Genomic DNA, 57,671 nt, shown 5'->3' on the forward strand with positions numbered 1-57,671 from the left:
GAACGGATGCCCGCGATCAGCAGCGGCAACCCCAACGGGATCTCGACCGTGCCCACGATCTGGCTCTCCGACATCCCGACCGACCGGGCGGAGTCGATGACGGACCGGTCAATGGCCTCGAACCCGGCGTAGGCGCCCGCGAGGATCGGCGGGATCGCCAGGACCGTGAGCGCGACGTACGGCGCACCGAGCCCAATCCCGACCCACAGCGCGACCAGTGTCAACAGGCCGAGGGTCGGAATGGCCCGCAGCCCGCCGGAGGTGGCTACAGCGAGGCTGCGTCCCCGACCCGTATGCCCGATCAGGAAACCGACCGGAATCGCGATCACGGAGGCCATCAGGACCGCCACGAGGGTGAACACCAAGTGTTCGATCGTCCGCGCCGGAATGCCGCCCGGCCCGGCGAAATTGGCCGGGTCGAGGATCCAGTTCACCGCGTCAACGAACAGGTTCACGCGGATGCCTCTGCGATCCGGGCGACCCGGACGGCCCTCCGGTCGGTCGCCGCCAGGCGGGTCCAGGGCAGCAGAACCCGCCCGAGCAGCACGAGGGCGCCGTCCAGCAGCAGCGCCAGCGCCACGGTCAGCACGATCCCGGCGATGATTTCGGCCTGGATACCGCGCTGGAAGCCATCCGTGAACAGGCTGCCGAGGCTCTGCGCGCCGATCACGGCCCCCACCGTGGCGAGGCTGACCGTGCTGACGGCCACGACCCGCAGGCCGGCCAGGAGCACCGGCCCGGCCAGCGGCAGCTCAACCTGCCAGAAGATGCTCCAGCCGGAATACCCCACGGCGACAGCGGACTGGCGTACATCCTTGTCCACGGATGCCAGCCCGTCGGCCACCACGCGTACCATCAGCGCGACGCCGTAGATCGTCAGGGCGATGACCAGGTTGAGCGGCGAGCGAAGGCTGGTGCCGACAATGGCCGGGATCACGAAGAACAGCGGCAGGGACGGGATGGCGTAGAGCAGCCCACTGGCCGTCAGGATCACGCCGCGGCCGGCACGGTACCGGTTCGCGAGCCAGCCCAGCGGCACGGCGATCAGGAAGCTGAGAAGGATCGGCGGCACGCTGAGGATCAGGTGGTCCAGGGTGCGATCCCAGAGCAGGTCGAGATTCGACCAGAACCAGGTCACCGCGGAGCCTGGGGATCCGGGGAGTGCGCGGTCTGCCGCGGCTCCACGAGCACACCGGCCAGGCGGCCCTCACTGTCGAGCAGCAGGTCGGAGTCGCCGCGGCGTTCCAGATGCAGGGCACGCTTGCCGCGATCCGCTCCGACGAAGCTGGCCACGAAGTCGTCGGCCGGGTTCGCCAGGATCTCGGCTGGCGCCCCCACCTGGGCGATCCGTCCGCCGTCACGCAGGATGACGACCTGGTCACCGAGGAGGAACGCCTCCTCGATATCGTGGGTGACGAACACGACCGTTTTGCCGAGCTCGCTCTGCAGCCGGATAAGTTCTTGCTGGAGCTCGGCCCTCACGATCGGGTCGACGGCGCCGAACGGCTCGTCCATCAGCAGAATGTTTGGGTTGACCGCGAGCCCGCGCGCCACCCCGACCCGCTGCTGCTGCCCGCCGGAGAGCTGGCTGGGGTACCGGTCCGCCAGGGTCTGGTCCAGGCCCACCGTGTCGAGCAGGGTGAGGGCCTCGGCGCGGGCCTTCTTTCTCGGCACCCCGCGCAGCAGCGGAACAGTCGCGACGTTGTCGATCACCGTGCGGTGCGGGAGCAGGCCGGAGTCCTGCATCACATAGCCGATGCCGCGCCGCAGCGGCACCGGCTCGAGCTGGGCGATGTCGGCCCCGTCGATCTCGATCGTGCCGCTGCTCGGGTCGACCATCCGGTTGATCATGCGCAGCAGGGTGGTTTTGCCCGAGCCGGAGGAGCCGACGAGCACCGTCGTCTGGCGCGACGGGAGGGTCAGGCTGAAATCGTCGACGGCGAGTGTGCCGTCCGGGAACTGCTTGCTCACCGAGCGGAACTCGATCATGGAAATGGCTCATTTCTCGACCGAAGTCGACACAACACGGGAAGCACGTATACCACCCAACCATCACACGGCGCCGCGAGCCACCGGATCGCGGAATTCCTAGCGAACGCTCGGCCCGTAGTATCCGGCGAGGTAGTCATGCGTGACCACGCGGCACTCTTCGATGAACCGCTCATCGCCCTGCGGGTCGGAGCGGAACGCCCGCGACAGAATCGAGTCGCCCATCTCAACGGCGACCTCAAGCCGGAAGATCAGTTCGTCGCCGCCCTCGAGGCCGAACTCCTCGACCAGCATGCCGGCCACCCGGCGGGCGAAGTAACCCGTGTCGGGGTCTACGACGACAGGCACACCCTGCCGGTCGTCGAAATGCATGATGCGAAACCCCGGCTCAGAGCGGTACAGGTCGACGAAGGCCGTGATGGCCACGTCGACGGCCTCCCACCAGCCCTGGGGAGCGTTCGTCTTCAGCTGCTCCGCAACCCGGCTCCGGAATCGCAGCACCGCGCGCTCGCGCAGAGCCTGCAGCACCGCGACGCGATCGGGGTAGTACCGGTACACGGTCCCGATCGACGCGCCCGCGCGCTCGGCCACCATCGCGGTCGTGATGCGGTCGAAGCCGACCTCGTCCACGACGACGGCGGCGGCGTCGAGCAGACCGGACAGTCGTGCCGTGCTGCGCTGTTGGATCGGCTCGGTGCGGGCCTGCTGGGCCGGCACAAAAGGATCCCCACCAAAAAGGTCACTGAGTGACACTTGTCCTCCTTGAGACTAAGTCACTAATACTAGGCGGCAATGTCCCCCTCGTTGTGACGTGACAGCGTGTCTCGCCCGATTGGGCAGGAATAACCTTCGGCTCTCCGGGCGACCCGACTTCGATGCCGGGTAGCGTCATGCGCGTGCCAGACTAGGGACGTGCCGACATATCCTCGAATCCCGCCCACGGGCACGCCAGCGAAGATGATGCATCGCGCAGCCCGCATCGAGGACTGGCTGCACTTCAAGCGCGAACGCCACGCCCGCAAACGCGGCTACCTGCCCACGGTCATCCCCTATGCCGGCTACGGCACGACCGAGTGGGTGCGCATTCTGTGCCGGGTGCTTCTGGCCAAACCGGCCAAGCCCGGCTCCAAGCTGGCACGGCGCCACTGGCACGCCGACCGCCGCGAGGCCGGAATTCGCGGCTGGCACAGCTTCACGAGCGTTCCGGTCAACGATGTGACGGTGACCATCGAGATCAACGGTTTCTCCCACCGGGTGCAGGCCGACCGCGGGGGCGTGGTCGACACCGTCATTCCGGTCACGCTCACCCCGGGCTGGCAGATGGCCCGGCTGCACACCGACGACACGGCCGCGCCGGTCGAGGCCCCGCTCTTCATCGTGGCCCCGACGGTACGCCGCGGGATCCTGTCCGACGTCGATGACACGGTCATGGTGACCACCCTTCCCCGCCCGCTGCTCGCCGCCTGGAACACCTTCGTGCTCGACGAGCACGCCCGAGTTCCCACGCCGGGCATGGCGGTCCTCCTCGACCGCCTCGCCGCGGTCAACGAGGGTGCCCCGATGATCTACCTGTCGACCGGGGCCTGGAACGTCGCCCCGACCCTGACCCGGTTCCTGAACCGCAACCTGTACCCGTCGGGGGCTCTCCTGCTCACCGACTGGGGTCCGACCCACGACCGCTGGTTCCGGAGCGGCCAGGACCACAAGAGGGCCAACCTGCGCCGTCTGGCCCAGGAATTCCCGGAGATCCGCTGGATCCTGTTCGGCGACGACGGCCAGCACGATGAGGCCATCTACAGCGAGTTCCAGCGAGACTTCCCCGACAATGTCGAGGCCGTCGCGATCCGCCAGCTCTCCCCCAGCCAGGCCGTTCTGGCCGGTCGCCGGGCGAAGGATGCCGCGCCCGCGCCCCGCGATCCCCGCTGGGTGTACGGGCCGGACGGCTCGGCCCTGGCCCGGCAGCTCGCGGACCGCGGTCTGATCTAGGCGCGACGGCGTGTTGCGGGCTCGACGGCCTGTCTCAGTTCTCTACAGTTCTGCGGCGAGGATGCGGTCGAGGCCACGGTTGATCTGGCGAGCCCAGAGCGGCCCTCGATAGAGGAACCCGGTGTAGCCCTGAACGAGCGTCGCGCCCGCGGCGAGGCGCTCGGCCACGTGTTCCGCGGTCTCCACGCCGCCGACCGAGATCACGCACAGCTCGCGGGGCACAGCGGCCCGGATCACGCGCAGCACGGCCAGGGACCGCGCCTGGAGCGGGGCACCGGAGAGACCGCCGGCGCCGGCAGCCTCGACGGTTGCGGCATCCGTTTTCAGTCCGGCGCGGGAAATCGTGGTGTTCGTGGCGATGATGCCGTCGAGACCCAGCTCCACCACGAGTTCGGAGATTCGGGTCACTTCAGCATCGGCGAGGTCGGGGGCGATTTTTACCAGCAGGGGCGTGGCGCCGGCCTCGGTCTTGACCGCCCGAAGCAGCGGGGCGAGCCGGTCGAGTTCCTGCAGTCCGCGTAGCCCGGGCGTGTTGGGCGAGCTGACGTTCACGACGAGGTAGTCGGCCAGGGGCGCGAGCAGCGCGGCGCTGACCAGGTAGTCGGCGGTGGCGTCCTCGACCGCGGTGACGCGGCTCTTGCCGATGTTGATGCCGAGGACCGGGCGACCGGCAGCGGTGCGAACGTGCGCGAGGCGCACCCGGGCGGCGCGGGCACCGGCGTTGTTGAAGCCCATCCGGTTGACGACCGCGCGGTCGGGGATCAGGCGGAACAGGCGCGGTTTCGGGTTTCCGGGCTGAGGAACGGCGGTGATGGTGCCGACCTCCACGTGCCCGAACCCGAGCTGGCCGAGCCCGAGCACGGCTTCACCGTCTTTGTCGAAGCCGGCGGCCACGCCGAACGGCGACTGGAATCGCAGACCCAGGGTTTGGACACCGAGGTCGGTGCGCGGGCGCGTGAAGCGGTGCACGACCCGGCCGACACCGAACGCGGGCAGCGCCCGGATCACGGTGAAGGCGAGGTGGTGGGCTCGTTCGGGGTCGAGGCGGGTCAGGAACAGCGAGAAGATCAGCGGGTACACGGCGCCGCCTACGACTCGGACGGGTGTGCGGCGCCCGCGCCGCTGCCCTGCTCGGGGCGGGAGCCGTGTTCGGTGCGGGATCCGTGTTCGGTGCGCAGCCGGGCGATCGCGGTCTCGAAATCCTCGAGCGAATCGAATGCCTGGTAGACACTCGCGAAGCGGAGATAGGCCACCTCATCAAGTTCGCGCAGCGGCGGCAGGATCGCGAGGCCGACCTCGTTCGCCTTCACCTGCGACGCGCCGGTCTGCCGGATGGTCTCCTCCACCCGCTGGGCAAGCATGGCCAGGTCGGAATCCGTTACCGGACGACCTTGGCAGGCCTTGCGCACGCCGGCCACGATCTTGTCGCGACTGAACGGCTCGACGACCCCGCTGCGCTTGACGATGTTCAGGCTGGCGGTCTCGGTGGTACTGAACCTCCGGCCGCATTCAGGGCACTGTCGACGCCGGCGAATGGAAAGTCCGTCGTCGCTCGTGCGCGAGTCGATGACTCGGGAGTCCGGGTGGCGGCAGAACGGGCAGAACATCGTGTGACCAGCTTACAGCGCCGTCGTGAAACGGGCCGTGACGGCGTCGCCGTGCGCGGGCAGCGCCTCCGCCGTGGACAGGGCCGCGATGTGGTCCGCGACCTCGCGCAGTGCCTCCCGGCTGTACGTGACGACCTGCTGGGGCCTCAGGAAGGTGTAGGCGCCGAGTCCGGAGGAGAACCGGGCCTGCCCTCCCGTCGGCAGCACGTGGTTCGAGCCGGCCACGTAGTCGCCGAGGCTCACGGGCGAATGAGGGCCGAGGAAGATGGCGCCGGCGTTCTCGATCAGCGCGAGCACGGCATCAGGGTCGCTCGTCTGGATCTCGAGGTGCTCGGGACCGAACGCGTTGCTGAACGCGGCCGCGGCGTCGAGGTCGTCCACGAGCACGATCCCCGACTGGCGCCCGTTCAGGGACGCGGTGACACGGATGCTGTGGGTCGTGCTCTGCATCAGGTCGACCAGGTGCAGATTGACGGCGTCGGCGAGCTCGGCCGAATCGGTGACCAGCATGGCGGCGGCCAGCTCGTCGTGCTCGGCCTGGCTGACCAGGTCGGCCGCGACGATGCGGGGGTCGGCGGTCTCATCCGCGATGACCAGAATGTCGGTAGGGCCGGCCTCGGAGTCGATGCCGGTCACCCCGCGCACGAGCCGCTTGGCGGCGGCCACATAGACGTTGCCGGGGCCGGTGACGAGCTGCACCGGGTCCAGGCCGAGCCCCGGAACGCCGTAGGCGAAGGCGCCGACCGCGCCGGCCCCGCCCATGGCGTAGATTTCGTCGATGCCGAGCAGGCTCGCCACGGCGAGGATGGTGGGGTGCACGCGTCCGTCGAAGTCGCTCTGCGGCGGCGACGCCAGCGCGATCGAGGAGACGCCGGCGATCTGAGCCGGAACCACGTTCATCACGACGCTCGACGGGTAGACGGCCTTGCCGCCGGGAACGTACAGGCCGACCCGGTTGATCGGCTGCCAGCGCTGCGTGATGGTGGCGCCGTCTGCGATCGTGGTGGTCACCTGCGGCGGCACTTGGGCCGCGCTGGCGATGCGCACGCGACGGATGGTCTCCTCGATGGCCGTGCGCACCGTCGGGTCGAGCCCGGCCAGTGCCTCGGTGACGTGGGACGCAGGAACCCGCACATGGGACGGACGCACCCGGTCGAGGCGTTCCGCCTGGTCGCGGAGGGCATCCTCGCCTCTGGCCCGCACATCGTTGATTAATTCGGCTGCGACGTCGCTGGCCGCGGTCACGTCGGTGAGCGCACGCGGGACGGCTGCAAGCAATTCCGCCGGAGTGGGCCGGGTCCCTCGGAGGTCAATAGTCTGGATCATCGCGTTCCAGCCTAGCCATCAACTCCCGTGCACCGGGAATAGGCTCAATGGCGAGGAGATTGATTCAGTCACATGAGCGACACCGAAGTACCCCAGCCCGCCACCGTACCGCTGGCCGAAGATCCCAATGCACCGTTGGACCTGGCCGCCTTCAAACATTCCTTCCGGCGTCACGCCGCCGGTGTCGCGGTGATCACCGCGCTGCGCCCGGACGGCGCCCCGGTGGGATTCACCGCCACCTCGCTGGCGTCGCTGTCGTCGGTTCCGCCGCTGGCCACCTTCAACATGGCCCGGTCAGCCAGCACCTGGCCGGCGATCGCCGAGAGCGACCGGGTCGTCATCCACATCCTCGGGGCGCACAATCGTGCCGTCGCCGAGGTGATGTCGGGTCCCGCGAACCAGCGCTTCATCGGCGACCACTGGCAGCCCGGACCCCACGGCCTGCCTGTGCTGAAGGGCGTCACCTCGTGGATGGTCGGGCGAATCATCGAACGCACACTGGTGCACAACAGCGCCGTCGTGGTCGTGAAGATCGAGGAAGGCGGCATGGGCGAGAACGACGAGGCCCTGCTGTACTACGAGCGCACCTACCGCGTGCCCGGCGCCCCGGCCTAGCCCCTGGACGGGGCTGCGCCGGCCTCGTCGCGACGCCGGCGCCGCTCGGCCTCGGCAACGGCGGCCTCCTCCGGTGTGGGCGCGGTGCCGCCCAGGTGCCGCGGCTGCCACCACTGGCCGGCGCCGTCCACCGGATAGGCTTTCTGCAGTTTGTCGACGAGACCCTGCAGTGTGTCGTGGAGTGCCAGCGTCATCGGCTGCGTGCCCTCCCCCGCCGCGACCGTGAACGGCTCGCCGACGGCGAAGCGGATGGGCACGTCGAACAGCTCGCGCAGGGCCGGCTTGTGGTTCTTCGTGAGCACGCGGTGCCCGCCCCAGACCGCGATCGGGATCACGGGGACCCCGGCCTCGGCGGCCATCCGGATGGCACCCGACTTCAACTCGCGTACGGTGAAGGAGGCGTTCACGCCGCCTTCCGGAAACACGCCGAGCAGTTCGCCCGCCCGCAGCGCGGTCACGGCTTGGCCGTAAGCCTCCGCCCCTGCCTTCATGTCGACCGAGATATGACGCATGCCGCGCAGCAGCACGCCCACGAGCTTCTGGTCGAACGCGCCCTTCTTGGCCATAAAACGGATGTGACGTCGGTTCTTTTGCCACAGCATCCACTCGACCAGGGCGAAGTCCATGTAGCCGAAGTGGGTGATCGCCAGCACCGCCCCCCCGGTGTCCGGAAGATTCTTCAGACCGGTCACGGATGGCTTCAGCCGCAGCAGGCCGAACACGGCCCGCCCGGCCAGAATCGCCGTGGTGTACAGAGGTTCCCGAGTGCCTGTGCTCATACCTCAAGGCTACGACCCGCGTGCGGGTTTCCGCGTCCGTCCCACGAGCCTTTCGGGACCCGGCTCGCACTCGCGGCGCACCCGTAAACGTGGGCGCTCGTTCTAACGCTCGCCCGCTCCAGAACCTGCGCCGCGAACTTCCACCCCCGTCTGTGTCGTCGGTTATGGAGCTTGCACACAGCCTCGACCGCACTGACACTGGAATCATCCACGGCGGAACCGCAGCAACCGGCCTTGAAGCTGGTTGACTCGACCAGGCGACGACCACCGAGACCACGTGGGCAACCCGGCCACCAGAGGGAGACACGATGAGCACTGACCTGAGCAGCGCCGCGAGCACGAGGATGCCCGCGCCGCACGTGGCCGACAGCCACGACCGGATCCGGGTGCGGGGCGCGCGCGTGAACAACCTCAGGGATGTCAGCCTCGACATCCCGAAGCGGCGGCTGACGGTGTTCACCGGCGTTTCCGGCTCGGGCAAGAGCTCACTGGTGTTCGGCACGATCGCCGCCGAGTCGCAGCGGCTGATCAACGAGACCTACAGTGCGTTCGTGCAGGGATTCATGCCGGACCTGGCGCGCCCCGAGGTGGACGTGTTGGATGGTCTGACCACGGCCATCATCGTCGACCAGGAGCGAATGGGGGCCAACTCCCGTTCCACGGTCGGGACCGCCACCGACGCCAACGCGCTACTGCGCATCCTTTTCAGCCGGCTCGGTCAGCCCCACATCGGATCGCCCCAGGCGTTCTCGTTCAACGTCGCCTCGATCAGTGGGGCCGGGGCGGTGACGCTCGAGCGCGGCGGGAAGACCGTGAAGGAGCGGCGCAGCTTCAGCATCACCGGCGGCATGTGCCCGCGCTGCGAGGGCATGGGCACCGTCAACGACATCGATCGTTCCGCGCTATACGTCGATTCCAAGTCGCTCAACGAGGGCGCGCTCACGATCCCGGGCTACACGATGGACGGCTGGTACGGCCGCATCTTCCGCGGCTGCGGCTGGTTCGACCCGGACAAGCCAATTCATCGGTACAGCACGAAGGAACTGGACGACCTGCTCTACAAGGAGCCGACCAAGATCAAGGTCGACGGGATCAACCTGACGTATCAGGGCCTCATCCCGCAGATTCAGAAGTCGTTCCTGTCCAAGGATGTCGCCGCTTTGCAGCCGCATATCCGCGCGTTCGTGGAGCGCGCGGTCACGTTCGCCACCTGCCCCGAGTGCGGCGGCACCCGCCTCAGCGAGGCGGCTCGCTCGTCGAAGATCTCCGGAGTGAGCGTCGCCGACGCCTGTTCCTGGCAGATCAGCGACCTGGCCGGGTGGGTTCGCGGCCAGAGTGAGCCGTCGGTGGCCCCGCTCACGCAGGCGTTGCGCCAGATCCTCGACTCGTTCGTGGAGATCGGGTTGGGTTACCTTTCGCTCGACCGGCCGGCCGGTACTTTGTCGGGCGGGGAGGCCCAGCGCACCAAGATGATCCGGCACCTGGGCTCCTCACTCACCGACGTCACCTACGTCTTCGACGAGCCCACCATCGGGCTGCATCCCCATGACATCGAGCGCATGAACACACTGCTGCTGCAGCTGCGGGACAAGGGCAACACGGTGCTCGTCGTGGAGCATAAGCCGGAGGCGATCGTGATCGCCGACCACGTCGTCGATCTCGGACCCGGCGCCGGCGCGGCGGGCGGCACCGTCTGCTTCGAGGGCACCGTGGAGGGTCTCCGCACCAGCGGCACCCTCACCGGCCGCCACTTCGACTATCGCGCGGCACTCAAGCCCGCGGTGCGCGCCCCCACGGGCACGCTGGAGATTCGCGGCGCGACGAAGAACAACCTGAAGGAAGTGGACGTGGATATCCCGCTCGGCGTGCTCGTCGTGCTGACGGGGGTCGCGGGATCCGGAAAGAGCTCGCTCGTGCATGGGTCGATCCCCGCTGGCGCGGGCGTGGTGTCCATCGATCAGGGCGGCATCCGCGGTTCCCGCAGAAGCAATCCGGCGACGTACACGGGAATGCTCGACCCGATCCGAAAGGCCTTCGCGAAGGCCAACGGCGTGAAGCCCGCGCTGTTCAGCTCCAACTCCGAGGGTGCCTGCCCCAACTGCAACGGTGTCGGCGTCGTCTACACCGACCTGGCCATGATGGCGGGCGTCGCCACCACCTGCGAGGTCTGCGCGGGGAAGCGGTTCGAGGCATCCGTGCTGGAGTACCGCCTCGGCGGCCGCGATATCAGTGAGGTGTTCGCGATGTCGGTGACCGCGGCCCGGGAGTTCTTCGGCGCCGGTGCGGCGCGCACGCCGGCCGCCCACGCCATCCTGGGCGGGCTTGCCGACGTTGGGCTCGGCTATCTCAGCCTCGGCCAGCCGCTCACGACGCTCTCGGGGGGCGAGCGCCAGCGGCTCAAGCTGGCCACCCACCTGGCTGCGCAGGGCGGCGTCTACGTGCTCGACGAGCCGACCACCGGACTCCACCTCGCCGACGTCGAGCAGCTGCTCGGCCTGCTCGACCGAATCGTGGACTCCGGCAAGTCGGTCATCGTCGTCGAGCATCACCAGGCCGTGATGGCTCATGCCGACTGGATCATCGACCTCGGACCCGGCGCCGGTCACGACGGCGGCCGGATCGTCTTCGAGGGCTCACCGGCCGACCTGGTCGCCGACCGCTCCACCCTCACCGGCCAGCACCTCGCGGCCTACGTCGGTAGAGCCTGACGGCAGCGCGCCTCACGGTGCTGCCAGTCAGCTCTGTCCCGAACGAATTCGACGGAGATTGTGGCCGAATCGGCCCCATTCCACCCCGAGAAAGCGGTTTCACACGAGAATCTCCGTCGAATTGGTTCGACACCGGGCACTTCGCGTCACGGGTGAGGAACAGCGTCCACGGCGTGCCGTCAGCTCTGACTTGCCGAGGGCGACACCAGCGGTCGGCCAGGACTCGCTCCTTTAGGTCAGGCAGTTCGGCCCGAGCAGGCTCTTGAGCTCCCCGAACAGGTCGGCGCTGATCTTCACATGATGGGGCAGCTCGAACACTCGCGCCGTATGGCCCTTCACCAGCTTGATCCGCACCTCGGAGCTGCCGATGTGGCGGGTGATGACTTCGCCCAGCGCCGTCACAGTGTCGGTCGTGGCCCGGGATTCTGCCAGCGTGACGGTCAGCGTGCCGGTGTCCGAGGCCAAGCCGAGTTCGGGCGCGAAAATGCTGTACGCGTGCAGGTTCATGCCATCGTCGCGCAGGCTCACCCGGCCCCGCACGACCACGACCGAGTCGCTGACCAGGTCGGACGAGAACTCCTGATAGGCCTTGCCCATGAACATCACGGCGATCTCCCCACCGAAATCCTCGACCTGGATGATGCCGTATTGGTTGCCCGACTTCTTCGCGATCCGGTGCTGCACGCTGGTGATCAGCCCGGCGATGGTGACGGTGTCGGCATCCTGCGTCTGCTCCGATCCCACCAGGTCCACGATGGTCGTGCTGGCGTGCTTGGCCAGCGGGAGCTCTAGCCCGGCCAGCGGATGGTCGGAGACGTAGAGCCCGAGCATGTCGCGTTCGAGCGCGAGCTTCTCCTTCTTGCTCCATTCGGGACGGTCGGGAACCTGCTCGCTCTCTTGCGGGTCGTCGAAGAGGCTGTCGAAGTCGAAGCCGACCATGCCGTGCTGCTCGTCGCGCTTGATCTTGACGGCGGATTCGACCGCGGCTTCGTGGATCTCGAACATGGCCCGGCGGGTCGCGCCGAGCGAGTCGAATGCGCCGGCCTTGATCAAGGACTCGACCGTGCGCTTGTTCGCCACTGGGATCGGCACCTTGCGCAGGAAGTCGTGGAACGACTCGAACGCGCTCTTCTCGGTGCGGGCGGCGCGGATCGCGTCGACCACGTTGAATCCCACGTTGCGCACCGCGCCGAGCCCGAAACGGATGTCCGTGCCCACGGCCGCGAAGTACCCGATCGATTCATTCACGTCGGGCGGCAGAACCTGGATGCCCATCCGGCGGCACTCGTTCAGGTACAGCGCGAGCTTGTCGCGGGAGTCGCCGACGCTGGTCAGCAGCGCGGCCATGTACTCGGCCGGGTACTTCGCCTTGAGGTACGCGGTCCAGTACGAGAGCACCCCGTAGGCGGCCGAGTGCGCCTTGTTGAAGGCGTAATCGGAGAACGGCAGCAAAATGTCCCAGACGGTTTTCACCGCCTCCATGGAGTAGCCGTTGGCGACCATGCCGCCGGAGAAGCCCTCGAACTGCTTGTCCAGCTCCGACTTCTTCTTCTTGCCCATCGCGCGGCGCAGCAGATCGGCCTGGCCGAGAGAGAACCCGGCCAGCTTCTGCGCGATCGACATGACCTGCTCCTGGTACACGATCAGGCCGTAGGTGGTGCCGATGACGTCGGCCAGCGCCTCCTCGAGCTCCGGGTGGATCGGGATGATCTCCTGCTGGCCGGTCTTCCGCAGCGCGTAGTTGGTGTGTGAGTTGGCACCCATGGGGCCGGGCCGGTACAGCGCGATGACGGCCGAGATGTCTTCGAAATTGTCGGGTTTCATCAGGCGAAGCAGCGATCGCATGGGCCCGCCGTCGAGTTGGAACACCCCGAGGGTATCGCCACGGGCGAGCAGTTCGTAGGCGGCCGGGTCTTCGAGCCCCAACTCTTCGAGTACGGGCCGGTGCCCGCGGTTCACGGCGATGTTGTCGAGGGTGTCGTCGATGATGGTGAGGTTGCGCAATCCCAGGAAGTCCATCTTGATCAGGCCGAGGGCCTCAGAGGCCGGGTAGTCGAATTGGGTGACGACCTGGCCATCCGCTTCACGCTTCATGATCGGGATGATGTCGATCAGCGGGTCGGAGCTCATGATCACCCCGGCGGCGTGCACGCCCCACTGACGCTTGAGGTTCTCCAGGCCGAGGGCGGTGTCGAAGACGGTGCGGGCCTCGGGGTCGGACTCGATCACGGCGCGGAAATCGGCGGCCTCGCGGTAGCGCGCGTGGTCCTTGTCGAACATGCCGGTCAGGGGCACGTCCTTGCCCATGATCGCCGGCGGCATGGCCTTGGTGAGCTTGTCCCCCATACCGAAGGGGAAGCCGAGCACCCGGGACGCATCCTTGAGGGCCTGCTTGGCCTTGATCGTGCCGTAGGTGACGATCTGGGCGACGCGCTCCTCGCCGTACTTCTCGGTCACGTAGTGGATGACCTCGCCGCGGCGTCGCTCGTCGAAGTCCACGTCGAAGTCGGGCATGGAGACGCGGTCAGGGTTCAGGAACCGCTCGAAGATCAGCCCGTGCACGAGCGGGTCCAGATCGGTGATGCCCATGGCGTAGGCGACCATCGAACCGGCGCCCGACCCACGGCCGGGACCTACCCGGATGCCCTGCTGTCTGGCCCACATAATGAAGTCGGCCACGACGAGGAAGTAGCCGGGGAAGCCCATCTGGATGATGATGCCGATCTCATAGTCGGCTCGTTTGCGCACATCGTCCGGGATGCCGTTCGGGTAGCGCTTGGCCAGCCCGATCTCGTTCTCCTTGACGAACCAGCTCTCCTCGTTCTCCCCCTCCGGGCAGGGGAACCGGGGCATGTAGTTGGCCTTGGTGTTGAACTCCACCTGGCAGCGTTCCGCGATCAGCAGCGTGTTGTCGCAGGATTCCGGGTGCTCGCGGAAGAGATGCCGCATCTGCGCGGCGGTCTTCAGGTAGAACTCGTTCGAGTCGAACTTGAAGCGGTTCGGGTCGTCGAGGGTCGAGGCCGACTGCACGCAGAGCAGGGCCGCATGGGCGGTCGCGTCGTGGGCGTGGGTGTAGTGCAGGTCGTTGCTGGCCACGAGCGGCAGGTTGAGTTCGCCGGCGAGTTTGAGCAGGTCGGTCATGGTGCGGCGCTCGATGTCGATGCCGTGGTCCATGATCTCGCAGAAGAAGTTCTCCTTGCCGAAGATGTCCTGGAATTCCCCGGCCGCCTTCTTCGCCTCGTCGTACTGGCCGAGGCGCAGGCGGGTCTGCACTTCGCCGCCCACGCACCCGGTCGTGCCGATCAACCCGTCCGAGAACTCGGCGAGCAGTTCCCGGTCCATCCGGGGCTTGAAGTAGTACCCCTCCAGGCTGGCCTTGGACGACAGCCGGAACAGGTTGTGCATACCGGCCGTAGTCTCCGAGAGCAGCGTCATGTGCGTGTACGAACCGGCGCCACCGACGTCGTCACGGTTCTGACCGCTGGTTCCCCAGCGCACCCGGGTCTTGTCTCGTCGGTTGGTTCCGGGGGTGATGTACGCCTCGGTGCCGATGATCGGCTTGATGCCGGCCTCCGTCGCGGTTCGCCAGAAATCGAACGCACCGAACACGTTGCCGTGGTCGGTGATGGCGACCGCCGGCATCCCCTGCTCGATGGCCGCGTTGATCAGCGGTTTGACCCGCGCCGCGCCGTCGAGCATCGAGTACTCGCTATGCACGTGCAGGTGCACGAAGGAATCTGTCGATCCACCCGACTTATTCTGAGAGGACAAAACGGCTCCGAGGTGTTGTAATTGGGCGCTACGCGTCAGGCGTCGCGCAGCACGTCGAGGGCGTGCGCGAGGTCGGCCGGGTAGTCGGTGGTGAAGGTGACCCACTCCCGAGTGTCCGGGTGGTGGAACGCCAGCTGCTTGGCGTGCAGCCACTGGCGGGTCAGGCCGAGGCGCGCCGTGATCGAGGGATCCGCGCCGTACATGGCGTCACCCACGCACGGATGTCGCTGGGCGGCCATGTGCACCCGGATCTGATGTGTGCGCCCCGTCTCCAGGTGCACCTCCACCAGTGACGCCGAGGGGAAGGCCTCGAGCGTCTCGTAGTGCGTGACGGAATCCTTGCCGCCGGCGATGACCGCGAACTTCCAGTCCGACCGCGGGTGGCGCCCGATCGGCGCGTCGATCGTGCCCGTGCTCGGATCGGGGTGACCCTGAACGACGGAGTGGTAGATCTTCTCGACCTCGCGGTCGTGGAAGGCGCGCTTGAGCGCCGTGTACGCGGTCTCCGACTTGGCGACGACCATCAGACCGCTGGTACCCACGTCGAGGCGGTGCACGATCCCGGCCCGCTCGCTGGCCCCGGAGGTGGCGATGCGGTAGCCGGCCGCGGAGAGCGCGCCGACCACGGTGGGACCGGTCCAGCCCACACTCGGATGCGCGGCCACCCCGGACGGCTTGTTGATGACCACGATGCTCTCGTCGTCGTGCACGATCGTGAGATCCGGCACTGGGATGGGCACGATCGCCAGGGCCTCCTTGGGCTGCCAGGACACCTCCAGCCACGCACCGCCGTGCAACCGGTCGGATTTACCGGCCACGACCCCGTCCAACGTGACTCCGCCGGCCTCGCAGACTTCGGCCGCGAAGCTGCGCGAGAAGCCGAAGAGCTTGGCGATGCCGGCGTCGACGCGGACTCCGGCGAGTCCGTCCGGAAGAGGAAGGGAGCGTGTTTCCATGGCGAGAATCAGGATGCTATCTGGGTGGGGGTGGATTCGGACGGGTCCGAGGCGTCGGTGCGGCGACCGTCGAGGCCGATTCCGCGAATGGTCAGATACATGAAGATGATCATGCTCGACACGATCGCCATGTCCGCCACGTTGTAGATGGCGGGGATCAGCCAGGGCGTGGAAATGAAGTCGATCACGTGACCGAGGCCGAAGGACGGCTCCCTCAGCAGCCGGTCGGTCAGGTTGCCGAGCACGCCGCCGAGCAGGAGCCCGAAGACGACAGACCAGGCCAAAGAGCGGATGCGCCCGGCGAACCAGACGATGAGCACCACCACGGCCACGGCGATGATCGAGAAGATCCACGTCATGCCGGCTGCCAGGGAAAAGGCAGCGCCCGGATTCCGGACGAAGTGCATTTGCAGCACGTCTCCCAGAACCCGGACGATGTCACCCTCGGTCAGTCTGCTGACGATGAGGTACTTACTGATTTGATCCAGAGCGTAAATCCCCAGGGCCACGACGGCCAGGAGGATCAACGCACCGGGGCGCTTCTTCGTTCGAACCTTAGGCGCCAAAGCTCTGGAAGCTCGACTTCGAAGCGTTGCTCGACTCGACCGGCGAAGTGGCGTCGAGGTCGCGCAGCTGGGTCTCGATGTAGCTCTTCAGCTTCTGGCGGTACTCGCGCTCGAAGGTGCGCAGATCGTCGATCTTGGTCTCGAGGACGGAGCGCTCCTGGTCGAGAATGCTGAGTTGCGCGCGCTGCTTGGCTTCGGCCTCGGCGACGAGACGGGCTGCGGTGGCGTGGCCTTCGGCGATAAGTGCATCGCGCTTCTCGGCACCCTCCTTGACATGCTCCTCGTGCAGGCGACGAGCCAGCTGGAGAAGGTTAGTCGTGCCGGCGGTCTCGTCGATGGGCCCGGCGACAACCGGTGCGGCCACGACGGCGGGAGCCACGACGGGCTCCGCGACGGCCTCGGGCGCCGGTGCGACCTCCGCTGCGCCGCCAGAGCTGACGCGAGCCTTGAGCTCCTCGTTTTCCGCAGTCAGTCGGCGAAGTTCAACGACGACCTCGTCGAGGAAGTCATCGACCTCGTCCTGATCGTATCCTTCGCGGAACTTAGTCGACTGGAACCGCTTGTTGACTACATCTTCCGGAGTTAGCGCCATGGCTTTCCACCCTTAAAACTCGAGTTGCGAACATTGTGTTTGCGTTCAACTAACGCTATCAAGGTCCGACGCGTAGTCGGACCGCGTCAGCCCGGCACGCCGTCGGACAAGAATACATGCCCAGTCCGGGGCGCGAGGTATCGGTCAGCGCATGAGCCCGGTGATCGACATGCCGACGATGACGCAGAGCATGGTGATGCTCCAGCCGAAGTCGAAGGCGATCGGGCCGACTCGAAGCGGCGGCAGGAGCCGGCGGAAGAACTTGATCGGCGGGTCGGTCAGGGAATAGGCCAACTCGATCACGACGAGCAGGGGGCCCTGCGGCCGCCAAGACCGGTTGACACTGCGTACGAGGTCGATGATGAACCGACCCCACATCACGAAGAAGTAGAGCAGGAGGGCGTAGTAGGCGATCGCACCGATCAGGCTGACGGCAAACACGGCGGTAACTACGACTGCGCGAAGAAGGACGCCTCGGCATCGGAGTCCTCCGCGGCATTGTCGCCGGACACGACAACGTGGGACGGGGAAAGCAGGAAGACCTTCGCCGTGACGCGCTCGATCTTCCCGTACAGACCCTGGGACAGACCGCTGGCGAAGTCGATCAGGCGGCGCGCATCGGCGTCGCTCATCTGAGACAGGTTGATGATGACCGGGATTCCATCGCGGAAGGACTCCGCGATCACCTGAGCGTCCTTATACTGACGCGGGTGGACGGTGAGGATTTCATTCATGTCTGAGGCAGCCACATTCTTCGGAGCGGAGGTCTTGCGCAGCGGTGTCACCGATGCGCGACCGGCCGAGGCGGGTGCGCCGGCGGTGTGTGACGACGACGCGGACGACGCGGCGTGCGAGGAATTCGGGGCGGAGTGGGGAGCAGCGGACTTCGATGCCGCAGCGCCGGTCGCCGTCGAGTGAGTGGCCGTCGATGCGGGCGCAGCAGTGGGCGCCTCGTACTCGAGTTCCTCGTCTGCCAGACCCAGGTAAACCATGGTTTTCTTGAGCGGGTTGGACATCTCGACCTCCGTGTTGGTGATTCTTCTTGTCCAGATTAACCGGATACCGGGCGATTCCCGGTGATTGCTGTGCCAATTCGAAGGTGTGTCGCCCCTTCGATGATCGCCTCCGCGTAGTCCTGGGACATGCCCATGGACAAGGATTTCGCGTTCGGCGCGAACTGCTGAATCTGCTCGCCCAGTTCGCGAACCCGGGCGAAGGATGGGCGCGGTTCGGCACCGAGCGGGGCCACCGCCATCAGCCCGATCAGCCGCAGTCCGGCCGTGGAGAGCACGTGCTCGACGAGCTTGGGCAGCTCCCCCGGAGCGACTCCGCCGCGAGACGGGTCATCCGTGAGGTTCACCTGCACGAAGCAGTCGACGACCGAATCCTCCGACGCCAATGCATCGACCAGTGATGCTCGATCCACGGAGTGGATGACGTCGGCGTAGGCCCGCACCTGCCGGGCCTTCTTCCCCTGCACCTGGCCCACGAAATGCCAGGTGAGGTCGAGCTGGAGGAGCTCGGCGGCCTTGGCCTGGGCTTCCTGGTGGCGGCTTTCCCCGAAGTTGCGCACGCCGAGGGCGGCAAGTTCCTGGAGGAGCGAGACGGGCTGGAACTTGGTCACGACGATCGTGGTGAGCTCCGCCGGGTCGCGCCCGGCGGCGGCAGCCGCGGCGACGATCCCACCCTGAACGGCGGTCAACCGTTCCGCGAGGCCACCGGCCCCGGGCCTGACCGACTCACTCATCTGGTTGCCATCGGCATTCTCGCTGCCTGCGGCACTACTTGAGGAAGTCCGGGATGTCCAGGTCGTCCGGGTCTTCCTCGAAGGCCGGGTCGGCCACTGCCGCACCGGGCTCGACGCCGGACCAGACCGACGAGGCCGCGGCATCCGTGTAGGGAGCCGAGTCGGTCGCGCCGACCGCCGCAGCACCCGCCGTGCCCACGCCCGCGCCGACCGCGACACCGGCGGCGACCAGGTCTGCGCGGCGCACCTCGACCGCCTTGGCACCGGGCTCACCGCCGTCGAATCCGGCAGCGATGACGGTAACCCGCACCTCGTCACCCAGGGTGTCGTCGATGACGGCACCGAAGATGATGTTGGCTTCCGGGTGCACGGCTTCCTGCACGAGGCGAGCGGCGTCGTTGATCTCGAAAATTCCGAGGTTGGAGCCACCCTGGATCGAGAGCAGCACGCCATGGGCGCCGTCGATCGAGGCCTCGAGCAGCGGGGACGCAACGGCGAGTTCGGCCGCCTTGATGGCTCGGTCCGCGCCGCGGGACGAGCCGATACCCATCAGCGCGGAGCCGGCACCCTGCATGACCGACTTGACGTCGGCGAAGTCGAGGTTGATCAGACCGGGGGTGGTGATCAGGTCGGTGATGCCCTGCACGCCGGCCAGGAGCACCTGGTCAGCCGTGGCGAAGGCCTCGAGCATGCTGATTCCGCGGTCGCTGATCTCCAGCAGGCGGTCGTTCGGCACGACGATGAGGGTGTCGACCTCGTTCTTGAGGGAGGCGACGCCGGCCTCGGCCTGAGCTTGGCGGCGCTTGCCCTCGAAGCCGAAGGGTTTGGTGACGACACCGATGGTGAGCGCGCCGATGGACTTGGCGATGCGGGCGACGACCGGCGCACCGCCGGTGCCCGTTCCACCACCCTCGCCGGCCGTGACGAAGACCATGTCCGCGCCGGCCAGAGCCTCTTCGATTTCTTCGGCGTGATCCTCGGCGGCGCGGCGGCCGACCTCAGGGTCGGCGCCGGCGCCCAGGCCGCGGGTGAGATCGCGGCCCACGTCGAGTTTGACGTCGGCGTCGCTCATCAACAGCGCCTGGGCATCCGTGTTGATGGCGATGAACTCGACTCCGCGGAGGCCGAGCTCGATCATGCGGTTGACGGCGTTGACACCGCCGCCACCGATTCCAACAACCTTGATGACTGCGAGGTAGTTCTGATTTGTTGTTGACACGTCCGGCCTCCGGTGGAACCCTAAACCTCTTGTCGAAGTTTAAAGTTATGCTGAGTATGCAATTCCTGCTTAGAAAGTTATGCGCCAGCCGAACAGGCTCGGGGAGGCGCGCCCGCGTGTCGCGAAGATCCAACCAAGATCTCAGCGGAGAACGGCGCTATCCGGGGAGGACACGTCGTACTCGCCGACGCTGCCGACCGGGTGGCTCACGATCAGGGCCGCGAGCACGACCGCCTTGAAGTCCGACTTCTCCGCACTCCCCCACACAACGCGCGCGCCGCCCACGAGCGTGAGGGTGACGTCGTCCGTGGTGGCGGCGGTGACGGTGTCGAGGGTGGAACGGATGTCTGCCGGCAGGGCCGCGATCACGGCAGCCGCCGCCCGGAAGCCGGCACTGCCGACCCCGGCCCGCGCATCGATCGTGGCGTACCCGGCGGGGCGCTCCGCGCTGCTCTGGATCACTACCCCGGCCGCGTCGACCAGGTCGAACCCGGACTCGGTCACGAGGGCGCCGACGGGCTCCCTCTCGACGACGCGCACGACGAGGGTGTTCGGCGGACGGCTCTCGGTGACGTAGCTCTGGATCAGGGTGAAGGCGGACAGCTCCTTTTGCACCGCGTCGAAGTCCACGAGCGGCAACGGCGTGCCCAGCTGGTCGTCGAGGGCCGATCGGATCTTCTCGGAGGGTACCCGGTTCGCCCCGACGACCTCAATGGTGCGAAGCGCCATCAGGGGCGAGAAGGTGCCGACGAGCACGAAGGCGACGAGCGCGGCCAGGGTGCCGAGCGCCGCCAGCCAGACGTTGCGCCGCCGACGGGAGCGCCAGGTGAAGCGGCGCACCTCCTCCCGTTCATAGAGTTTGCGGGCACGACGGGCGGCCCGGAGCTTGCGTCTGGCCCCGGCCGGAGTCAGCGCAGAGTCGCGGGGCTCCGTGGGTGCGAACGCGGACGAAGGGGAAGAGTCCGGCGCCCGCAGCCGGGACACGGGTGCGATCGTGTCGGCGGCGGGAAGCGTGATCGGCTCGGTATTCGTGTGGTCGCTGTGACCGCTCGACTGGCGTCCTCCCGGCTTGGGACGGGCTGTCTTCGCTGCGGCTGGCTTCGCCCCGGCGCTCTTCGCGGCGGTCGTCTTCGGCCCGCCGGTCCGCTCAGCGCCTGCCGGCGGGCGGTCGTAGCCCTCGGGCCGCTTCATGATCGTCGGCGGGTCATCCGCGCGCCTGCGTGAGCGAGGCGAGCAGCTGGGGAACGATCCGGTAGACGTCGCCGCAGCCGAGGGTGACGACGAAGTCGCCGTCCCGGGCGATCGAGGCGACGTAGTCGGCGGCCTCCTGCCAGTCGGGCACGTAGACGACCTTGCCGGCATCCGTGAACCGTTCGGAAACGAGGGCGCCGGTCACGCCGGGCTCCGGGTCTTCTCGGGCGCCGTACACGCCGAGGACGACGGTCTGGTCCGCCTTCTCCTCAAGCGTCTGGGCGAATTCCTGGGCGAACAGCCGAGTGCGGCTGTAGAGGTGCGGCTGATGCACGGCGATGATCCGGCCGCGGCCGACCACCGTGCGGGCGGCGGACAACGCCGCGGCCACCTCGGTGGGGTGGTGGGCGTAGTCGTCGTAGACGCTGACCCCACCCACGGTGCCGTGCAATTCGAAGCGGCGCTCGGTGCCGCCAAAACCCGAGATGGCGGCCAGGGACGCCTCCGGGGCGAAACCGAGGCCGACGAGCACCGCGAAGGCGCCGGCGGCGTTGATGGCGTTGTGCCGACCTGGGATTCGGAGGGTGGCGAAGTAATCGCTTCCGGCCCAGGCCACGCCGAAACGTACCGGTCCGTCGGTGACGACCGAGTGCACGCGCACGTCGGCCGCGGCGTCCTCGCCGAAGGTGATGACCCGTTTGCCGGCGAGCTTGCCCGTCACGCTGACAGCGCCGGCGTCGTCGGAGGAGATGACCACGAACTCGGTCGCGTTCTGTGCGAATTCGACGAACGCGGCCTCGAAGGCCTCGAGCGAACCGTAGTGGTCGAGGTGGTCAGGGTCGACGTTGGTGACCAGGGCGACGGCCGTGTTGTAGAGCAGGAACGAGCCGTCCGACTCGTCGGCTTCGACCACGAAGAGGTCGTCGGTGCCCGCGCCGGCCGACACGCCGAGCGATTCGATCACACCGCCATTGACGAAGCTGGGATGCGTTCCCAGGCCGAGCAGGCCGGTCACGATCATGCCGGTCGAGGTGGTCTTGCCGTGGGCGCCCGCGACGGCGACGAGGCGGTGCTTCTCGATCAGCCAGGCAAGCGCCTGGGAGCGGTGCAGCACGGGGAGGCCGCGTTCGTTCGCCAGCACGTATTCCGGGTTGTCCTGCCAGAGTGCCCCCGTGACGACGAGGCTGTCGGCTTCGCCGACATTCTCAGCGGCGTGGCCGATCGCGATGTGGGCTCCCAGCTCGCGCAGGGCGAGCACGTTGTCGGACTCGCGCACATCCGAGCCGGTCACGGTATGCCCGGCGGCGAGGAACAGCCGTGCGATCCCACTCATCCCGGAGCCGCCGATGCCCACGAAATGCACCGTGCCGAGGTCACGGGGAATGGTGAGGTTCAGGTCGGGCTTGATCACGGTTGCTGGCTCTTCTCAGTCGGAGACGAATGCTGGTGTGCGTTCGGTGCTGGTGTTCTGGTGCTGGAACAACGTTAGCCGCTGTGATCAGGCGAGGGCGGCGTGGATGAAGTCGGTCATTCGCACCGAGCCGTCGAGTCCCCCGACGGATGCCGCCGCGACGCCCATCCGGCGCACGCGCTCCCGGTCGGTGAGCACGGGAACGAGCTCGTGCTGCACCCAGTTCGGCACGAAGTCCGCATCGTCGACGAGGATCCCGCCGCCGGCGCGCACGACGTCCGCCGCGTTGAAGCGCTGCTCGCCGTTGCCGACGGGGTACGGCACGTAGACGGCCGGGATGCCGAGGGCGCTGAGTTCGCACACGGTTCCGGCGCCGGCCCGGGACACCGCGAAGTCCGCCGCGGACAGCGCCAGGTCCATCCGGTCGCAGTAGGAGATCAGGCGGTGGTGGTGCAGACCTGGGTCTGTCACCTCCGACTTCTCACCGGTGATGTGCAGCACCTGCCAGCCGGCCCTGATCAGACCGGGAGCCGAGGAAGCGATGGTGTTGTTCAGGCGCCGAGCGCCCAGGGATCCGCCGGTGACCAGCAGGGTGGGGCGGTCGGCGTCGAGGCCGAAGAACGCCAAGGCCTCCGGGCGCGCCTGAGCCCGGTCAAGCTCGGCGATCTCGGGTCGCAGCGGCATCCCGACGACGGTCGGGTGGCGGATCCGGGTGCCGGGAAAGGCCACCGCGACATGGCGGGTGAACCAGGCGCCGAGCCGGTTGGCCAGCCCGGCCCGGAAATTGGCCTCGTGGATGACGATCGGCACCCCCGCCCGGCGTGCCGCGAAGTAGGCCGGGGTCGAGACGTAGCCGCCGAACCCGACGACGACGTCGACCGTGCGGAACCGGATCAGATCGGCCACGTCGCCAATGGCACGGTTCAGCCGTGGCAAAAAGGAGAGGGCCTGTCGGTTCGGCCGGCGTGGGAAAGGCAGTCGGGGAACGAAGACGAGCTCGTAGCCGCGGGCCGGCACCAGGCGGGCCTCGAGGCCCTCCCTGGTGCCGAGAACGATGACTGTCGCATCCGGTTCCCGGCTCATGATGGTGTCGGCGACGGCCAGCAACGGGTTCACGTGGCCGGCGGTTCCGCCCCCGGCCAGCAGATAGGTGGTCACTCTCGGGCTCCTGACGTGTCGGTCGACATGGCGGTGCGTCGTGGCGGCTCCGCGTGGTCGCCCCGGGTGAATGAGAGCACGATGCCGATCGCACCGAGGGTCGTGAGCAAGGCGGTGCCGCCGGCGGACACCAACGGGAGCGGAACACCCAGCACCGGAAACACGCCCAGGACCACGCCGATGTTGACGAAGGCCTGGCCGATCAGCCAGACGAGCACGGCGGCCGTCGACACGCGGGCCTGCAGGCTCGTGCTGGTGCGCATGATGCGCAGGAACGCGAAGGCCAGCAGGATGAACATGAATAGGACGACGATGGCCCCGATCAGTCCGAGTTCTTCGCCGACGATGGCGAAGATGTAGTCGTTGTCGGCCGCGGGCAGCCAGGACCACTTCGCTTTGGAGTTGCCGAGCCCGACGCCGAAGATCCCGCCGTTGGCGAGTGCCCAGATGCCGTGCAGCGGCTGCCAGCAGGGTGCCGAGATGGGGCCGTCGAGCTCTTCGCAGCCGGCTCCCATGAAGCTCAGGATGCGCGTCATCCGGTTCGTGCTCGTCAATGCCATCAGAACCGCGAGCACGACCCCGGCGCCGAGAGGCACTGCCAGGAGGCGCAGTCGAACGCCGGCGAAGAACAGGGCTCCGAAGAGGATACCGGCCATGATCAGGACGGTTCCGAGGTCACCGCCGATGAGCACGAGCAGCACGGCGCCGCCGCCCACGCCGAAAACCGGAATGTACACGTGGCGCCAGTCGTCGAGCCGTTTCTCCTTCTGCGACAGGATCATGCCCAGCCAGACGACGAGGGCGAGTTTGATCGCCTCGGAGGGCTGGAACTGGACTCCGCCGACCGACAGCCAGTTGGTGTTGCCGGCCACCTCGACGCCCAGCGGCGTGAACACGACCAGGCATTGCAGGAGACAGGCGACGATGAGCAACGGCCACGCCACACGCCGCCAGAACTTCAGCGGCAGGTGGCTGATCATCAGCATCACCGGAACGCCGATCAGCGCGAATCCCCCCTGGCGCAGGACGGTGCCGAAGAAGCCGGTGTTCTCCAGGTAGGAGTCGACCGAGGAAGACGACAGCACCATGACCAGGCCGAACACGACGAGGAACAGGGTCGTGCCGAGCAGCAGGAAATAGCTCGCGGACTCGGCCTTGAACACCCGGCCGAAATGAATTCGGGTGGAGGCGACGGGCGCGGCCTGCCTAGGCGCCGGGGTTCGAGGCGGAGTCTTCATCCGCCTCACCTCCCAGGTGGTCCCGTACGGCTTCTGCGAACAACCGGCCCCGCTGGGCGTAGTCGGTGAACTGGTCCATAGACGCCGCGGCCGGGGCCAGCAGCACGACGTCGCCGGTTTCTGCGAGACCGGCCGCGAGGCGGACCGCCCCGGGCATCACCTGACCAGTGTCGTCGGCGTCGATCTCGAACACCGGCAGCTCCGGCGCGTGTCGCGCAAATGCGTCCCGTAACACGGAGCGGTCGGCTCCGATGATCACGGCCCCGCGCAGGTGGCCGACGTGCCGGGCTACCAGGTCATCGACATCGACGTCCTTGAGCAGGCCGCCGACCAGCCAGACGACGGTCTCGAAAGCGGTGAGCGAAGCATCCGCCGCATGCGGGTTGGTGGCCTTCGAGTCGTCGATCCAGCGGATGCCGGCAAACTCGGCAACGATCTCGATCCGGTGCGCGTCGAGGCGGAAACCCTCCAGGGCGTCGTGGATGACGCCGGGCGCGACGCCGAAGGACCGGGCCAGAGCGCTGGCAGCGAGGATGTCAGCGAGCAGGTGCGGCGCGCTGAGCCCGTGGGCCCGGAGTTCCGGCGCGGTGGTGATCTCGATGGCGGTCTCGAACCGGTCCTCGTGGAACGCGCGGTCGCAAAGGATGCCCTCGACGATGCCGAAGTCGCTGGGCCCGGGGGCGCCGAGGCCGAAGCCGATGGCCCGGGCACCCTCCTGCACGTCGGCGTCCTCGACCATACGGATGGTCGCGGCATCCGCCTTGTTGTAGACGCAGGCCACCTGGGTATTGGCGTAGACGGTGGCTTTCGCATCGCGGTACGCCTCGGCCGAACCGTGCCAGTCGAGGTGGTCGTCGGCGATGTTGAGGCAGACGCTGGAGAACGGCACGAGGGCGCCGGGACCGGTGCGGGGCAGGTGGTGAAGCTGGTAGCTGGAGAGTTCGACCACGAGCACGTCCCAGCCCTGCGGGTCGCGCACGGCGTCGAGGACGGGCACACCGATGTTGCCGCAGGGTGCGACGCGCAGGCCGGCGGCGGCGAGCATGGTGGCCGTCAGCTGCACGGTGGTGGTCTTGCCGTTGGTGCCGGTGACGAGGATCCACTCGGCCGCGGGCCCGACCTTGTCCCGCAGGCGCCAGGCCAGCTCGATGTCTCCCCAGACCGGTACCCCGGCCCGAGCGGCCCAGAGCAGCAGAGCGTGGTCGGGGTGGTAGCCGGGCGAGGCGATCAGAACCTCCGGCCGGTGCCGGGTCAGTTCATGCGGAACGACGCCCGGCGCGGCCTGCACCAGTCCCGCCCCGATCACGTCGAGCAGGCGGATGGTGTCGGCAGGAGCGTCCCCCGCCACGACGAGCACATCCGCGCCCAGTTCGACGAGGGTGTCGGCGGCTGCGAAGCCGGTGACGCCCAGACCGAGCACGGCGACACGGAGGCCGGACCAGTCGGAGTGCCAGCTGGTCAACCCGTCGAGGCGCGCGGCGTCAGCCCCAGCGGGCCCGACCTCATCGGCGTGGCGACCAGCCACTAGCTGGCCAGCCATTCGAGGTAGAAGGTGCCGACGCCGGCGGCCACGAACAGCCCGCCGATGATCCAGAAACGCACCACCACGGTGACCTCGGCCCAGCCCTTGAGCTCGAAGTGGTGATGGATGGGGCTCATCAGGAAGATGCGCTGGCCGCGGGTCACCTTGAAGTAGGCGCGCTGCACGATCACCGATCCGGCCTCGATCACGAACAGGCCGCCGATCAGCACGAGCAGCAGTTCGGTGCGGCTCAGGATGGCCAGGGCGGCGAGGGCGCCGCCGATGCCGAGCGAACCGGTGTCGCCCAGGAAGATCTTGGCCGGCGAGGTGTTCCACCAGAGGAAGCCGATCAGGCCGCCGACGATGGCCGCGGAGACGATGGCCAGGTCGAGCGGGTCCCGAACGTCGTAGGCGCGGTAGAGGTCGGCGATGTCCGCTCCCCCGAAGCGGGCCTGGTTGGACTGCCAGAAGCCGATCACGATGAACGCGCCGATCGACAGGATCGACGACCCGGTGGCGAGCCCGTCGAGGCCGTCGGTGACGTTGACGCCGTTGGACGTGGCCGTCACGATCAGACAGATCCACAGCACGAACAGGGAGATGCCGATGATGCTGCCCAATTGCATGAAGTCCAGCGGCAGATCTCGCAGGAACGAGATTTTAGTCGACGCCGGCGTGACGCCGTTGGCGTTCGGAAACTGGATGGCCAGGATGGCGAACGTGCCGGCCACGAGAACCTGGCCGGTGATCTTGGCCCAGCCGCCGAGCCCGAGGCTGCGCTGGTTCCGCGTTTTCAGGAAGTCGTCGACGAAGCCGACCATGCCGAGGCCCACCATCATGAACAGCACCAGCAGCGGCGACGCCGTGACCGGGGACCCGGTCAACCACATCGCCGAGAAATAGCTGACCAGGGCGCCGAGGATGATGATGATGCCCCCCATGGTGGCCGTGCCGCGCTTGGCGTGGTGGCTCTGCGGGCCGTCGTCGCGGATGAACTGTCCCCAGCCCAGCTTCTTGAACAGCCGGATGAACAGCGGCGTCAGCGACAGGGTGAAGACGAGGGAGAAGGCTCCGGCCATCAAAAGTGCTCTCACGAGAACCACTCTCCCAGACGGTCGCCCAAAAATCTCAGGCCGGCGGAATTGGAGGATTTCACCAGCACGGTGTCCCCCGGTTGCACTGTGGCGCAGAGCAGGTCGAAGGCCTCGTCGGCATTCTCGACGAAGGCCGACTCCCCGTCCCAGGATCCCTCGTTGATGGTGCTGATGTGCATGCGCCGCGCGCCGCGCCCGACCACGATGAGCTGGGAGATGTTGAGGCGCACGGCGAGCAGCCCGACGCGGTCGTGCTCCTCACCAGCCAGTTCGCCCAGCTCGCTCATCTCGCCGAGAACCGCGATGGTGCGCCGGCCGGGAACACCGATCTGAGCGAGGGTCTTGAGCGCCGCCGTCATGGAGTCCGGGCTGGCGTTGTAGGCGTCGTTGATGACGGTCACCCCGTCCCGGCCGCCCATGACCTGCATGCGCCAACGTTCGGCGGTCTGCACGGATTCGAGGGCGGAGACGATGTCGTCGATCGCGACTCCCAGGATCTCGGCGGCGGCGGCGGCGGCCAGAGCGTTCATGACATGGTGTTCGCCGAGCACCTGAAACGCCACCGGGCGGGACTGGCCCGAGGCCAGGTGCAGCGTGAACGTCGTTCCGGACGCGGAGGCGTGCACCGCGGTCGCGCGCACTCCCTCGTCGCCGTACTGGCCGAACCAGACGATCCGGGCCCGGGTGGAGGCGGCCATACCGGCGACGCGCGGGTCGTCGGTATTCAGCACGGCGACATCCGTCGCCAGCAGTTCGGTGACCATTTCGGTCTTCGCGCGGACCGTGGCTTCGATGCCTCCGAATTCGCCGGCATGGGCGAGGCCGACCTTGAGCACGATCCCGATGTCGGGACGGGCCATCCGGATGAGCCGGGCGATCTCTCCGACGCCGCTCGCACCCATCTCCGCCACCAGGAAACGGGTGTCGCGGGTCAGTTCGAGCATGGTCAGCGGCGCGCCGACCTCGTTGTTGAAAGATGCGCGGGCCGCGACGGTCGGGCCGACGCGCTCGAGCACGGCGCGGAGCAGGTTCTTCGTCGTGGTCTTGCCGTTGGATCCGGTGACGGCGACGATCTTGAGGTTGCCGGCTTCCCGCACGCGGGCCACGACGTCGGTGGCGAGGGCGCCGAGGGCGAGCACGGTGTCCGGCACGACGATCTGCGCCACGGGGAGATCAAGGTGTCGTTCGACGATCAGCAGGGTGGCGCCGCGTTCGACGGCGGCCGGGGCGAAGAGGTGGCCGTCAGTCACCGCACCGGGCTTGGCCACGAAGATGGAGCCGGGAACGGTGTCGCGCGAGTCGGTGTGCACCATTCCGTCGGTCACGGAGTCGATGCTCCGAGAGGTTCCGTCCAGGTGGAGCGTGCCGTCGACGGCCAAGGCGATCTGGCCCAGGGTCAGGGCGATCATCTACAGCCACCCCGCATCGCGCAGCGCCTGGCGGGAATCGTCCCGGGCGGAGTACGGAATCTTCACGCCGGCAACCTCGTGGTAATTTTCATGGCCGGGTCCCGCATACAAGATCGCGTCGCCTTCTTTCGCTAGGGACAGCGCCGTCCGGAACGCCGTCCGGGGGTCGGGCACCTCATGGAACTCTCCGCCGGGCACGGCCTCCCGTGCGGCAGCGAGCAGAGTGGCACGAATGGCCGCGGGGTCCTCGAACCGAGGGTGGAAGTCGGTGATCACGACGACATCCGCCCCGCGGGCAGCGATCGCCCCCATGTCCGCCCGTTTCGTGGTGTCGCGGTCGCCGTCGGCGCCGAAGACCATGATCAGTCGGCCGGGAGTGAACTTACGGATGGCGGCGAGGGTGTTCAGGAACGCGTCCGGGCTGTGCCCGTAGTCGATGTAGACGAGCGGTCCCGTGTCCCCGGAGATGCGCTCGGCGCGCCCGGGGATGTAGACGTCGATTCCGCCGTCACGATCGAGGGAATGGGCGATCGCCTCGAGGTCGTAGCCGGATTCGACCAGCATCAGGATGGCCAGGGCGGCGTTGGCGGCCATGAACCAGCCGACCAGGGGAACCCGGGTCTGCAGGCGGCGCCCTTCGGGGCCCTCGAGCAGGAACTCGGTGTACAGCGCGCTCTCGGAGACGATGGACATGTGCCAGTCGGCGGCGACGTCCGGGTTGCTGCTCAGGGTGGTGACGGGGATGCGGCACTCGTCGACGATCCGGCGGCCCCAGTCGGAGTCGACCGTGATGACGCCCCGCCGGGAGCGGTCGGGCTGGAACAGCTCGAGTTTGGCCTGGAAGTACTCGTCGAGGCCCGCGTAGTCGTCGAGGTGGTCGTGACTCAGATTCGTGAACCCGGCGACGTCGAAGACGAGCCCGTCCACGCGGTGGCGGGTCAGCGCCTGGGCGGACACCTCGATCGCAACGGCGCGCACCTCGGCCTCTCGCATGCGGGAGAGGAGGGCGTGCAGCTCGGTTGCCTCCGGGGTCGTCAGCGAGCTCACCACGGCGAGGTCGCCGATGCGGCGCTCGGCCGTCGAAGTGAGGCCGGCCACGACGCCCAGTTGGTTGAGCAGGGCGAAGAGGAGATAGACCACGCTGGTCTTGCCGTTGGTGCCGGTGACGGAGAAGAGCGTGGCCGGATTGGCGTCGGTGCGGTAGATCCAGGCGGCGACGGCACCGAGCGCGGCGCGCGCGTCCGGGGTCACCAGGATCGGCAGGCCGCTGTCGGCGGCCAGCACCGCCCCGGCCTCATCGGTCAAAATCGCGACCGCACCGGACTCGCGGGCGCCGGCGGCGTAGGACGCGCCATGACTCGCGCGCCCGGGAACGCCGACATAGAGGTCTCCGGGCTGAACGGTTCGGGAGCTCAGGCTCACGCCGGTGACCTCGAGGCCATCGACATCGCCGTGCACATACAGTTCGAATTCATCGACCAGTCCCGACAACGATCTGGGGACCGGATGCTGAGGACGGAGAGCCGAGGGTGCCAATTCGGTCACGGGGCTCGCTTTCTTACCAGGTACCGGGAAGGGCAGGCGCGGTGGCGCCCGAGGGGACTGCCCGGTACTTCTTCAGCACCTGACTCATGACCTCTTGAAAGATCGGAGCAGATGCCGCGGAAGAGTTCAGTTTAACAGGGTCGGCGAGGCTGACCGAAACGACATACTGCGGATCGTCGCCCGGAGCGAAGCCGGAGACCGACACCAGGTACCCCTTGGTGTACCCACCCCGACCATCGGGCATCTGCGCCGTCCCGGTCTTCGCGCCCACCCGGTAGCCCGGAATCTCCCACGTCCTGGCCAGCCAGGCCTTCTGGTAGACCATCTCGAGGATGTCTGCGGTCTCCCGGGCGGCGGCGGCCGACACGACCGGGGTACCGACCGCTTCGGGCACGTCGGTCATGCTGCCGTCAGCGTGGCGGCAGCCTGCGACCAGTTGCACGGGCATCCGCACGCCGTTGTTGGCCAGGGTCTGGTAGATACTGGAGACCTGGATGGCCGTGGTGGTGAGCCCCTGACCGAACATGGTCGCGTACTTGGTCTGGTTGTCCCAATCTTCGAAGGGGCGCAGGGTGCCGGATTCCTCGGCGAGGAAACCGGACTCCGAGGCCGAGCCCACACCGAACTTACTCATATAGTCGTAGCGCTGCTGGTCACTGATCAACTCGCCGAACTTCGACATGCCCGTGTTCGAAGACTCGATCATCACGCCCGTGAGGGTGAGGTTCAGGTCGGCGTGGTTTGAGCTATCGTTCACGTTGGCACCGTTGGGCGGCAGGTACCGGTAGGGCGCGACGACCCGGCTCAGCGGGGTGGCGGCCCCCGCGTCGAGAACGGATGCCGTGGTCAGCGCCTTGTACGTAGAACCGGGCTCGAAGGGGGCGGTGAAGGCCCGGGAGCCGCGGTCCTCAGCGTCGGGGGTGCCGTTGACGTTGTTGGGGTCGACCGACGGGTAGTCGGCGACCGCGACGAGCTTCCCGGTCTTCACCTCCTGCACCACCACGTTGCCCCAGGCCGCGCCTGTGGCGACGGCCTGTTCGGCCAGCACCTGCTGCACGAACCACTGCAGGTCGGAGTCGATGGTCGTGACGACGTCGCCGCCGTCCTTGGCCCGGACCGTGGTGACGGTGCTCTGGGGCAGGCGCACGCCATCCGCTCCCTTCTCATAGGTCTCCGTGCCGTTGGTGCTCGCGAGGCAGGCGTCCTGCCCGAGCTCGATGCCGGCCTGAGCCTCTCCCCCGGAGGAGACGAATCCGACCAGGTTGCCGGCCACGGCGCCATCCGGGTAGACCCGGCCCGGGTTCTTCTCGGCGTACATCCACGGGATGTCGAGCTTGTCGATGGCCCGGAACACCGAGACGTCCACGGCCCGCACGACGACGGCGTAGTCGGAGTCCTTGTCGGCGGCCAGGGAGCCGGAGATGATCTGGAGGATCTCGTCGCCGGTCTGCCCGGTGAGGGCGCCCACCTCCGCGGCCGCCTGCGCGACCGTCACGGTCACGTCCCCATCGTCGGTGGTGCGGTCGAATTCCGCGGCGTTCCGCGGAGACAGGGTGATGTCGTACCGCATGACCGTGCCGGCCAGGACAACCCCGTTCGTGTCGACGATGTCTCCGCGGGCTCCGTAGACGGGCTGCTCGACCGACCGGTTGCCCAGCGAGTCGGCGCTGAGCGTCTCGGCGCGCACGACCTGGATGTCGACGAGCCTGACCACGAATACGGCCACGAACACGAGCAGGATCAGGATCGTCGCGGCACTGCGCCGCCTGCTGGACCGGGAGCTGCTCGCCACCTGCGATTCCTTACTGCGGCCGGGGCCGCGGGTTGGGCGCGTTCTGGGAACGAAACTAACGGGAGGCGGGCGGGACGTCCCTCGCGAGACGGGCGAACCGGGGCGGGCTAGCGGGTCGTGGGCGTCGGCAGAGCGTTGGGTTCGGCTGCCGGGGCAACCGGGGCGACCGCCGCGGGGACCTCGGCCTGTGAACCGCCGAGGCTGGCTCCCTGACCGGTGGTCTGCGGCAGTTCCGTGACCAAAGGTACGCCGACGAGGAGCGAGTTGGGCACCAGGCTCGCCGTACCGGCCGAGCTTCCGCTGGCGGAGGCGGGCGCTCCGAGAACGGCGGCGTCGGACAGGCGGAGGTACACCGGGTTGGAGTTGCTGACCATGCCGAGTGCTTCCGCGTTCGCGGCCAGGCTCTGCGGGGACGAGACCCGCACAAGGTCCTCGGTGACGCTCTCCGCCGTGCGCCCGAGTTCGACCTGGCTGGCCTGCAGCCGGGACACCTCGTAGGCGGACTGGGAGATCCCGACGCTCAGCAGCAGCTGGGCGAGCACGATGGCAGCCACGCCGGTGACGGCCGAGAGGGCGTAGACGATCTTCGGACGCGCGTGACGCTGGCTGCGCGGCGAGACGATCTCGATGTGGCGAGGCTCCGGCACCGAAGCGGTGTCGGGGGTGCTCTCCCAGTTGGGTCGTGGTGCGCGTGCGAGGTTGTCACTCATGCGGCTCTCCTCAGTCGCTCGGCGGCGCGAAGGCGAACCGGCGTTGCGCGCGGGTTTCTCGCCTTTTCTTCGTCCGAGGCCAATTCGGCCCCTCGGATCACAAGCTTGAACAGTGGTTTGTGTTCGGGAAGTTCGATCGGCAATCCGGCAGGGGCGGTGGAGCCGGATGCCTTTGCCAGGGACTTCTTCACGATCCGGTCCTCGAGGGACTGGTAGGCCATGGCGACGATGCGCCCACCGACCGCGACCGAATCGAGCGCTGCGGGAATGGCGCGCTCGAGCACGGCGAGTTCCTGGTTGACCTCGATGCGCAGCGCCTGGAAGACCCGCTTCGCGGGGTGTCCGGCGCGCTGAACAACAACCGGTGTGACGGCGGTGATCACGGAGACCAGCTGGGCCGACCGCACGAACGGGGTGGTCTCCCTGGCCTCGACGATGGCCTTGGCGTAGCGTGCCGCCAGCTTCTCCTCGCCGTACTCGTGGAAGATCCGGCGCAGCTCCTGCTCGCTGTACGTGGCCACGATGCGCTCGGCCGTCAGGTCGCTGGTGTTGTCCATGCGCATGTCCAGCGGCGCGTCCTTGGAGTAGGAGAAACCACGCTCGACCCGGTCGAGCTGGAGCGAGGACACGCCGAGGTCGAAAAGCACGCCGGACACCTCGCGGATGCCGAGGCCGGCCAGCGCGTCCTGAATACCGTCGTAGACGGTGTGCACGAGGTGAACCCGGTCGCGGAACGGCTTCAGCCGCTCCTCGGCGATCGCGAGGGCGTCGAGATCCCGGTCGAGTCCGACCAGGACGAGCCCGGGGAACCGCTGCAGGAACGCCTCGGCGTGCCCGCCCATGCCGAGAGTGGCGTCGACGAGCACGGCGCCGGGTCGTTCCAGTGCCGGTGCGAGCAGCTCGACGCAGCGGTCGAGCAGAACTGGGGTGTGGATATCGTTGATGGCCATAGTCCCGGGTGGTTCCTGATTCCTGATCCCCATCCATTCGTCTCTGCCACCGGGGAAGTGTGTCAGGCAGAACGGCTGGGAGTCAGGCGTCAGGAGCTAGATGAGTCCCGGAATCACCTCCTCCGTGATGTTCGCGAATGGTTCTTCCTGTTCGGAGAGGTACGCGTCCCAGGCGGCGGTGTCCCAGATCTCTACCCGGTTGCCGGCGCCGATCACGGAGAGGTCCCGGTCGAGCCCGGCCCAGGCGCGCAGGTTCGCGGGGATGGTCACCCGGTTCTGCTTGTCGGGCTGCTCTGCGCTCGCGCCGGAGAACATCATGCGACTGAAGGAGCGCCCGCTCTGGTCCGTGAGCGGCGCCTGGGAGATCTTCGCGTAGTACGCCTCGAACTCCCGGGTCGTGAACACGTAGAGGCAGTTCTCCTGGCCTCGGGTCATGACGATCCCGGGAGACAGCTCGTCCCGGAATTTTGCGGGAAGGATGATGCGGCCTTTTTCGTCGAGCTTGGGGGCGTACGTGCCAAAGAACATTCATCCCCCCTCTCATCCGGTCACGGTCCAGATCTTGCTCCACTTTACTCCACTTTGATCCACCAAACAGAATAAACGCGCAAATATTGGAGAAATTCACCCTACTTATCCCCGGGAAAACGGGGGAAAGCGGAGTGGAGGGAAATTCAAGGCCGGGATTCATTTCGCACCGTTTTCGGGCACAAAAAAAGGGCCGATCGGATGATCGGCCCTGTCTGCGAGGTGCGGTGGAGCGGAAGTGCAGTCGAGCGGTGGTGAGAAGGTTACTGCTGGCCGTCCTGGCGACGATCCCAGCGTTCGTTCATGCGATCCATGAAACCGCGCTGAGACGACCGCTGCTGCTGGTTCGGACGGGAGCGCGGAGCGGATGCGGACATCCGCCGGGCGGACTTGCTGGGCGTGGTCGCGAACAACACCCCGGCGAACATGATGATGAAGCCGAGGACACCGAGCCAGAGCTGCTGGATGGCCACGCCGGCGATGAGAGCACCGATGCCGGCAACCGCGGCCAGAACCCCGATGGAAATCGAGCGGTAGTCGGGCCGGAGGCTGCTGCCACCGACGGTCGCCACGAAATCGGCGTCATTGTGGTAGAGGCCGCGCTCCATTTCTTCGAGGAGTCGCTGCTCTTGTTCCGAAAGCGGCATCTCATTCCTCCTGTTTGGGATCGCGCTGTGCTTCACCGATTCTAACCCCGCCGTGATGGCTAGGCTAGGCAAGTGGCGCAAAGCAATCATCTGATCGATCTGGTTCATTCTCGCATCGACGAATTCCTCGAAACCCGTTTACCAATTGTGACTACCATCAGCTCCGATCTCACGCCGCTGGTGGAGTTCTCACGGCAGTTTCTCAGCGGTGGCAAACGCTTCCGGGCGCTGTTCTGCTACTGGGGCTGGCAGAGCGTCGGCACAGGCGGATCCACTGGTGCGAACGGGGATTCCGACCACGCCCTGACCGCGCTGGTGCCGGTCATCTCCGCGGCGGCGGCCCTGGAAATCTTCCATGCGGCAGCACTCGTCCACGACGACATCATCGATAATTCGGATACCCGACGCGGCGCGGCCTCCGCCCACAAACTCTTCGAGGGCATGCACGGCCAAAGCGGATGGGCAGGCAGCCAGGTCGCGTTCGGCCGGGCCGCCGGAATCCTTCTCGGCGACCTCTTGCTGGGCTGGAGCGATGAGCTGCTCGACGAGGGGCTCGCGGCAGCCACCGACGCGTCGGCCGCGGCACGGGCACGGATAGAATTCAACCGGATGCGCACCGAGGTCACTGTGGGCCAGTACCTCGACATCTTCGAAGAACGCGCCTGGTTCTCCCAGCCCGAAACAGAACTCTTCGACCGGGCGCTGCGGGTCATCGTCTTCAAGTCGGCCAAGTACAGCGTGCAGGCGCCGCTCGTGATCGGCGCAGCCCTGGCCGGCGCCGGCCCGGACCACCTCGACGCCCTGCGTGCCTTCGGACTGCCGCTAGGCATCGCATTCCAACTTCGGGACGACCTGCTCGGGGTGTTCGGCGACGCCTCCGTCACCGGCAAACCGAGCGGTGACGACCTCCGCGAGGGCAAACGCACTGTACTGGTCGCTCTGGCGCGCGAGAACCTGACGGACACGGCCCGCGAGAACCTGGACGCGCTCCTCGGCGACCCGCTGCTGACGGAAGCACAGATCGGGATGTTGCAGCGCGCCATCGTCGACAGCGGCGCCGTCGAGCGGATCGAGGCGCTCATCGACTCGAACGTCGCCGAGGCCCTCGCAGCTCTCAAGGGATCACCGATCAGCGGCGCGGTCACGACGCGGCTGATGGAGCTGGCCGAGACGGTGACCCGCCGGGCGTTCTAGGAGCGCGGAAAAGTCAGGCGAGCGCCTGGGCGACCCGGCGCACTTCGGCCTTACGGCCGGCAAGCAGTGCCTGGACCGGGGGAACGCCGAGGCTGCCGTCGACCTCAAGGAGCCAGCGCATCGCCTGCTCGTCACTGAAGCCGTCGTCGGAGAGCACGATCAGCGTGCCGCGCAGCTCGGGCAGCGGGGCGCCGTCCCTGATGAACGCGGCGGGAATCTGCAAGGGCCCGTTGTCACGGCGCATGGCGAGCAGCTGCTTGTCGTCGATCAGCTGACGCACGCGGCTCTGGCTGACGCCGAGCACCCGGACGAGGTCGGCGATGGACAGCCACTCTTGATCTGAGAACGATTCGGTCACTCATCAAGCCTCCCATGATTCGACGGGGCGGACAAACTCTCATGGCGCAAACGCGCGTGTTGATGCCCAGAATGGGGGCCAACCTGATTGACTGGGCAATGCTGTGCCAGCACCGCTGTCGCACGCAATCGACGGGAGCGGAATGTCGGCACCAGCCAGCAGGAACAGTCCAGCCAGCAGCACCAGCGACGTGAATTCTTCGACGCCCGGTGCTGGCCACCACCGGCACGCCACCGAACGACGGGGTCTGGGCGTCCTGGTCACCGTCCCGCTCGTGCTGATCAGCACGATCGCGATCAGCCTGAACCTGGCGTCGCCGGCGGATGCCGCCACCATCGCGAAGAAGCCGCTCAAGAGCAAGAGCATCCTGCCGACCGCGGTGCCCGCCGGCGCAGGTCGGCAGAGTATCGCCGCCGTCGCGGCGCCGACCCAGTACCAGGTCGTCGAAGGCGACACCGTGAGCAGCGTGGCCGGACGATTCGGTCTCTCCACCGCATCCGTACTCGCCCTCAACGGCCTTGGCTGGTCCGCGGTGATCTTCCCGGGCCAGATGCTGACCCTGGCCGGTCTGGCGCAGCCGTCCGCTCCGGCTCCGGCGCCCGTCGCCGCCGAGATCTCGCGGTACCTGATCCAGAGCGGGGACACGCTTTCCGGCGTTGCCGCCGCGCACGGGCTCTCCCTCGAGGCCCTGCTCCGCGTGAACGGTCTCGACGCAGGCAGCATCATCTTCCCCGGACAGGCCGTCGTGCTGCCGCCGGGCGACGGTGCCGCGCCGGTCTCGGCCGCGCCGGCCGCAGCCTTCGCCCCGCTGAATGCTTCCGGCACGCACACGATCGCCGCCGGCGAGACCATCGGAGCCCTCGCGGCCGCGGCGGGCGTCTCGGTGCAATCCGTTCTCGACGCCAACGGCCTCGGCTGGTCCAGCATCATCTACCCCGGCCAGGTCCTGTCGATCCCGTCCGGCTCAGTTCCCGCGGCGCCGGCGATGGAATCGGCGATCCTCATCGAGGAGGCCGCCCCTGCGCCGTCTGCAGCGCCCGGCGAGGTCACGCCGCTCAGCGAGGACATGCGCCGGTACGCCGAAATCATTATCGCGAGCGGTCGCCGCGCGGGTGCCGGCGACTCCGCAATCGTGATCGCCCTGGCCGCCGCGGCCCAGGAATCCGGGCTGCGCAACGTGCAGTACGGCGACCGCGACTCCCTCGGCCTCTTCCAGCAACGCCCCAGTTTCGGCTGGGGAACCCCCGAGCAGGTGCTCGACCCGGAGCGGGCCAGCCTCGCCTTCTTCGGCGGCCCCGTGAACCCCAACCCCGGCATCACGCGCGGACTGCTCGACATCCCCGGCTGGGAGTCGATGACCGTGACCGAGGCCGCGCAGACCGTGCAGATCTCGGCTCACCCGAACCACTACGCGAAGTGGGAAACATCGGCCCGGGCCTGGCTGGCCGATCTCGGCTGACCTGCAGCTCGCATCCGCTCAGGCTTGAAAACCCTGACTTGCGAGTGTTCCGGCACAGGGAACGGCTTCGCAATCCCTAGACTCGACTAGTGAGCGATACCCCTGCCGATCCCATGGTCGGTCGTCTGATAGACGGCCGCTATCAGGTGCGCTCACGGATCGCCCGCGGTGGCATGGCCACCGTGTACCTCGCGACCGACCTGCGCCTCGAACGCCGGGTCGCCATCAAGATCATGCACGGGCACCTCGCCGACGACAACACGTTCAAGGCCCGGTTCGTGCAGGAGGCCCGCTCGGCCGCCCGGCTCGCGCACCCGAACGTGGTCAACGTCTACGACCAGGGCCAGGATGCCGATATGGCCTATCTGGTCATGGAATACCTGCCCGGCATCACTCTGCGCGACCTGCTCAAGGACTACGGCCGGCTCACCAGTGAGCAGACGATGGACATCCTCGAGGCGGTGCTCTCGGGCCTCGCCGCCGCGCACAAAGCGGGAATCGTGCATCGCGATCTCAAGCCGGAGAACGTTCTCCTGGCCGACGACGGCCGCATCAAGATCGGCGACTTCGGACTCGCCCGGGCCGTCAACAACAACACGGCCACCGGGCAGGCCCTGCTCGGCACGATCGCCTACCTCTCCCCCGAACTCGTCACGCGGGGCATCGCGGATGCCCGCAGCGACATCTACGCGCTCGGCATCATGACCTACGAGATGCTTACCGGCGAGCAGCCCTATGTCGGCGAAGCGCCCATGCAGATCGCCTACCAGCACGCGAACGACAACGTGCCCATGCCAAGCGCGCGGATACCCGCGATTCCGCACGAGCTCGACGAACTGGTGCTCTGGGCCACCGCCCGCGACCCGGAGCAGCGCCCCCGGGACGCACGTGTCATGCTCGATCAACTGCTCGACCTCGACAAGCTCGTGCGCCCGACTCCCCCGGCGACCGGACAATCCGCGACCATGGTGCTGCCCGGCGGCGTGACCGCAGCGGTGGCCGACGCGGACACCCAGATCCTCGGCGGTGCCCCGCTCGCCCCGGCGGTGGCCGGCGTGGCCACGGCGGCTTCTGCCTCGGCACCTGCCACCACCATTCTCCTGGCCGACAAGGCCCGCACACGCAAGTTCCGCGGCTTCTGGCTCTTCGCGCTGGTGCTCATGCTGGCAGCCCTTGCCGGCGGAACCGGCTGGTTCTTCGGCAACGGCCCCGGCTCAGAGGTCCCGATTCCCGCCCTCGTCTCGGTGTCCCCCGACGACGCGACCGCCCAGCTCACCGGGCTCGGGCTGGAGGCGGCGCTCGGCACCGAGTTCAGCGGCACCATCCCCGCCGGCCTCGTCTCCAGCACCAACCCGGATTCGGGCACCCGCGTGGCGAAGGGCAGCACGGTGACGCTGCGTGTATCCCAGGGCCCGCAGCCGATCGTTCTGCCCGTGCTGGCGGGATTGACGGCCGATGCTGCGACCTCCGCCGTCACGGAGCTGAAGGCAGGCATCGGGGCGACCGATTCCCTCTTCGACGACACCGTTGAATCGGGCCTGGTCATCTCCGCGAGCCGCGAATCCGACGCCGGGGACGTCTCCCAGGGTGGGGACTACTTCGTGGGCATGAACGTCAATCTGGTTCTCTCACTCGGCCCCGTACCGGACGTGTCCGGCGAATCCGTCAAGGACGCCACCGCGATCCTGGCGGAGAAGGGGCTGCTCGTCACCCCCGGCGACGAGGTCTACAGTGAGTCGATCGCCGAGGGAGACGTCGTGAGCGCGGCCCCCGTGAACGAAGGTCCCGTACGCACCGGCGACACGTATGCACTCACTACCTCCCTCGGCCCGGCACCCGTCACGGTGCCCAACATCGTCGGCCTCCCGTGGAACGAGGGCAAGCAGGTGCTCACCGACCTGGGATTCAAGCTGAGCTACAATCTCGGCGCGGATGCCATCGCACCGCTCCTGAGCGTCGCATCGACGAATCCCGAAGCCGGCACCGCCGCGCCCAAGAACAGCACCATCACCCTCAAGCCGACGAACCCGTTCGGCTAGACAGCCGTCCCGGCCGGGCCGGCCGTACCCGGCGGTTCCCATGCCGGAGCGGGCACCCGGGGCCGGGTTAGCGAGCGGCAAGCTCCTCGGCAACCAGGAAGGCGAGCTCGAGCGACTGCATGTGATTCAGGCGCGGATCGCAGAGCGACTCATAGCGGGTCGCCAGCGCGGCCTCGTCGATGTGCTCGGAACCACCCAGGCACTCCGTGACGTCGTCGCCGGTAAGTTCGACGTGAACGCCGCCCGGGTGTGTGCCGACGCTGCGGTGCGCCTCGAAGAAGCCGCGCACCTCGTCGACGACGTCGTCGAAACGACGGGTCTTGTACCCGGTGGGCGTGGTCACACCGTTGCCGTGCATCGGGTCGGTGACCCAGAGCGGCTTGGCCTCACTGGCCTTGATCGCCTCCAGCAGCGGCGGCAGGGCGCTGCGCACCTTGCCCGCACCCATCCGGGTGATGAACGTGAGACGACCGGGTTCGCGGTTCGGGTCGAGCTTGTCGACCAGGCGCAGCATGTCGTCGGTTGACGTGCTCGGGCCGAGCTTGACCCCGATCGGGTTGCGCACCCGGGAGAGGAAGTCGACGTGCGCACCGTCAAGGTCACGGGTGCGCTCCCCGATCCAGATGAAGTGCGCGGACGTGTTGTACGGCGTGCCCGTGCGGGAATCGATCCGAGTCATCGGACGCTCGTAGTCCATCAGCAGACCCTCGTGGCTGGTGTAGAACTCCGTCCGACGCATGGCTTCAAAGTCGGCGCCGCACGCGATCATGAACTTGATCGCGCGGTCGATCTCCTTGGCCACCTTCTCGTAGCGCTGGTTGGCCGGGTTGGCGGCGAAGCCCTGGTTCCAGCTGTGCACCTGGCGCAGGTCGGCGAAACCGCCCTGCGTGAAGGCACGGATCAGGTTGAGGGTGGAGGCGGCGGTGTGGTAGCCCTTGACCAGGCGGGCCGGGTCGGCCTCGCGCGATTCGGGTGTGAAATCGTAGCCGTTGACGATATCGCCGCGGTAAGCCGGCAGGGTGACGCCACCCCGGGTCTCGAAATCGCTGGAGCGTGGCTTGGCGAACTGGCCGGCCATCCGGCCCATCTTGATCACGGGCATCGACGCGCCGTACGTCAACACGACGGCCATCTGCAGCACGGTCTTGACCCGGTTGCGGATCTGCTCCGCGGTGGCGCCGCTGAACGTCTCGGCGCAGTCCCCGCCCTGCAGCAGGAAGGCATGGCCGCCGGCGGCCTCGGCGAGCCGGTTCCGTAGGATGTCGACCTCGCCGGCGAAGACGAGCGGCGGCTGCGTGGACAGTTCGGCAGATGCCGCGGCAACCGCATCCGCGTCGGGCCAGGTCGGCTGCTGCTTGATCGGGAGGGTGCGCCAATAGTCCAGGCCGGCAACCACAGATCGATCTGCGAGCACGACTGGTTCGGTGGGGTCTACCACGGGACTATTCCTTTTTTGTCTGGTCCGGCAAGAAAAATATTGCGGGCCGGGCTATCGGGTCGGGGTCTGTCGGCCCCTGGGCAACCGTCTGATTCTATCGGGTCAGGCTGGCCCGCTTTTCTTTCACGCTGGTCGCGTAGACGTCCACATACTCCTGCCGGCTGAGGGCCTGCAGCTCGTACATCAGCTCGTCGGTCACGGACCGGAGCACAAACCGGTCGCCCTCCATGCCGTCGAAGCGGCTGAAGTCGAGGGGTTTGCCGATCACGATGCCGATCCGGCGCACCTTCGGAATGCGGGTGCCCGTCGGCATGGCCTTCTCAGTGTCGATCATGGCCACAGGGATGACCGGGACCTCGGCCTCGAGCACCATCCGCGCCACGCCGGTGCGGCCCCGGTACATCTTCGCGTCGGGACTGCGGGTGCCCTCAGGGTAGATGCCGAGCACGCCGCCGGAACCCAGGACGCGCAGGCCGGTGTTGAGGGAATCCTCGGATGCCTTGCCACCCGACCGGTCGATCGGCAGCTGGCCGGTGGCCTTGAAGAACTGGCGTGTCGCCCAGCCCTTGAGCCCCTTGCCCGTGAAGTACTCACTCTTTGCGAGGAAGACGACGCGACGCGGAACGACCAGCGGCAGGAACACCGAGTCGATGAACGACAGGTGATTGCTCGCGAGGATCACACCGCCCTCTTTGGGGATGTTCTCGAGCCCGACCACCCAGGGCCGGAAGATAGCCAGCAGCAGAGGGCCGATGACAATGTTTTTCATGAGCCAGTAGAACATCGTTGCTCCCTCGGTAACCCGGAAAGCCTACTGCGCGAAAACGTGTTTCCGCGCCAGGTCGGCCGCACCGACGACACCGGCGTCGTTGACGAGCTGCGCGATGGCGAATTCGGCCTCCGGGTGGAAGCCCCTGGCCGGCAGATTTTCGAGGTATGCGGCGCGGATGGGCTCGAGCAGCAGTTCACCGGCAGCGGCGACGCCCCCGCCGAAGACGAAGATCTGCGGGTCAAGTACGGCCGCCAGGCTTGCGCAGGCCTGCCCGAGCGAGCCGCCCAACTGCCTCAGGGCGGCCAAGGCGCCGTTGTCACCGTCCTGGATCAGCCGGCCGACCTCTTTGCCGGTCAGCTTGCCCTTGCGCTCACGGGCGGCCGCGAGGCCGAGGCCGATTCCGCCGGCATCCGCCAGCTCGGTGGCAATTCGAAGCAGGGCGCGACCCGAACCGTACTGTTCGATGCAGCCGTGGGCGCCGCAGCCGCAGAGGCGACCGCCGGGCACCACGCGCAGATGCCCGAGCTCGGCGGCACAGCCGAAGCCACCGCGGAAGAGACGGTTGTCGGCGACGATAGCTCCGCCCACTCCGGTGCCGATGGTGAGGGTGACCATGTCGGTGTAGCCCCGGCCGGCGCCGAAGGTGAATTCCGCCCAGCCCGCGGCGTTCGCGTCGTTCTCGATCAGGATGGGCAGGTCGAGCCGCGCCTCGAGAGTGGCCCGAAGCGGCTCGTGGCGCCAGTTGACGTTGGGCCCGTAGTAAACGGTGGACTGGGCGGCGTCGATGAAGCCGGCCGCGGCGATCCCGGCGGCGACGACCTCCTCGCCCCCCGAGAGCTCCGTGATCATGTCGACGACGGCGTCTTCGATCCCGCGAGGATCGCTCGCGGTGGTCGGGCGTCGATCCGAGCGGATGATCGTTCCGGATTCGTCGACCAGGGCCGCGGCGATTTTGGTGCCGCCGATGTCGATACCAATGGCGTGCACAGAGGACTTCTTTCGTCGATGGATAAAGTGGGGCGCTCTGCGGGGCGAGACAACGAAGCCGGTGCGTCCCCCTAGAGTGTAGTGAACCAAGACACGGCCAGGCGAAACGGCTGCTTCCACGAAGTGACGTGGATAGAGTGAGGCAAATCGCCCGCCCGGTACCAGAGGAGCTACCGTGAAACAGTACGATCTGCCCGCCATCGTTCCCGCAGACCCACAAGCCAATGTCACCGATCTCCTGGTCGAACGCCTCAAGGCGACGCCCGACTCCGTGTTGTTCTCACTGCCGAGAAACGGAGCTTGGTCCCCCGTCACCACCACGGAGTTTCATGCCCAGGTCGTCGCGCTGGCCAAGGGGCTCGTCACGGCAGGAATCCAGCCCGGAGACAAAATCGGCTTGATGTGCAAGACCCGGTATGAGTGGACGCTGATCGACTTCGCCACCTGGTTCGCCGGTGCCGTGCTGGTCCCCGTTTACGAGACCAGCTCCCCCATCCAGATCCAGTGGATCCTGGGTGACTCCGACGCCGCGGCGGTGATCGTCGAGACCGCCGAGCACTTTTCCCGCTTCGACGAGGTGCACCCCGAGCTCGGCAGCGTGCAGAAGGTCTGGCAGATCGACCTCGGTGACCTCGACAAGCTCGCGGCCTCCGGGGTCGACGTGCCGGATGCCGAAATCGAGCGGCGTCGCTCGCTGGCCGTGGGTTCGGACATCGCCACCCTGATCTACACCTCGGGTTCCACCGGCCGTCCCAAGGGCTGCGTGCTCACCCACTCCAACTTCGTCGAGACGTCGCGCAACTCGGCGGTGGCGCTGAAAGAGGTGCTCACCGACGCGAACGGCGCTTCCACGCTGCTGTTCATCACCACCGCGCACGTTTTCGCCCGGTTCATCTCGGTTCTCTGCGTGCACGCCGGTGTGCGCGTCGGTCACCAGCCCGATACCCGGAAGCTGCTCGAATCGCTCGGCACCTTCAAACCCACTTTCCTGCTCGCAGTGCCGCGGGTGTTCGAGAAGGTCTACAACTCCGCCGAGCAGAAGGCGCTGGCCGCCGGCCGAGGCAAGATCTTCGAGACGGCCGCCCAGGTTGCCGTCGACCACTCGATGCTGGTCGATCAGGGCAAGAGCGTTCCGCTGATGCTCAAGCTCAAGTTCACGCTCTTCGACCGTCTGGTCTACAGCAAGCTGCGCGCGGCCATGGGTGGCAACGTGAAGTACGCCGTCTCCGGTTCGGCTCCACTCGGCATGCACCTGGGTCACTTCTACCACAGCCTCGGCATCAAGATCCTGGAGGGCTACGGCCTCACCGAGACAACCGCGCCGACCACCGTGGGTCTGGCCACCAAGTTCAAGATCGGCACCGTAGGCCCACCGCTTCCCGGCGTCTCGGTGCGCGTCCTGGACGACGGCGAAATCGAGGTCAAAGGCGTCAACGTCTTCACGGAGTACTGGAAGAATCCCGTGGCCACCGCGGCCACCTTCCACGACGGATGGCTCCGCACCGGTGACATCGGCGCCATGGACAGCGACGGCTTCCTCACCATCACCGGGCGCAAGAAGGAGATCATCGTCACGGCCGGCGGCAAGAACGTCGCCCCGGCGGCGCTGGAAGACCCGATCCGGTCCAACCCGCTGATCGGCCAGGTGGTCGTCGTCGGCGATCGCAAGCCGTTCATCGCCGCCCTGGTCACGCTCGACCCCGACATGCTCGCGGTCTGGTTGAACAACAACGGCGAGGACGCGGGAATGACGCTGGCCGAGGCATCCGTCAACGCGAAGGTTCTCGCCGAGGTGCAGCGCGCCATCGACCACGCCAACGACCACGTATCGCGGGCGGAGTCGATCCGCAAGTTCACGGTGCTGACGACCGAGCTGACCGAAGCCGCCGGGTACCTGACCCCGAAGCTGAGCATCAAACGGGACATCATCCTGCGGGACTACGCCGATCAGATCGAGGCGATGTACCTGGGCGCCCCGGTGACCGGGACGAACCCGGTCAGCAGCTAGCACTCCCCGCGACGACCAAAACAGGTCCCGTCGTCACAGTGGCGACGGGACCTGTTTCGCGTCGTCCGGCCGCCTGGGTCGGAACCAGTAGATAAGGGAGCCCCAGCGCCGTGCCCAGCGTCGAACCAATTCGACGGAGATTCTGCCGTAGAACTGCCGTTTCTGCACGTTGGGGGACGTTTCCGGCAAAATCTCCGTCGAATTCGTGGGGGGGGGCGGAGGCCCTTTAGGGCCTCGGACCCGAACGACTGGGGTCAGAACCAGCTCGACGCGCGGACCTCTTTCATGGCGGCCCGCCGGTTCTCCTTGTCGAGGCGGTCCAGGTAGAGCAAACCGTCGAGGTGGTCGGTCTCGTGCTGCAGGGCCTGGGCCATGATCCCGGACCCGGAGAGTTCGACCGCCGTGCCGTCGAGGTCGATGCCGGTCGCCCGGGCGAACGGGTACCGTTTCGTGGGATACCAGAGGCCCGGCACCGACAGGCAGCCCTCGTCGACGAGCTCGGGCTCCCCCGAGACCTCCACGAGGACCGGGTTGAGGATGTACCCGATCTCGCCATCGACGTTAAAACTGAATGCGCGCAGATTCACGCCGATCTGGGAGGCCGCGACGCCGGCCCGGCCGGGCAGTCGCACACTGTCGACCAAGTCCTCGATCAGGCTCCGCACCCGGGCGTCGATCGTGCCGATCGGGTCGGAGACGGTTTTGAGGACGGGATCTCCGAAGAGACGGATCTGGCGCTCGGGCAAGGGTGACTCCAAGTCATGGATGCGGGGGTACAGGGGTACCGGATCGGTTTAGACGCCGCGGTCGGCCGGAAGACCCTCCACGACGACGGCCGCGAGGGTGCGGGCCGCGAGCCGGGTGATGGGCTTCAGATCGTCGAAGGAGATGATGCTGCCCGCGGCGAGCTGCGGGTCCCAGGGGATGCGCACGATCTCCCGCACCCGAGAGCGGAAATGCGATTCGATCTCTTCCAGCTTCACCAGATTCGTGCCCTGTGTCGCCGTGTTGAGCGCGACGACCGCGTTGCGAACCAGGTCGCCGTAGCCGTTGGCTTCCAACCAGGTCAACGTTTCGGACGCCAGCCGCGCCTCGTCGATGCTGCCCCCGGAGACGATGACGATCGAATCGGCCCGCTGCAGCGTGGCACGCATGACGGAGTGCACGATTCCGGTGCCGCAGTCCGTGAGCATGATCGAGTAGTACCGCGCCGCCAGGTCGGCGACGACGTTGTAGTCGTTCTCGTCGAAGGCCTCGGAGAGGAGCGGGTCGGTGTCGGATGCGAGGATGTCGAGTCGGGTCGCGTCGCGGGAGACCAGCGACGAGAAATCGGTATAGCCGCCGATGGACGCGGCCTTCGTGACCACGTCGCGCACGGTGGACCGGGTCTGTTTCGTGACCCGCTCGGAGAGGGTGCCCCGGTCGGGGTTCGCGTCGACGGCGATGATGCGGTCTTCGCGGGCATCGGCCAGGGCCATGCCGATCAGTGCGGTGACGGTCGTCTTGCCGACCCCGCCCTTGCGGGTGAGGATCGGCACGAAGCGGGTGCCGCCCTCGAAATCCTTGCGGATGCGCGCGTCGAGTTGTTTGGAGGCGCGCACCGTGGCCGAGTCGCCGAGGTTCACCAGATGCAGGGTCGCCGAGTAGACGAAACTGTTCCAGGCTCCGCGGGGCGGCGGTTTGGTGCGACGGTTGACGGCCAGCAGCCGATCGGGCGTGAGCATGGCGGCGGACTCGGGGGCCGGTCCGCCGGCGGGGCGCAGACTCTCCCGGCGGGTGTGCGGAACGGCGTCGCTCACGGCCGGACCGGAGAGGGCGCGGACCGCCCCCGTGACGGCTGCGGACAACCGATCGGCGCGCGCCACGGCCGGGGTGCTGATCTCGATCGTGTGCGTAGCCGGGCGTTTCAGGTTCTCCGGCAGGGCCGCCGCCAGGTTCACGATCGTGTGCGGCGGTAGTTCGCTATGGTACTCGTCTCCCGGCTCGGCGAGAGGCTCGATGGAGGCGTCCGGACCGGACGCCTCGGCGCCTGTGCGCTTATCTGACAAAAAGATCAGTCCCTTCGTCGATAGATCGCACCAAGCCTAGCGTGGACGCACCACCACCAGCAGATCGCCCGCGTCGACCTGCTGGGTTCGCGGCACGGCCACCCGTTCGATGTTTCCCGCGATGGGCGAGGTGATCGCGGCCTCCATTTTCATGGCCTCGATCGAGGCGACGGCCTGCCCGGCCTCGACGGTGTCGCCCTCCTCGACCTGGAGGGTGACCACCCCGGAGAACGGCGCGGCGATCTGGCCCGGCCGGTTGGCATCCGCTTTTTCGGCGACCTTGATGCTGACCGTGATGTTGCGGTCCCGCACGAACACGGGTCGGAGCTGTCCGTTCAGCGTGGTCATGACGGTGCGCATGCCCTTGTCATCGGCCTCGCCGATGGCCTCAAGCCCGACGTAGAGGCGCACGCCCTTGTCGATCTCGACCGCGTGCTCAATGCCCTGCTGGAGACCGTTGAGGTAGTCCACCGTGTCGAGCACGGACAGGTCACCGAAGAGTTCCCGGATCTGCTCGAATTGGCGCGTGGGCGCCGGGAAGAGCAGCTGGTTCAGCATCATTCGGCAGGTGAGGCCGTCGCTGCCCAAGGCCGCGCGTTCCTCCTGGGTGAGCTCGGTGATTCCGACGCGGACGTTGCGCCCGGCGAGAACCTTGCTGCGGAAGGGCTCGGGCCAGCCGCCGGGCAGGTCGCCCAGCTCCCCCGCCATGAAGCCGATCACGGAGTCGGGCACGTCGTAATTGCCCGGGTTCTCAGCGAAGTCGGCCGGGTCGGCACGCACGGCGGCGAGGTAGAGGGCGAGGTCGCCGACCACCTTGGAGGACGGCGTCACCTTCGGCACCCGGCCGAGGATGTCGTTGGCCGCGGCGTACATGTCCTCGATCAGTTCGAAGTCGTCGGCGAGGCCGAGCGCGACCGCTTGCGTACGCAGGTTGGACAGCTGGCCGCCGGGGATCTCGTGCTTGTAGACGCGGCCGGTGGGCGCGCGCAGACCGGATTCGAAGGGATGGTAGACCCGGCGTACATCTTCCCAGTACGGCTCGAGGTCGCAGACGGCCTGTAAGGATATGCCGGTGTCGCGTTCGGTGTGGACGAGCGCGGCGACGAGGGACGACGCCGACGGCTGGCTGGTGGTGCCGGCCATCGGGGCGCTGGCCACGTCGACCGCGTCGGCGCCGGCGCGGCTGGCCGCGAGCAGCGTGGCGAGCTGGCCGCCCGGAGTATCGTGAGTGTGCACGTGCACCGGGAGGTCGAAGCGCGACCGCAGGGCGGTGACGAGCTTCTCGGCTGCGGCGGGGCGCAGCAGGCCGGCCATGTCCTTGATCGCGAGGATGTGCGCGCCGGACTCCACGATCTGCTCCGCGAGCCGGAGGTAGTAGTCCAGGGTGTAAAGCTTCTCGGCCGGGTCGAGCAAATCGCCCGTGTAGCAGAGCGCGACCTCGGCGATGGAGGAGCCCGTCGCCAGCACGGCGTCGATGGCCGGGCGCATCTGCGAGACGTCGTTGAGGGCGTCGAAGATGCGGAAGATGTCGACGCCTGTTTTGGCGGCCTCGCGCACGAACGCATCGGTCACCTCGGTCGGGTACGGAGTGTAACCGACCGTGTTGCGGCCGCGAAGCAGCATCTGCACGTTGATGTTCGGCAGGGCCTCTCGCAGCGACGCCAGTCGTTCCCAGGGGTCTTCGCCGAGGAAGCGCAGCGCCACGTCATAGGTGGCGCCGCCCCAGGCCTCGATCGACAGCAACTCCGGGGTCATCCGGGCCACATACGGGGCCACGGCGACGAGGTCGCGGGTGCGCACCCGGGTTGCCAACAGTGATTGGTGGGCGTCGCGGAAAGTGGTGTCCGTCACGGCCAGGGCGGTCTGGGCACGCAGGTCCGCGGCGAAGCCGGCCGGGCCGAGCAGCTGGAGCCGTTGGCGGGAGCCGGCCGGAGCCGGTTCGGACAGATCGAGCTTCGGCAGCTTCTCGGCCGGGTTCAGCAGGGTCAGCGGCACCCCGTTGGGCTTGTTGACGGTCACGTCGGCGAGCCAATTCAAGATCTTCGTGCCGCGGTCCTTGGAGGCGCGGCCGCGCAGCAGCTCCGGGCGCTCATCGATGAAGGAGGTGCTCAGGTTGCCGGACGCGAAGTCCGGGTCGTCGAGCACGGCCTGCAGGAACGAGATGTTCGTGGACACGCCACGGATACGGAACTCGGCCAGGGCGCGCTTGGATCGGGTCACGGCGGACGGGAAGTCCCGGCCCCGGCAGGTGAGCTTGGCGAGCATCGAGTCGAAGTGCGGGCTGATCTGGGCACCGGGGTTGATTGTGCCGCCGTCGAGCCGGATGCCGGCGCCGCCGGGCGAGCGATAGGTGGTGATCTTGCCCGTGTCCGGGCGGAATCCCATGGTCGGGTCCTCGGTGGTGATGCGGCACTGCAGGGCCGCCCCGCGCAACACGATCTTGTCCTGCGTGAGTTCGAGCTCACGGAGCGTCTGGCCCGCGGCGATGCGGATCTGGGACTGCACGAGGTCGACATCCGTCACCTCTTCGGTCACGGTGTGCTCGACCTGGATGCGCGGATTCATCTCGATGAACACGTGCTGGCCGGCGCGTTCGCCGACCGTGTCGAGCAGGAACTCGACCGTGCCCGCGTTCACGTAGCCGATCGAGCGGGCGAAGGCGACCGCATCGGCGTACAGACGCTGGCGGATCTCGTCAGAGAGGTTCGGCGCCGGAGCGATCTCGATGACTTTCTGATGGCGGCGCTGCACGGAGCAGTCGCGTTCGAACAGGTGCACGGTCTCGCCGGAAGCATCGGCCAGGATCTGGACCTCGATGTGACGCGGCCGCAGTACGGCCTGCTCGAGGAACATGGTCGCGTCGCCGAACGCGCTGTTGGCCTCGCGCATGGCTTCCTCAAGGGAGCCGCGGAGATCGCTCAGCTGAGCCACCCGGCGCATGCCGCGGCCGCCGCCGCCGGCGACGGCCTTGGCGAAGATCGGGAACCCGATATCGTCGGCCGCGGCGATCAGCTCGTCGACGTCGCGTGAGGGCGCGCTGGACCCCAGCACCGGAACGCCCGCCGCGATGGCGTGCTCCTTCGCGGTGACCTTGTTGCCGGCCATCTCGAGCACGTGCTCGCCCGGGCCGATGAAGGTGATGCCGGCCTGGCGGGCCGCGAGGGCCAGCTCGGGGTTCTCCGAAAGGAAGCCGTAACCGGGGTAGATGGCATCGGCTCCGCTCTCCCTGGCCACCCGGATGATCTCGCTCACCGTGAGATAGGCGCGCACCGGGTGTCCCGGTTCGCCGATCTGGTACGCCTCGTCGGCCTTCAGGCGGTGCAGCGAATTGCGGTCCTCGAAAGGGAACACCGCCACGGTTTTGGCACCCAGCTCATAAGCCGCCCGAAAAGCCCGGATCGCGATTTCCCCGCGGTTGGCAACAAGAATTTTCGTAAACATGCAGACCTTTCAAGCGTGACGTCGCGCACAGCTGACGGTTAGGTTCTCCAAGACTAGTGAAGGTAACGTATCTACTTGTGCACGTACTAAGCGTTAGCTCCCTCAAGGGAGGAGTAGGCAAGACCACGGTAACCCTGGGTCTGGCGTCCGCTGCCTTCGCCCGCGGCGTGCGAACCCTGGTGGTGGACATTGATCCGCAGTCGGATGTGTCAACCGGAATGGACATCGAGGTCACCGGCCACCTCAACATCGCCGATGTGCTCGCCTCTCCCAAGGAGAAGGTCGTTCGCGCCGCCATCGTTCCCAGCGGCTGGACGCGCGGCCGCCCCGGCACCATCGACGTGATGATCGGCAGCCCGTCGGCCATTAATTTCGACGGGCCGCACCCGAGCATCCGCGACATCTGGAAGCTCGAAGAGGCACTCTCCACGGTCGAAAAGGACTACGACCTGGTTCTGATCGACTGTGCTCCGTCGCTGAACGCCCTTACCCGCACCGCGTGGGCGGCCAGTGACCGCGTTGCCGTGGTCACCGAACCCGGCCTGTTCTCCGTGGCCGCGGCCGACCGGGCGCTGCGCGCGATCGAAGAGATCCGCCGCGGACTCAGCCCTCGTCTGCAGCCGCTCGGTATCATCGTCAACCGTGCCCGCGTGGCGTCTCTCGAGCACCAGTTCCGGATCAAGGAACTCCGCGACATGTTCGGCCCGCTCGTACTCAGCCCGCAACTGCCGGAACGCACCTCGCTTCAGCAGGCGCAGGGCGCAGCGAAGCCGCTGCACACCTGGCCCGGCGACAGCGCCCAGGAAATGGCGCGCTACTTCGATCAGTTGCTCGAACGCGTGCTGCGCACGGCCCGCATCGGCGAGTACGCGGAACAGCACTAGCCAGGGAGCGTCAGCCGGACAACGTTGACCGGATAGGTTGACCTGTTAGTGTCAGCCGCACAGCGTCAGCCGATCGTGTCGACTGCGTGTGAACGCTCCGCTAAGAGACCTTGCGGCTGCCCCGGCGAAGGGACAGCTCGTCCGACGGGTCAATCGGAAGGGTCTCCAATTCGACCAGGCTCGTCTCGACCTCGCGTAGCACCTTGCCCACGGCGATGCCGAACACGCCCTGACCGCGGCTGACGAGGTCGATGACCTCATCGTCGGAGGTGCACAGGTAGACGCTGGCGCCGTCGCTCATCAAGGTGGTCTGGGCGAGGTCGCTAACCCCCGACTCGCGCAGTTGGTTCACCGCGGTGCGGATCTGCTGCAGGGAGATGCCGGTGTCGAGGAGCCGCTTGACCAGTTTGAGAACCAGGATGTCCCGGAAGCCGTAGAGACGCTGGGAACCCGAGCCGGCAGCACCGCGCACGGTGGGCTGGACCAGGTCGGTGCGGGCCCAGTAGTCGAGCTGACGGTAGCTGATTCCGGCGGCCCGGGCCGCCACGGCGCCACGGTAGCCGAGGTTGTCGTCGAGCTCGGGCATTCCGTCGGTGAAGAGAAGGCCGAGTCCGTAGCGCGAGGCATCGTCACGCTGATTCAGCTCGCTCATACGATGGCCTCTCGGAGGTGGGTCTGCGATACGGATGATCGCTGCATCCACGCTACCGAGGCGGACCGTCCTGATCAACGACATCCGGTCGAGTAAATTGGCGTGTCGGGCTCGACTACTTGGTCAGGCGCCCCAGGGCAGAACGGATCAGACTGCCGCGGATCACTTCGAGCTGGCCGGCGATCTCGACCGCCATTTCGGCGGCCTTAGCCCGGCTCGATGCGTCTTTACGGCGGGAGAGCGGCACGAGGGCACTCTCGATCAGGCCGAGCTCGCGTTCGGCCGCGCCACGGAATCCGCGCAGGTGGCGGGGCTCGATTCCGCTGCGCTGCAGTTCGACCAGGGCCCGCAGCACGCTGAGCGCGTCGTCGCCGTAGAAGTCGGCCGGCAGGATGATCGATGCGGAAACGGCGTCGTGCAGCAGCATCGCGGAGGCCCCTGCTTCGCGCAGCAGTTCGTCGCGGTCCAGCCGGCGGGCGATCGACAGCATCGACGGTCCCGGCGTCACCCCGCCGGGCAGGGTCGGCGAGAGGCCCGCGTCAAGGTCGGCCAGGTAGCCCCGGATGACCTTGAGGGGGAGGTAGTGATCGCGCTGCATGGAGAGGACCAGGCGCAGCCGGTCCAGGTCACCGGCGCAGAATTTGCGGTAGCCAGACTCCGTGCGCGCCGGCGCGACCAGTCTCTGTTCCTCCAGAAACCGAAGTTTGGACGGGGTCAGTTCCGGAAATTCCGGCGTGAGCCGGGCAAGCACCTGTCCGATGCTGAGCAGTGACGTCGCGCCCGGCGCTCTGGCCTGGGCTGCGGACGCGGGCACTACTCGCTCGCCTGAAGCTTGAGGTCGTGCCGCGAGGCGTAGAACGTCAGCCGGAACTTACCGACCTGGACTTCGGCGCCGTCGTGCAACAGCGCGGTGTCGATGCGGACCCCGTCGAAATACGTGCCGTTGAGGGACACCAGGTCTTTCACCTCGAACTTGGATTCGTGGCGCAGGAACTCCGCGTGCCGACGAGATACCGTGACGTCGTCGAGGAAGATGTCCGCATTGGGGTGACGGCCCACAGTGGTCACGTCCGCATCCAACAGGAAACGAGCGCCGGCGTTCGGGCCGCGCCGGACAACGAGCAGCGCCGAGCCGGAGGGCAGAGCCGCGATGGCTTCCTGTTCTTCGGCCGTGACGTCACCGTCGAGTGATGCCAGCTGGGCCGCGAATTCCTGCCCGAACGTCATCGTCGTGTCGGTATTGGAATAGTTATCGGGCGCGGCCTTGCGCTGGGGTTCATTCGTCTTTTTGGAATCGTTCACCGTACACCTCCTGGTCCTCCAGCGTATCGGATGGAACGGGCTGAATTGCCCGCGGAATGCGAATCACCCGGACGGTCTCGACGGCGTAGATTATGCCTGCCCACCAGTAAAGAAACGCTCCCCAGATGCCAAAGGCCCAGCCCACCGGGAGCGACCACCAGGACACCGTGGGGAAGGCCTCTCCCAGCATGATCATCGGCAGGGCGTAGAAGAGGCAGAAGGTCGCGACCTTGCCGAGCTGGTGAACGGGCAGAGGCCCGAATCCGTAATTCGCGAGGATGACGCCGAGTCCGAGCAGGAACACGTCCCGTCCCACGATGACCAGGACGATCCACCAGGGCATTAGGTCGCGCCAGGCCAGTCCGAGGAGGGCGGCGAAGATGTACAGCCGGTCGGCGGCCGGGTCGAGCAGCTGGCCGAGCCGCGTGATCTGGCCGAACCTCCGGGCCAGGTAGCCGTCGAGGAAATCGGTGAGGCTGGCGACCATCAGCACCAGGAGCGCCCAGGCATCCTCTCCCCGCACCAACACGACCAGAAAGACCGGCACCAGCGCAAGGCGCAGCATGCTGAGCAGATTGGGCAGGGTGATCACCTTTGAGCTGACGCCGGTTCCCTCTGCCCCTGTCACAATCATCGAGTCTACCGACGCGGCGGCCGAACCGGAATGCGGCCTCGTCAGTTTCCCGACACCCGTTTATGCCCCTTGTCGGCGCGTTTCTCGGATTTATCCGACGCGCCCGGCTTCGCCTGGCCGCGGCTGCGCTCCACGCTGCGGCGGAGGGCCTCCATCAGGTCGAGCACCTCTCCCCCGCCTTCCTCGCCTTCCCGGGGTTCGCGGCCGAAGGTGAGCTCGGTGTCGAGGGCTTCGCGCGCGGCGAGCTTCGCCTCGAGCAGTTCGCGGAGCTGGTCCTGGTAGTCGTCCCGAAAATCCTGCGGCGAGAACTCGGCGGCGAAGGAGTCGACCAGTGCGGCCGAAAGCTCGAGCTCCTGGGCGGAGATGCGCACCGACTCCTGGAGCATCGGGAATTCAACGGCCCGCACCTCGTCGCCCCACAGCAGCGACTGCAGCAGCAGCACGTCCCCGCGCACCCGGAGGGCACCGAGTCGGGTCTTCTGCCGCAGCGCGAACCGCACGATCGCGGTGCGGTCGGTGGCGTCGAGCGCACGCCGCAGTAGAACGTAGGCCTTGGGTGAGCCGGAGGGTTCGAGAAAATAGCTGCGCTCGAACATGATCGGGTCGAGCTGGTCGCTCGGCACGAACTCGACGACCTCGATCTCGCGGCTTCTCCCGGCCGGCAGCGTGCGCAGATCCTCGTCGGTGATGACAACCGTCTTGTCGCCGCTGTCCCAGGCCTTGTCGATGTGCGCATAGTCGACGACCCGTCCGCAGCGCTCGCACCGGCGCTGGTAACGGATGCGCCCGCCATCGGCGTCGTGCACCTGGTGCAGGGCGACGTCGTGGTCTTCGGTGGCGCTGTAGACCTTGACGGGCACATTGACCAGCCCGAAGGTGATCGCGCCCTTCCAGATCGATCTCATCACTTCAGTACACACCCGGTGCGCCGAGAGGGCTAGGCACGCTGTGGCCGCGAGAGCATGCTGGAGCTATGAACGAGCGGCCGCCCTCCCCTGACTCCCGCCAGGTCGTCACCGTCGGCGGACACCGGATCACACTCACGCATCTCGACAAGGTGCTCTACTCGGAGTCGGGGACCACGAAGGCCGACGTTCTCGGCTACTACGCGTTCATCGCCGACGTGATGATCCCGCACACCGCGAACCGCCCGGCGACCCGGAAGAGGTGGGTACACGGTGTGGGCACCCGGGACGCACCCGGACACGTGTTCTTCCAGAAGAACCTGGACCAGGCGACGCCGAGCTGGGTGAAACGCCGGCCGATCCAGCATTCGAACCACGTGAGCGAGTACCCGCTGGTCAACGACCTCGCGACGCTGACCTGGCTCGCCCAGATCTCGGCGCTGGAGATCCACGTTCCACAGTGGCAGTTCGGCCGGGGTGGACGCCCGCGCAACCCGGACCGACTGGTGATCGACCTGGACCCCGGCGACGGGGTCACCCTCGACGAGTGCGCGGAGGTCGCCCGTCTGGCCCGGGCCATCCTGCGGGACATGGGCCTGGACCCGCTGCCGGTCACCAGCGGGTCGAAGGGCATCCACCTCTACGCACCGCTGGACCTCACGCACACCTCGGACCAGGTCTCCCAGGTCGCACACGAGCTGGCCCGCGCGCTCGAAGCCGACCATCCGGACCTCATCGTCAGCGATATGAAGAAGGCTCATCGACCGGGGCGGGTGTTCGTGGACTGGAGCCAGAACAGCGCCCACAAGACGACCATCACCCCGTATTCGTTGCGCGGAACGCTGCATCCGATGGTGGCCATGCCGCGCACCTGGCGGGAACTGGCCTCCCCCGGGCTCGCACAGATCGACTACAAGCAGGCGATGCACCGGGTGCAGCGTAGCGGGGACCCGCTGGCCGCGCTGCTCGAGGCACATTCCGGCCGGGGCACCACGGATGCCGGTGGTGCCGGTGACGAGACCGGTAAAGGCGCCGGGGCGGGAGCCGGTGCGCTGGCCGTCTACCTCGGCAAACGAGACGCTTCCCGCACCTCGGAGCCGATGCCGACCGGTGCGCCGGACGCATCCGGGGGTCGGTCATTCGTCATTCAAGAGCACCACGCCCGCAACCTGCACTACGACTTTCGGCTCGAGCACGACGGGGTGCTGACGTCGTGGGTGTTGCCGCGCGGGGTGCCGACCGATCCGGCGAAGAATCGGCTCGCCGTGCGCACCGAGGACCATCCGCTCGAATACGCCACGTTCGAGGGTGATATCCCGGCCGGCGAATACGGGGCCGGCACCATGAGCATCTGGGACCACGGCAGCTACGAGCTGGAGAAGTGGCGGGATGACGAGGTGATCGCCGTGCTGCACGGCGAACCGGGCGGCAGGCTCGGTGGCACGCGGCGCTTTGCCCTGATCCGCACGAAGGGCACGGACGTGGCCGACCGGAACTGGCTGATCCACCTGATGAAGACACGGCCGGCCCGGCGGGCCGGGGACGTGGGCACCGGGGCGGGCGCGACGGCCAAAACGGGCGGCCGGTCCGCACGCCGAACACAATACGGGCCCATGCTTGCCACGCCCGGTTCCATCGCCGACCTGTCCGAAGACGACGAGTGGACCTACGAAATGAAGTGGGACGGCATCCGCGCGCTCGCCTATCTCGGAGCCGCCGGCCTAGGCCCGGACGTGCGCTTGTTCACCCGGAACGGCAGCGACATCACGCACGCGTATCCCGAGCTGGTGCGCGCGTTGCCGGGAGCGGTTTCGGCCGACTTTGCGGTGCTCGACGGGGAGATCGTCGCGATGGACGCGGGCGGGCGGCCGAACTTCGGGCTGCTGCAGACGCGGCTGGGCCTGACCGGTCGCCGACAGATCGAAGCGGCCGAGGCATCCACCCCGGTGCGGTTTCTGGCTTTCGACGTGCTCGAACGTGACGGGGAGCCGCTGCTCGACCTGACGTACACGGCCCGGCGCCGCGTGCTCGAGGAGATTGTCACCGGGTCCGGTGCGGTGCAGGTGCCGCCGGTCTTCACGGGCGACTCCACCCAGGCCGTGGCGACCAGCAGCGAGCTCGGCTTCGAGGGGATCGTCGCCAAGACCCGGGACGGGCGCTACGAGGCCGGTCGGCGGTCCCGATCGTGGATCAAGATCAAGCACCATCGCACCCAGGAGGCGGTGATCGGCGGGTGGCGACCGGGCAACGGGCGCCGAGCCGACACCGTGGGCTCCCTCCTCCTGGGGATTCCGAACGGAGACACGCTGACCTATATCGGCCGGGTCGGCACCGGGTTCCGGGACGCAGACCTCGAGGACCTGCGGGCGCGACTGGATGCCATCGCTGCGGTGGACAACCCCTTCACCGGCATCCCGCCCGCCGGCGCCCGCGATGCGCGGTGGGTGCGCCCGGTGTTGGTGGGCGAGGTGGAATTCTCCGAATGGACCAGCAC

50 protein-coding genes (2 of these 50 cut by a window edge) are annotated in these 57,671 nt (G+C 67.5%); 9 read left to right on the plus strand and 41 right to left on the minus strand.

Annotated features, from left to right (window positions below; genetic code table 11):
• The 4 genes from E3O47_RS01660 to E3O47_RS01675 all read right to left on the minus strand — a co-directional run.
• Positions 1 to 455: the 5' portion of an ABC transporter permease gene (locus E3O47_RS01660; protein WP_104100018.1), read on the minus strand. Its footprint begins 286 nt before the window's first position; only the first 455 of its 741 coding nucleotides appear in the window; its start codon is at positions 453 to 455; its stop codon lies off the left edge, out of view.
• Positions 452 to 1,138, minus strand: coding sequence for an ABC transporter permease (locus E3O47_RS01665; protein WP_104100019.1), 687 nt, complete (start codon positions 1,136 to 1,138; stop codon positions 452 to 454). Before E3O47_RS01665 ends, E3O47_RS01660 begins: the two co-directional genes overlap by 4 nt.
• Entirely contained in the window at positions 1,135 to 1,989 is an 855-nt protein-coding gene (locus E3O47_RS01670; protein WP_104100020.1) for an ATP-binding cassette domain-containing protein, read from the minus strand. Before E3O47_RS01670 ends, E3O47_RS01665 begins: the two co-directional genes overlap by 4 nt.
• Before the next feature lie 99 nt (positions 1,990 to 2,088).
• Complete coding sequence (locus E3O47_RS01675) at positions 2,089 to 2,742, minus strand: TetR/AcrR family transcriptional regulator (RefSeq protein WP_104100021.1); 654 nt, start codon at positions 2,740 to 2,742, stop codon at positions 2,089 to 2,091.
• A 204-nt stretch (positions 2,743 to 2,946) separates the two neighbouring features.
• Here E3O47_RS01675 and E3O47_RS01680 point away from each other — a divergent pair, with 204 nt between their 5' ends.
• Complete coding sequence (locus E3O47_RS01680) at positions 2,947 to 3,975, plus strand: phosphatase domain-containing protein (RefSeq protein WP_233191253.1); 1,029 nt, start codon at positions 2,947 to 2,949, stop codon at positions 3,973 to 3,975.
• 42 nt (positions 3,976 to 4,017) lie between these two features.
• Here the strand turns inward: E3O47_RS01680 and E3O47_RS01685 are convergent, their stop codons facing one another.
• From E3O47_RS01685 to hisD, 3 genes are read right to left on the minus strand one after another with little or no spacing between them, the layout of a single operon-like run.
• Positions 4,018 to 5,055, minus strand: coding sequence for a quinone-dependent dihydroorotate dehydrogenase (locus E3O47_RS01685; protein WP_104100022.1), 1,038 nt, complete (start codon positions 5,053 to 5,055; stop codon positions 4,018 to 4,020).
• An 8-nt stretch (positions 5,056 to 5,063) separates the two neighbouring features.
• Positions 5,064 to 5,582 (minus strand): transcriptional regulator NrdR, encoded by a 519-nt coding sequence (gene nrdR / locus E3O47_RS01690; protein WP_104100023.1) that lies wholly within the window; start codon positions 5,580 to 5,582, stop codon positions 5,064 to 5,066.
• Between the two features lie 12 nt (positions 5,583 to 5,594).
• Positions 5,595 to 6,908: a histidinol dehydrogenase gene (hisD, locus tag E3O47_RS01695; RefSeq protein WP_104100024.1), complete on the minus strand. Its 1,314-nt coding sequence runs from the start codon at positions 6,906 to 6,908 to the stop codon at positions 5,595 to 5,597.
• Between the two features lie 72 nt (positions 6,909 to 6,980).
• On the opposite strand from hisD, the gene E3O47_RS01700 reads away from it, so the two are divergent.
• Complete coding sequence (locus tag E3O47_RS01700) at positions 6,981 to 7,523, plus strand: flavin reductase family protein (protein ID WP_104100025.1); 543 nt, start codon at positions 6,981 to 6,983, stop codon at positions 7,521 to 7,523.
• Here E3O47_RS01700 and E3O47_RS01705 read toward each other — a convergent pair.
• A complete protein-coding gene (locus E3O47_RS01705) occupies positions 7,520 to 8,302 on the minus strand; it encodes a lysophospholipid acyltransferase family protein (RefSeq protein WP_134415202.1) in 783 nt (260 codons plus the stop codon). The genes E3O47_RS01700 and E3O47_RS01705 overlap by 4 nt on opposite strands.
• 308 nt (positions 8,303 to 8,610) lie before the next feature.
• Between E3O47_RS01705 and E3O47_RS01710 the strand changes: the two genes are divergently transcribed.
• On the plus strand, positions 8,611 to 11,010 hold the full coding sequence (locus E3O47_RS01710) for an excinuclease ABC subunit UvrA (protein WP_134415201.1): 2,400 nt from the start codon (positions 8,611 to 8,613) through the stop codon (positions 11,008 to 11,010).
• Between the two features lie 231 nt (positions 11,011 to 11,241).
• Here the strand turns inward: E3O47_RS01710 and dnaE are convergent, their stop codons facing one another.
• The 21 genes from dnaE to E3O47_RS01815 form a co-directional block, all read right to left on the minus strand.
• Positions 11,242 to 14,781 (minus strand): DNA polymerase III subunit alpha, encoded by a 3,540-nt coding sequence (gene dnaE / locus E3O47_RS01715; protein WP_166784721.1) that lies wholly within the window; start codon positions 14,779 to 14,781, stop codon positions 11,242 to 11,244.
• A 35-nt stretch (positions 14,782 to 14,816) separates the two neighbouring features.
• On the minus strand, positions 14,817 to 15,737 hold the full coding sequence (locus E3O47_RS01720) for an RluA family pseudouridine synthase (protein ID WP_104099511.1): 921 nt from the start codon (positions 15,735 to 15,737) through the stop codon (positions 14,817 to 14,819).
• An 8-nt stretch (positions 15,738 to 15,745) separates the two neighbouring features.
• The gene (gene lspA / locus E3O47_RS01725; protein ID WP_233191149.1) at positions 15,746 to 16,303 is read right to left on the minus strand and encodes a signal peptidase II; all 558 of its coding nucleotides are present in this window, start codon (positions 16,301 to 16,303) and stop codon (positions 15,746 to 15,748) included.
• A complete protein-coding gene (locus tag E3O47_RS01730; protein WP_104099513.1) occupies positions 16,293 to 16,895 on the minus strand; it encodes a DivIVA domain-containing protein in 603 nt (200 codons plus the stop codon). The genes lspA and E3O47_RS01730 overlap by 11 nt, the downstream gene beginning before the upstream one ends.
• Positions 16,896 to 17,039: 144 nt before the next feature.
• Positions 17,040 to 17,336 (minus strand): YggT family protein, encoded by a 297-nt coding sequence (locus tag E3O47_RS01735; RefSeq protein WP_104099514.1) that lies wholly within the window; start codon positions 17,334 to 17,336, stop codon positions 17,040 to 17,042.
• 8 nt (positions 17,337 to 17,344) lie between these two features.
• On the minus strand, positions 17,345 to 17,911 hold the full coding sequence (gene sepF, locus E3O47_RS01740) for a cell division protein SepF (protein ID WP_104099515.1): 567 nt from the start codon (positions 17,909 to 17,911) through the stop codon (positions 17,345 to 17,347).
• A gap of 35 nt (positions 17,912 to 17,946) precedes the next feature.
• Positions 17,947 to 18,642 (minus strand): YggS family pyridoxal phosphate-dependent enzyme, encoded by a 696-nt coding sequence (locus E3O47_RS01745; protein WP_104194790.1) that lies wholly within the window; start codon positions 18,640 to 18,642, stop codon positions 17,947 to 17,949.
• Positions 18,643 to 18,676: 34 nt separating this feature from the next.
• Positions 18,677 to 19,861: a cell division protein FtsZ gene (gene ftsZ / locus E3O47_RS01750; RefSeq protein WP_104099517.1), complete on the minus strand. Its 1,185-nt coding sequence runs from the start codon at positions 19,859 to 19,861 to the stop codon at positions 18,677 to 18,679.
• A gap of 141 nt (positions 19,862 to 20,002) precedes the next feature.
• On the minus strand, positions 20,003 to 21,052 hold the full coding sequence (locus E3O47_RS01755) for an FtsQ-type POTRA domain-containing protein (protein WP_104099518.1): 1,050 nt from the start codon (positions 21,050 to 21,052) through the stop codon (positions 20,003 to 20,005).
• A 13-nt stretch (positions 21,053 to 21,065) separates the two neighbouring features.
• Positions 21,066 to 22,463 carry a UDP-N-acetylmuramate--L-alanine ligase gene (gene murC, locus E3O47_RS01760; protein ID WP_104099519.1) on the minus strand — a complete coding sequence of 466 codons (1,398 nt, stop codon included), beginning with the start codon at positions 22,461 to 22,463 and terminating at the stop codon, positions 21,066 to 21,068.
• Positions 22,464 to 22,550: 87 nt separating this feature from the next.
• Positions 22,551 to 23,621: a UDP-N-acetylglucosamine--N-acetylmuramyl-(pentapeptide) pyrophosphoryl-undecaprenol N-acetylglucosamine transferase gene (locus E3O47_RS01765; RefSeq protein WP_134343350.1), complete on the minus strand. Its 1,071-nt coding sequence runs from the start codon at positions 23,619 to 23,621 to the stop codon at positions 22,551 to 22,553.
• Positions 23,618 to 24,859, minus strand: coding sequence for a putative lipid II flippase FtsW (gene ftsW, locus E3O47_RS01770; protein ID WP_134419383.1), 1,242 nt, complete (start codon positions 24,857 to 24,859; stop codon positions 23,618 to 23,620). The genes E3O47_RS01765 and ftsW overlap by 4 nt, the downstream gene beginning before the upstream one ends.
• Positions 24,828 to 26,384 (minus strand): UDP-N-acetylmuramoyl-L-alanine--D-glutamate ligase, encoded by a 1,557-nt coding sequence (gene murD / locus E3O47_RS01775; protein WP_241972994.1) that lies wholly within the window; start codon positions 26,382 to 26,384, stop codon positions 24,828 to 24,830. Before murD ends, ftsW begins: the two co-directional genes overlap by 32 nt.
• Positions 26,384 to 27,475, minus strand: coding sequence for a phospho-N-acetylmuramoyl-pentapeptide-transferase (gene mraY, locus E3O47_RS01780; protein ID WP_134343348.1), 1,092 nt, complete (start codon positions 27,473 to 27,475; stop codon positions 26,384 to 26,386). The genes murD and mraY overlap by 1 nt, the downstream gene beginning before the upstream one ends.
• A complete protein-coding gene (gene murF / locus E3O47_RS01785) occupies positions 27,472 to 28,884 on the minus strand; it encodes a UDP-N-acetylmuramoyl-tripeptide--D-alanyl-D-alanine ligase (protein ID WP_134415196.1) in 1,413 nt (470 codons plus the stop codon). The genes mraY and murF overlap by 4 nt, the downstream gene beginning before the upstream one ends.
• Positions 28,885 to 30,429, minus strand: a complete 1,545-nt coding sequence (locus tag E3O47_RS01790) for a UDP-N-acetylmuramoyl-L-alanyl-D-glutamate--2,6-diaminopimelate ligase (protein ID WP_104099525.1) — start codon at positions 30,427 to 30,429, stop codon at positions 28,885 to 28,887.
• Positions 30,430 to 30,442: 13 nt separating this feature from the next.
• Entirely contained in the window at positions 30,443 to 32,221 is a 1,779-nt protein-coding gene (locus tag E3O47_RS01795) for a penicillin-binding protein 2 (RefSeq protein WP_241972993.1), read from the minus strand.
• Between the two features lie 107 nt (positions 32,222 to 32,328).
• Positions 32,329 to 32,931: a hypothetical protein gene (locus E3O47_RS01800; protein WP_104099526.1), complete on the minus strand. Its 603-nt coding sequence runs from the start codon at positions 32,929 to 32,931 to the stop codon at positions 32,329 to 32,331.
• A complete protein-coding gene (gene rsmH, locus E3O47_RS01805; protein ID WP_134415194.1) occupies positions 32,928 to 33,881 on the minus strand; it encodes a 16S rRNA (cytosine(1402)-N(4))-methyltransferase RsmH in 954 nt (317 codons plus the stop codon). Before rsmH ends, E3O47_RS01800 begins: the two co-directional genes overlap by 4 nt.
• A 96-nt stretch (positions 33,882 to 33,977) precedes the next feature.
• Positions 33,978 to 34,409 carry a division/cell wall cluster transcriptional repressor MraZ gene (mraZ, locus tag E3O47_RS01810; protein WP_134415193.1) on the minus strand — a complete coding sequence of 144 codons (432 nt, stop codon included), beginning with the start codon at positions 34,407 to 34,409 and terminating at the stop codon, positions 33,978 to 33,980.
• A 263-nt stretch (positions 34,410 to 34,672) separates the two neighbouring features.
• A complete protein-coding gene (locus E3O47_RS01815; RefSeq protein ID WP_338145468.1) occupies positions 34,673 to 35,164 on the minus strand; it encodes a DUF3040 domain-containing protein in 492 nt (163 codons plus the stop codon).
• A 39-nt stretch (positions 35,165 to 35,203) separates the two neighbouring features.
• On the opposite strand from E3O47_RS01815, the gene E3O47_RS01820 reads away from it, so the two are divergent.
• Positions 35,204 to 36,250, plus strand: a complete 1,047-nt coding sequence (locus tag E3O47_RS01820) for a polyprenyl synthetase family protein (RefSeq protein WP_233191151.1) — start codon at positions 35,204 to 35,206, stop codon at positions 36,248 to 36,250.
• Positions 36,251 to 36,263: 13 nt separating this feature from the next.
• On the opposite strand, the gene E3O47_RS01825 is transcribed toward E3O47_RS01820, so the two are convergent.
• A complete protein-coding gene (locus E3O47_RS01825) occupies positions 36,264 to 36,608 on the minus strand; it encodes an Rv2175c family DNA-binding protein (protein ID WP_104099531.1) in 345 nt (114 codons plus the stop codon).
• Positions 36,609 to 36,798: 190 nt separating this feature from the next.
• Here E3O47_RS01825 and E3O47_RS01830 point away from each other — a divergent pair, with 190 nt between their 5' ends.
• Positions 36,799 to 38,067 (plus strand): LysM peptidoglycan-binding domain-containing protein, encoded by a 1,269-nt coding sequence (locus E3O47_RS01830; protein WP_241972992.1) that lies wholly within the window; start codon positions 36,799 to 36,801, stop codon positions 38,065 to 38,067.
• Positions 38,068 to 38,156: 89 nt separating this feature from the next.
• Positions 38,157 to 40,106: a Stk1 family PASTA domain-containing Ser/Thr kinase gene (pknB, locus tag E3O47_RS01835; protein WP_134419384.1), complete on the plus strand. Its 1,950-nt coding sequence runs from the start codon at positions 38,157 to 38,159 to the stop codon at positions 40,104 to 40,106.
• Between the two features lie 67 nt (positions 40,107 to 40,173).
• On the opposite strand, the gene E3O47_RS01840 is transcribed toward pknB, so the two are convergent.
• The 3 genes from E3O47_RS01840 to E3O47_RS01850 form a co-directional block, all read right to left on the minus strand.
• Positions 40,174 to 41,502: a 3-deoxy-7-phosphoheptulonate synthase class II gene (locus E3O47_RS01840; protein WP_104099549.1), complete on the minus strand. Its 1,329-nt coding sequence runs from the start codon at positions 41,500 to 41,502 to the stop codon at positions 40,174 to 40,176.
• Between the two features lie 136 nt (positions 41,503 to 41,638).
• The gene (locus E3O47_RS01845; RefSeq protein ID WP_134419385.1) at positions 41,639 to 42,328 is read right to left on the minus strand and encodes a lysophospholipid acyltransferase family protein; all 690 of its coding nucleotides are present in this window, start codon (positions 42,326 to 42,328) and stop codon (positions 41,639 to 41,641) included.
• 27 nt (positions 42,329 to 42,355) lie between these two features.
• The gene (locus tag E3O47_RS01850) at positions 42,356 to 43,303 is read right to left on the minus strand and encodes an ROK family glucokinase (RefSeq protein ID WP_134419386.1); all 948 of its coding nucleotides are present in this window, start codon (positions 43,301 to 43,303) and stop codon (positions 42,356 to 42,358) included.
• Between the two features lie 175 nt (positions 43,304 to 43,478).
• Between E3O47_RS01850 and E3O47_RS01855 the strand changes: the two genes are divergently transcribed.
• Positions 43,479 to 45,311 carry an AMP-dependent synthetase/ligase gene (locus tag E3O47_RS01855; protein ID WP_104099535.1) on the plus strand — a complete coding sequence of 611 codons (1,833 nt, stop codon included), beginning with the start codon at positions 43,479 to 43,481 and terminating at the stop codon, positions 45,309 to 45,311.
• Between the two features lie 254 nt (positions 45,312 to 45,565).
• Here the strand turns inward: E3O47_RS01855 and E3O47_RS01860 are convergent, their stop codons facing one another.
• Genes E3O47_RS01860 through E3O47_RS01870 form a run of 3 tightly spaced genes read right to left on the minus strand, consistent with a single transcriptional unit; the run spans position 45,566 to position 50,800 of the window.
• Positions 45,566 to 46,057, minus strand: a complete 492-nt coding sequence (locus E3O47_RS01860) for a peptide deformylase (protein ID WP_134419387.1) — start codon at positions 46,055 to 46,057, stop codon at positions 45,566 to 45,568.
• Positions 46,058 to 46,105: 48 nt separating this feature from the next.
• Complete coding sequence (locus E3O47_RS01865) at positions 46,106 to 47,359, minus strand: MinD/ParA family protein (protein WP_241976796.1); 1,254 nt, start codon at positions 47,357 to 47,359, stop codon at positions 46,106 to 46,108.
• Between the two features lie 36 nt (positions 47,360 to 47,395).
• Complete coding sequence (locus tag E3O47_RS01870) at positions 47,396 to 50,800, minus strand: pyruvate carboxylase (RefSeq protein WP_104099537.1); 3,405 nt, start codon at positions 50,798 to 50,800, stop codon at positions 47,396 to 47,398.
• 77 nt (positions 50,801 to 50,877) lie between these two features.
• Between E3O47_RS01870 and E3O47_RS01875 the strand changes: the two genes are divergently transcribed.
• Complete coding sequence (locus E3O47_RS01875) at positions 50,878 to 51,684, plus strand: ParA family protein (protein ID WP_134372980.1); 807 nt, start codon at positions 50,878 to 50,880, stop codon at positions 51,682 to 51,684.
• Positions 51,685 to 51,784: 100 nt separating this feature from the next.
• Here E3O47_RS01875 and E3O47_RS01880 read toward each other — a convergent pair whose 3' ends face one another.
• The 5 genes from E3O47_RS01880 to E3O47_RS01900 all read right to left on the minus strand — a co-directional run bounded on the left by E3O47_RS01880 (position 51,785) and on the right by E3O47_RS01900 (position 55,177).
• Positions 51,785 to 52,336, minus strand: coding sequence for a MerR family transcriptional regulator (locus E3O47_RS01880; protein ID WP_104099539.1), 552 nt, complete (start codon positions 52,334 to 52,336; stop codon positions 51,785 to 51,787).
• Positions 52,337 to 52,451: 115 nt separating this feature from the next.
• Entirely contained in the window at positions 52,452 to 53,150 is a 699-nt protein-coding gene (locus tag E3O47_RS01885; RefSeq protein ID WP_104099540.1) for a MerR family transcriptional regulator, read from the minus strand.
• On the minus strand, positions 53,150 to 53,563 hold the full coding sequence (locus tag E3O47_RS01890; protein ID WP_104099541.1) for an FHA domain-containing protein: 414 nt from the start codon (positions 53,561 to 53,563) through the stop codon (positions 53,150 to 53,152). The genes E3O47_RS01885 and E3O47_RS01890 overlap by 1 nt, the downstream gene beginning before the upstream one ends.
• Positions 53,564 to 53,612: 49 nt before the next feature.
• Complete coding sequence (locus E3O47_RS01895; RefSeq protein WP_255409007.1) at positions 53,613 to 54,266, minus strand: CDP-alcohol phosphatidyltransferase family protein; 654 nt, start codon at positions 54,264 to 54,266, stop codon at positions 53,613 to 53,615.
• A gap of 47 nt (positions 54,267 to 54,313) precedes the next feature.
• Positions 54,314 to 55,177, minus strand: coding sequence for a Ku protein (locus tag E3O47_RS01900; RefSeq protein WP_134419389.1), 864 nt, complete (start codon positions 55,175 to 55,177; stop codon positions 54,314 to 54,316).
• A 68-nt stretch (positions 55,178 to 55,245) separates the two neighbouring features.
• Between E3O47_RS01900 and E3O47_RS01905 the strand changes: the two genes are divergently transcribed.
• A protein-coding gene (locus E3O47_RS01905; RefSeq protein WP_134419390.1) for an ATP-dependent DNA ligase crosses the window boundary here: on the plus strand, positions 55,246 to 57,671 show its 5' portion. 73 nt of this gene lie beyond the right edge of the window; 2,426 of the gene's 2,499 nt are visible here — the first part of the coding sequence; its start codon is at positions 55,246 to 55,248; the stop codon falls past the right edge of the window.

The sequence above is a fragment of the Cryobacterium sp. TMT2-17-1 genome (assembly GCF_004402765.1).
GTDB lineage: Bacteria > Actinomycetota > Actinomycetes > Actinomycetales > Microbacteriaceae > Cryobacterium > Cryobacterium sandaracinum.

Coding starts and splice junctions, on each gene's coding strand:
- E3O47_RS01670 (WP_104100020.1), bottom strand. CDS start 1,989: ATGATCGAGTTCCGCTCGGTGAGCAAGCAGTTCCCGGACGGCACACTC.
- E3O47_RS01680 (WP_233191253.1), top strand. CDS start 2,947: ATGATGCATCGCGCAGCCCGCATCGAGGACTGGCTGCACTTCAAGCGC.
- nrdR (WP_104100023.1), bottom strand. CDS start 5,582: ATGTTCTGCCCGTTCTGCCGCCACCCGGACTCCCGAGTCATCGACTCG.
- hisD (WP_104100024.1), bottom strand. CDS start 6,908: ATGATCCAGACTATTGACCTCCGAGGGACCCGGCCCACTCCGGCGGAA.
- E3O47_RS01700 (WP_104100025.1), top strand. CDS start 6,981: ATGAGCGACACCGAAGTACCCCAGCCCGCCACCGTACCGCTGGCCGAA.
- E3O47_RS01705 (WP_134415202.1), bottom strand. CDS start 8,302: ATGAGCACAGGCACTCGGGAACCTCTGTACACCACGGCGATTCTGGCC.
- E3O47_RS01710 (WP_134415201.1), top strand. CDS start 8,611: ATGAGCACTGACCTGAGCAGCGCCGCGAGCACGAGGATGCCCGCGCCG.
- E3O47_RS01720 (WP_104099511.1), bottom strand. CDS start 15,737: ATGGAAACACGCTCCCTTCCTCTTCCGGACGGACTCGCCGGAGTCCGC.
- E3O47_RS01730 (WP_104099513.1), bottom strand. CDS start 16,895: ATGGCGCTAACTCCGGAAGATGTAGTCAACAAGCGGTTCCAGTCGACT.
- sepF (WP_104099515.1), bottom strand. CDS start 17,911: ATGTCCAACCCGCTCAAGAAAACCATGGTTTACCTGGGTCTGGCAGAC.
- E3O47_RS01745 (WP_104194790.1), bottom strand. CDS start 18,642: ATGAGTGAGTCGGTCAGGCCCGGGGCCGGTGGCCTCGCGGAACGGTTG.
- E3O47_RS01755 (WP_104099518.1), bottom strand. CDS start 21,052: ATGAAGCGGCCCGAGGGCTACGACCGCCCGCCGGCAGGCGCTGAGCGG.
- ftsW (WP_134419383.1), bottom strand. CDS start 24,859: ATGAAGACTCCGCCTCGAACCCCGGCGCCTAGGCAGGCCGCGCCCGTC.
- murF (WP_134415196.1), bottom strand. CDS start 28,884: ATGATCGCCCTGACCCTGGGCCAGATCGCCTTGGCCGTCGACGGCACG.
- E3O47_RS01800 (WP_104099526.1), bottom strand. CDS start 32,931: ATGAGTGACAACCTCGCACGCGCACCACGACCCAACTGGGAGAGCACC.
- rsmH (WP_134415194.1), bottom strand. CDS start 33,881: ATGGCCATCAACGATATCCACACCCCAGTTCTGCTCGACCGCTGCGTC.
- mraZ (WP_134415193.1), bottom strand. CDS start 34,409: ATGTTCTTTGGCACGTACGCCCCCAAGCTCGACGAAAAAGGCCGCATC.
- E3O47_RS01815 (WP_338145468.1), bottom strand. CDS start 35,164: ATGAACCAGATCGATCAGATGATTGCTTTGCGCCACTTGCCTAGCCTA.
- E3O47_RS01845 (WP_134419385.1), bottom strand. CDS start 42,328: ATGTTCTACTGGCTCATGAAAAACATTGTCATCGGCCCTCTGCTGCTG.
- E3O47_RS01870 (WP_104099537.1), bottom strand. CDS start 50,800: ATGTTTACGAAAATTCTTGTTGCCAACCGCGGGGAAATCGCGATCCGG.
- E3O47_RS01880 (WP_104099539.1), bottom strand. CDS start 52,336: ATGAGCGAGCTGAATCAGCGTGACGATGCCTCGCGCTACGGACTCGGC.
- E3O47_RS01890 (WP_104099541.1), bottom strand. CDS start 53,563: ATGACGTTCGGGCAGGAATTCGCGGCCCAGCTGGCATCACTCGACGGT.
- E3O47_RS01900 (WP_134419389.1), bottom strand. CDS start 55,177: ATGAGATCGATCTGGAAGGGCGCGATCACCTTCGGGCTGGTCAATGTG.